The sequence below is a fragment of the Arthrobacter sp. FW306-1B-G06A genome, assembly GCF_058781765.1.
Map to the genome: position 1 here is coordinate 1 of NZ_JBYSXB010000030.1, position 56,108 is coordinate 56,108.

At 63.8% G+C, this 56,108-nt stretch carries 55 protein-coding genes and 3 tRNA genes (1 of these 58 running past the window's edge); 29 read left to right on the forward strand and 29 right to left on the reverse strand.

Annotated elements, in window-relative coordinates:
- A partial coding sequence (glgP, locus tag AC3WJM_RS15640) for an alpha-glucan family phosphorylase (protein ID WP_492272313.1) occupies positions 1–1,215 on the forward strand: 1,215 nt, incomplete at its 5' end.
- Positions 1,216–1,250: 35 nt separating this feature from the next.
- Here the strand turns inward: glgP and AC3WJM_RS15645 are convergent.
- Both AC3WJM_RS15645 and glgX read right to left on the reverse strand, forming a co-directional pair.
- On the reverse strand, positions 1,251–1,610 hold the full coding sequence (locus AC3WJM_RS15645; RefSeq protein WP_306962720.1) for a barstar family protein: 360 nt from the start codon (positions 1,608–1,610) through the stop codon (positions 1,251–1,253).
- Positions 1,611–1,615: 5 nt separating this feature from the next.
- Positions 1,616–3,724: a glycogen debranching protein GlgX gene (gene glgX, locus AC3WJM_RS15650; protein WP_306962718.1), complete on the reverse strand. Its 2,109-nt coding sequence runs from the start codon at positions 3,722–3,724 to the stop codon at positions 1,616–1,618.
- Between the two features lie 282 nt (positions 3,725–4,006).
- Here glgX and AC3WJM_RS15655 point away from each other — a divergent pair, with 282 nt between their 5' ends.
- Entirely contained in the window at positions 4,007–4,819 is an 813-nt protein-coding gene (locus tag AC3WJM_RS15655; protein ID WP_306962716.1) for a carbon-nitrogen hydrolase family protein, read from the forward strand.
- Positions 4,820–5,023: 204 nt separating this feature from the next.
- Here the strand turns inward: AC3WJM_RS15655 and rlmB are convergent, their stop codons facing one another.
- The 5 genes from rlmB to AC3WJM_RS15680 all read right to left on the reverse strand — a co-directional run bounded on the left by rlmB (position 5,024) and on the right by AC3WJM_RS15680 (position 9,606).
- Entirely contained in the window at positions 5,024–6,019 is a 996-nt protein-coding gene (gene rlmB, locus AC3WJM_RS15660) for a 23S rRNA (guanosine(2251)-2'-O)-methyltransferase RlmB (RefSeq protein ID WP_284753371.1), read from the reverse strand.
- 79 nt (positions 6,020–6,098) lie between these two features.
- Positions 6,099–7,562: a cysteine--tRNA ligase gene (gene cysS, locus AC3WJM_RS15665; RefSeq protein WP_306962714.1), complete on the reverse strand. Its 1,464-nt coding sequence runs from the start codon at positions 7,560–7,562 to the stop codon at positions 6,099–6,101.
- Positions 7,563–7,630: 68 nt separating this feature from the next.
- Complete coding sequence (ispF, locus tag AC3WJM_RS15670; protein ID WP_370872236.1) at positions 7,631–8,140, reverse strand: 2-C-methyl-D-erythritol 2,4-cyclodiphosphate synthase; 510 nt, start codon at positions 8,138–8,140, stop codon at positions 7,631–7,633.
- A 23-nt stretch (positions 8,141–8,163) separates the two neighbouring features.
- On the reverse strand, positions 8,164–8,946 hold the full coding sequence (gene ispD / locus AC3WJM_RS15675; RefSeq protein ID WP_492272314.1) for a 2-C-methyl-D-erythritol 4-phosphate cytidylyltransferase: 783 nt from the start codon (positions 8,944–8,946) through the stop codon (positions 8,164–8,166).
- A 177-nt stretch (positions 8,947–9,123) separates the two neighbouring features.
- A complete protein-coding gene (locus AC3WJM_RS15680) occupies positions 9,124–9,606 on the reverse strand; it encodes a CarD family transcriptional regulator (RefSeq protein ID WP_011690592.1) in 483 nt (160 codons plus the stop codon).
- A gap of 295 nt (positions 9,607–9,901) precedes the next feature.
- On the opposite strand from AC3WJM_RS15680, the gene AC3WJM_RS15685 reads away from it, so the two are divergent.
- The gene (locus AC3WJM_RS15685) at positions 9,902–10,474 is read left to right on the forward strand and encodes a hypothetical protein (protein ID WP_492272338.1); all 573 of its coding nucleotides are present in this window, start codon (positions 9,902–9,904) and stop codon (positions 10,472–10,474) included.
- A 103-nt stretch (positions 10,475–10,577) separates the two neighbouring features.
- On the opposite strand, the gene AC3WJM_RS15690 is transcribed toward AC3WJM_RS15685, so the two are convergent.
- Positions 10,578–11,258, reverse strand: a complete 681-nt coding sequence (locus AC3WJM_RS15690; RefSeq protein ID WP_059388662.1) for a winged helix-turn-helix domain-containing protein — start codon at positions 11,256–11,258, stop codon at positions 10,578–10,580.
- Entirely contained in the window at positions 11,255–12,460 is a 1,206-nt protein-coding gene (locus AC3WJM_RS15695; RefSeq protein WP_284988815.1) for a sensor histidine kinase, read from the reverse strand. Before AC3WJM_RS15695 ends, AC3WJM_RS15690 begins: the two co-directional genes overlap by 4 nt.
- Positions 12,461–12,666: 206 nt before the next feature.
- On the opposite strand from AC3WJM_RS15695, the gene phoU reads away from it, so the two are divergent.
- Positions 12,667–13,320: a phosphate signaling complex protein PhoU gene (gene phoU, locus AC3WJM_RS15700; protein ID WP_284753411.1), complete on the forward strand. Its 654-nt coding sequence runs from the start codon at positions 12,667–12,669 to the stop codon at positions 13,318–13,320.
- Positions 13,321–13,393: 73 nt separating this feature from the next.
- Here phoU and AC3WJM_RS15705 read toward each other — a convergent pair whose 3' ends face one another.
- A complete protein-coding gene (locus tag AC3WJM_RS15705) occupies positions 13,394–14,140 on the reverse strand; it encodes a phosphoglyceromutase (protein ID WP_284988797.1) in 747 nt (248 codons plus the stop codon).
- 133 nt (positions 14,141–14,273) lie between these two features.
- Here AC3WJM_RS15705 and AC3WJM_RS15710 point away from each other — a divergent pair, with 133 nt between their 5' ends.
- Positions 14,274–15,086 carry a class I SAM-dependent methyltransferase gene (locus AC3WJM_RS15710; RefSeq protein ID WP_370872235.1) on the forward strand — a complete coding sequence of 271 codons (813 nt, stop codon included), beginning with the start codon at positions 14,274–14,276 and terminating at the stop codon, positions 15,084–15,086.
- A gap of 76 nt (positions 15,087–15,162) precedes the next feature.
- Here AC3WJM_RS15710 and AC3WJM_RS15715 read toward each other — a convergent pair whose 3' ends face one another.
- Positions 15,163–15,501, reverse strand: a complete 339-nt coding sequence (locus AC3WJM_RS15715) for a DUF2516 family protein (protein WP_306962709.1) — start codon at positions 15,499–15,501, stop codon at positions 15,163–15,165.
- A 10-nt stretch (positions 15,502–15,511) separates the two neighbouring features.
- Positions 15,512–16,696 (reverse strand): trans-sulfuration enzyme family protein, encoded by a 1,185-nt coding sequence (locus AC3WJM_RS15720; protein ID WP_492272315.1) that lies wholly within the window; start codon positions 16,694–16,696, stop codon positions 15,512–15,514.
- A 174-nt stretch (positions 16,697–16,870) separates the two neighbouring features.
- Between AC3WJM_RS15720 and tmk the strand changes: the two genes are divergently transcribed.
- The 3 genes from tmk to AC3WJM_RS15735 are packed head-to-tail and all read left to right on the forward strand — an operon-like array spanning position 16,871 to position 20,311.
- On the forward strand, positions 16,871–17,515 hold the full coding sequence (gene tmk, locus AC3WJM_RS15725; RefSeq protein WP_059388660.1) for a dTMP kinase: 645 nt from the start codon (positions 16,871–16,873) through the stop codon (positions 17,513–17,515).
- A complete protein-coding gene (locus AC3WJM_RS15730) occupies positions 17,512–18,660 on the forward strand; it encodes a DNA polymerase III subunit delta' (RefSeq protein WP_492272316.1) in 1,149 nt (382 codons plus the stop codon). Before tmk ends, AC3WJM_RS15730 begins: the two co-directional genes overlap by 4 nt.
- A gap of 49 nt (positions 18,661–18,709) precedes the next feature.
- On the forward strand, positions 18,710–20,311 hold the full coding sequence (locus AC3WJM_RS15735) for an alpha/beta hydrolase (RefSeq protein WP_492272317.1): 1,602 nt from the start codon (positions 18,710–18,712) through the stop codon (positions 20,309–20,311).
- Between the two features lie 28 nt (positions 20,312–20,339).
- On the opposite strand, the gene AC3WJM_RS15740 is transcribed toward AC3WJM_RS15735, so the two are convergent.
- Complete coding sequence (locus AC3WJM_RS15740; RefSeq protein WP_306962736.1) at positions 20,340–21,077, reverse strand: HAD-IA family hydrolase; 738 nt, start codon at positions 21,075–21,077, stop codon at positions 20,340–20,342.
- A 228-nt stretch (positions 21,078–21,305) separates the two neighbouring features.
- On the opposite strand from AC3WJM_RS15740, the gene AC3WJM_RS15745 reads away from it, so the two are divergent.
- The 3 genes from AC3WJM_RS15745 (at position 21,306) to AC3WJM_RS15755 (ending at position 22,960) form a co-directional block, all read left to right on the forward strand.
- Positions 21,306–21,378: transfer RNA gene (locus AC3WJM_RS15745), tRNA-Thr, on the forward strand.
- A gap of 595 nt (positions 21,379–21,973) precedes the next feature.
- Complete coding sequence (locus tag AC3WJM_RS15750) at positions 21,974–22,462, forward strand: hypothetical protein (protein ID WP_059388657.1); 489 nt, start codon at positions 21,974–21,976, stop codon at positions 22,460–22,462.
- Between the two features lie 186 nt (positions 22,463–22,648).
- The gene (locus AC3WJM_RS15755; RefSeq protein ID WP_172465578.1) at positions 22,649–22,960 is read left to right on the forward strand and encodes a hypothetical protein; all 312 of its coding nucleotides are present in this window, start codon (positions 22,649–22,651) and stop codon (positions 22,958–22,960) included.
- Between the two features lie 263 nt (positions 22,961–23,223).
- Here the strand turns inward: AC3WJM_RS15755 and AC3WJM_RS15760 are convergent, their stop codons facing one another.
- On the reverse strand, positions 23,224–23,649 hold the full coding sequence (locus AC3WJM_RS15760) for a hypothetical protein (RefSeq protein ID WP_284988792.1): 426 nt from the start codon (positions 23,647–23,649) through the stop codon (positions 23,224–23,226).
- A gap of 57 nt (positions 23,650–23,706) precedes the next feature.
- Positions 23,707–24,036 (reverse strand): hypothetical protein, encoded by a 330-nt coding sequence (locus AC3WJM_RS15765; protein WP_059388654.1) that lies wholly within the window; start codon positions 24,034–24,036, stop codon positions 23,707–23,709.
- A gap of 405 nt (positions 24,037–24,441) precedes the next feature.
- On the opposite strand from AC3WJM_RS15765, the gene AC3WJM_RS15770 reads away from it, so the two are divergent.
- From AC3WJM_RS15770 to AC3WJM_RS15790, 5 genes are all read left to right on the forward strand, one after another.
- On the forward strand, positions 24,442–25,143 hold the full coding sequence (locus AC3WJM_RS15770; protein WP_492272318.1) for a hypothetical protein: 702 nt from the start codon (positions 24,442–24,444) through the stop codon (positions 25,141–25,143).
- Positions 25,144–25,345: 202 nt separating this feature from the next.
- Positions 25,346–26,014: a hypothetical protein gene (locus AC3WJM_RS15775; RefSeq protein ID WP_284988790.1), complete on the forward strand. Its 669-nt coding sequence runs from the start codon at positions 25,346–25,348 to the stop codon at positions 26,012–26,014.
- A 115-nt stretch (positions 26,015–26,129) separates the two neighbouring features.
- Positions 26,130–26,537 (forward strand): hypothetical protein, encoded by a 408-nt coding sequence (locus tag AC3WJM_RS15780; protein WP_492272319.1) that lies wholly within the window; start codon positions 26,130–26,132, stop codon positions 26,535–26,537.
- A gap of 357 nt (positions 26,538–26,894) precedes the next feature.
- Positions 26,895–27,203, forward strand: coding sequence for a DUF4190 domain-containing protein (locus tag AC3WJM_RS15785; protein ID WP_492272320.1), 309 nt, complete (start codon positions 26,895–26,897; stop codon positions 27,201–27,203).
- Positions 27,204–27,468: 265 nt separating this feature from the next.
- Complete coding sequence (locus tag AC3WJM_RS15790; RefSeq protein ID WP_492272321.1) at positions 27,469–28,146, forward strand: hypothetical protein; 678 nt, start codon at positions 27,469–27,471, stop codon at positions 28,144–28,146.
- A gap of 156 nt (positions 28,147–28,302) precedes the next feature.
- On the opposite strand, the gene AC3WJM_RS15795 is transcribed toward AC3WJM_RS15790, so the two are convergent.
- Positions 28,303–29,355 carry a matrixin family metalloprotease gene (locus tag AC3WJM_RS15795; protein ID WP_492272322.1) on the reverse strand — a complete coding sequence of 351 codons (1,053 nt, stop codon included), beginning with the start codon at positions 29,353–29,355 and terminating at the stop codon, positions 28,303–28,305.
- A 79-nt stretch (positions 29,356–29,434) separates the two neighbouring features.
- Positions 29,435–29,845, reverse strand: a complete 411-nt coding sequence (locus AC3WJM_RS15800) for a hypothetical protein (RefSeq protein ID WP_284988785.1) — start codon at positions 29,843–29,845, stop codon at positions 29,435–29,437.
- Between the two features lie 248 nt (positions 29,846–30,093).
- On the opposite strand from AC3WJM_RS15800, the gene AC3WJM_RS15805 reads away from it, so the two are divergent.
- On the forward strand, positions 30,094–30,270 hold the full coding sequence (locus AC3WJM_RS15805) for a CsbD family protein (protein ID WP_059388645.1): 177 nt from the start codon (positions 30,094–30,096) through the stop codon (positions 30,268–30,270).
- Between the two features lie 212 nt (positions 30,271–30,482).
- The gene (locus tag AC3WJM_RS15810) at positions 30,483–30,998 is read left to right on the forward strand and encodes a DUF7793 family protein (RefSeq protein WP_284988784.1); all 516 of its coding nucleotides are present in this window, start codon (positions 30,483–30,485) and stop codon (positions 30,996–30,998) included.
- Positions 30,999–31,097: 99 nt separating this feature from the next.
- Here the strand turns inward: AC3WJM_RS15810 and AC3WJM_RS15815 are convergent, their stop codons facing one another.
- The 6 genes from AC3WJM_RS15815 to AC3WJM_RS15840 all read right to left on the reverse strand — a co-directional run bounded on the left by AC3WJM_RS15815 (position 31,098) and on the right by AC3WJM_RS15840 (position 35,288).
- Complete coding sequence (locus AC3WJM_RS15815) at positions 31,098–31,937, reverse strand: aldo/keto reductase (RefSeq protein WP_492272323.1); 840 nt, start codon at positions 31,935–31,937, stop codon at positions 31,098–31,100.
- Between the two features lie 116 nt (positions 31,938–32,053).
- Positions 32,054–32,506 (reverse strand): hypothetical protein, encoded by a 453-nt coding sequence (locus tag AC3WJM_RS15820; RefSeq protein WP_284988782.1) that lies wholly within the window; start codon positions 32,504–32,506, stop codon positions 32,054–32,056.
- 8 nt (positions 32,507–32,514) lie between these two features.
- Positions 32,515–33,168, reverse strand: a complete 654-nt coding sequence (locus AC3WJM_RS15825; RefSeq protein WP_059388643.1) for a bacterial proteasome activator family protein — start codon at positions 33,166–33,168, stop codon at positions 32,515–32,517.
- 26 nt (positions 33,169–33,194) lie between these two features.
- A complete protein-coding gene (locus tag AC3WJM_RS15830) occupies positions 33,195–33,653 on the reverse strand; it encodes a GNAT family N-acetyltransferase (RefSeq protein WP_492259356.1) in 459 nt (152 codons plus the stop codon).
- 34 nt (positions 33,654–33,687) lie between these two features.
- Positions 33,688–34,269: a PadR family transcriptional regulator gene (locus AC3WJM_RS15835; RefSeq protein WP_307053099.1), complete on the reverse strand. Its 582-nt coding sequence runs from the start codon at positions 34,267–34,269 to the stop codon at positions 33,688–33,690.
- A 35-nt stretch (positions 34,270–34,304) separates the two neighbouring features.
- Positions 34,305–35,288 (reverse strand): NAD(P)H-quinone oxidoreductase, encoded by a 984-nt coding sequence (locus AC3WJM_RS15840; RefSeq protein WP_059388640.1) that lies wholly within the window; start codon positions 35,286–35,288, stop codon positions 34,305–34,307.
- Between the two features lie 112 nt (positions 35,289–35,400).
- Here AC3WJM_RS15840 and AC3WJM_RS15845 point away from each other — a divergent pair.
- A tRNA-Ser gene (locus AC3WJM_RS15845) sits at positions 35,401–35,488 on the forward strand.
- Positions 35,489–35,579: 91 nt separating this feature from the next.
- On the opposite strand, the gene AC3WJM_RS15850 is transcribed toward AC3WJM_RS15845, so the two are convergent.
- Both AC3WJM_RS15850 and nirD read right to left on the reverse strand, forming a co-directional pair.
- The gene (locus AC3WJM_RS15850; RefSeq protein WP_492272324.1) at positions 35,580–36,842 is read right to left on the reverse strand and encodes a plasmid pRiA4b ORF-3 family protein; all 1,263 of its coding nucleotides are present in this window, start codon (positions 36,840–36,842) and stop codon (positions 35,580–35,582) included.
- A gap of 52 nt (positions 36,843–36,894) precedes the next feature.
- Positions 36,895–37,269: a nitrite reductase small subunit NirD gene (gene nirD, locus AC3WJM_RS15855; protein WP_059388638.1), complete on the reverse strand. Its 375-nt coding sequence runs from the start codon at positions 37,267–37,269 to the stop codon at positions 36,895–36,897.
- A gap of 279 nt (positions 37,270–37,548) precedes the next feature.
- Here nirD and nirB point away from each other — a divergent pair, with 279 nt between their 5' ends.
- A complete protein-coding gene (gene nirB, locus AC3WJM_RS15860; RefSeq protein WP_492272325.1) occupies positions 37,549–40,164 on the forward strand; it encodes a nitrite reductase large subunit NirB in 2,616 nt (871 codons plus the stop codon).
- Between the two features lie 37 nt (positions 40,165–40,201).
- On the opposite strand, the gene AC3WJM_RS15865 is transcribed toward nirB, so the two are convergent.
- Entirely contained in the window at positions 40,202–40,975 is a 774-nt protein-coding gene (locus tag AC3WJM_RS15865; RefSeq protein ID WP_059388637.1) for a potassium channel family protein, read from the reverse strand.
- Positions 40,976–41,084: 109 nt separating this feature from the next.
- On the opposite strand from AC3WJM_RS15865, the gene AC3WJM_RS15870 reads away from it, so the two are divergent.
- Positions 41,085–41,963 (forward strand): undecaprenyl-diphosphate phosphatase, encoded by an 879-nt coding sequence (locus AC3WJM_RS15870; protein WP_284988775.1) that lies wholly within the window; start codon positions 41,085–41,087, stop codon positions 41,961–41,963.
- 123 nt (positions 41,964–42,086) lie between these two features.
- Positions 42,087–42,866: a VOC family protein gene (locus AC3WJM_RS15875; RefSeq protein ID WP_059388636.1), complete on the forward strand. Its 780-nt coding sequence runs from the start codon at positions 42,087–42,089 to the stop codon at positions 42,864–42,866.
- A 134-nt stretch (positions 42,867–43,000) separates the two neighbouring features.
- Here AC3WJM_RS15875 and AC3WJM_RS15880 read toward each other — a convergent pair whose 3' ends face one another.
- A complete protein-coding gene (locus AC3WJM_RS15880) occupies positions 43,001–44,992 on the reverse strand; it encodes an FAD/NAD(P)-binding protein (protein WP_492272326.1) in 1,992 nt (663 codons plus the stop codon).
- A gap of 59 nt (positions 44,993–45,051) precedes the next feature.
- Here AC3WJM_RS15880 and AC3WJM_RS15885 point away from each other — a divergent pair, with 59 nt between their 5' ends.
- The 3 genes from AC3WJM_RS15885 (at position 45,052) to AC3WJM_RS15895 (ending at position 48,823) form a co-directional block, all read left to right on the forward strand.
- Positions 45,052–47,313, forward strand: coding sequence for a prolyl oligopeptidase family serine peptidase (locus AC3WJM_RS15885; RefSeq protein ID WP_492272327.1), 2,262 nt, complete (start codon positions 45,052–45,054; stop codon positions 47,311–47,313).
- 184 nt (positions 47,314–47,497) lie between these two features.
- Positions 47,498–47,585, forward strand: a tRNA-Ser gene (locus AC3WJM_RS15890).
- 155 nt (positions 47,586–47,740) lie between these two features.
- The gene (locus AC3WJM_RS15895) at positions 47,741–48,823 is read left to right on the forward strand and encodes a hypothetical protein (RefSeq protein WP_492272328.1); all 1,083 of its coding nucleotides are present in this window, start codon (positions 47,741–47,743) and stop codon (positions 48,821–48,823) included.
- On the opposite strand, the gene AC3WJM_RS15900 is transcribed toward AC3WJM_RS15895, so the two are convergent.
- Complete coding sequence (locus tag AC3WJM_RS15900) at positions 48,804–50,243, reverse strand: MFS transporter (protein WP_492272329.1); 1,440 nt, start codon at positions 50,241–50,243, stop codon at positions 48,804–48,806. The two genes, AC3WJM_RS15895 and AC3WJM_RS15900, sit on opposite strands and share 20 nt — an antisense overlap.
- A complete protein-coding gene (locus AC3WJM_RS15905) occupies positions 50,240–52,411 on the reverse strand; it encodes a RecQ family ATP-dependent DNA helicase (RefSeq protein ID WP_284988770.1) in 2,172 nt (723 codons plus the stop codon). Before AC3WJM_RS15905 ends, AC3WJM_RS15900 begins: the two co-directional genes overlap by 4 nt.
- A 124-nt stretch (positions 52,412–52,535) precedes the next feature.
- Here AC3WJM_RS15905 and AC3WJM_RS15910 point away from each other — a divergent pair, with 124 nt between their 5' ends.
- From AC3WJM_RS15910 to AC3WJM_RS15925, 4 genes are all read left to right on the forward strand, one after another.
- The gene (locus AC3WJM_RS15910) at positions 52,536–53,954 is read left to right on the forward strand and encodes a phosphomannomutase/phosphoglucomutase (RefSeq protein WP_492272330.1); all 1,419 of its coding nucleotides are present in this window, start codon (positions 52,536–52,538) and stop codon (positions 53,952–53,954) included.
- Between the two features lie 27 nt (positions 53,955–53,981).
- Positions 53,982–54,431, forward strand: coding sequence for a hypothetical protein (locus tag AC3WJM_RS15915; RefSeq protein ID WP_492259346.1), 450 nt, complete (start codon positions 53,982–53,984; stop codon positions 54,429–54,431).
- 24 nt (positions 54,432–54,455) lie between these two features.
- Complete coding sequence (locus tag AC3WJM_RS15920) at positions 54,456–54,905, forward strand: RrF2 family transcriptional regulator (protein ID WP_284753446.1); 450 nt, start codon at positions 54,456–54,458, stop codon at positions 54,903–54,905.
- A 153-nt stretch (positions 54,906–55,058) separates the two neighbouring features.
- A protein-coding gene (locus tag AC3WJM_RS15925) for a globin domain-containing protein (RefSeq protein ID WP_059388629.1) crosses the window boundary here: on the forward strand, positions 55,059–56,108 show its 5' portion. It continues 111 nt past the right edge of the window; only the first 1,050 of its 1,161 coding nucleotides appear in the window; the start codon lies at positions 55,059–55,061; its stop codon lies beyond the right edge, outside the window.

Genomic DNA, 56,108 nt, shown 5'->3' on the forward strand with positions numbered 1-56,108 from the left:
GTATCCCTCGTGGAGGATGTCCGGCGTCGGCTCCGGGCGGCGTGGAAGAAGCGCGGGGCGGCCGATGCGGAGCTGGGCTGGACGGACACCGTGCTGGACCCGGACGTGCTCACGATCGGTTTCGCCCGGCGCGTGCCCACCTACAAGCGCCTGACCCTGATGCTCCGGGACCCGGCCCGGCTCAAGGCCCTGCTGCTGCACCCGAAGCACCCCATCCAGCTGGTCATCGCCGGCAAGTCCCACCCGGCCGACGACGCCGGGAAGAAGATGATCCAGGACCTGGTGAAGTTCACCGACGACCCCGCCGTGCGGCACCGGATCGTGTTCCTGCCCAATTACGACATCGCGATGGCCCGCACCCTGTTCCCGGGCTGCGACGTGTGGCTGAACAACCCGCTCCGGCCCCTGGAGGCCTGCGGGACCTCCGGGATGAAGGCGGCCATCAACGGCTCCCTGAACCTCTCGGTCCTGGATGGCTGGTGGGATGAGATGTACGACGGCGAGAACGGCTGGGCGATCCCGACCGCGAACAACGACGCGTCCCCGACAGAACGCGATGACATCGAAGCGGCCGCGCTCTACGAGCTCCTCGAAACCCAGGTGGCCCCGCGCTTCTACGGCTCCACCGTCTCCGCGGAAGCCGGCGCGGCCGGGCCCTCGCAGTCCGGCCCGGAAGCCGTGCCGACGCACTGGGTCTCGATGATCAAGCACACCCTGGCCCACCTCGGCCCGGCCGTCTCGGCCGACCGCATGCTCCAGGACTACGTCAACACCCTCTACCGCCCCGCAGCGGAGTCGGGACGGCGCGCCGTGGCCGGCTCGTTCAAGGAAGCGAAGGAACTCGCGGCCTGGACCACCAAGGTCCGCACCGCCTGGCCACAGCTGATCGTGGAACACGTCGATTCCATCGGCGTCTCCGAGGAGCCCCAGATCGGCGACACCCTCCAGGTCAACGCCTACATCGCCCTCCATACGCTGACACCGGACGATGTGAGCGTCGAGGTGGCCTATGGGCGGGCCGAAGAAAGCGATGAGCTGGAGGACATCACCGTGGCCGAACTGAGCTCGTTCGAGGACCTTGGCAACGGGCGCCACCTGTTCACCGGGTCCATCCTGATCAACCGCTCCGGGTCCTTCGGCTACACCGTCCGGGTCTTCCCGAAACACCCCTCCCTGGCCTCCAAGGCCGAACTGGGGCTGATCGTCAACGCGTAGCGGCTAACCGGGCGGGCCCTGCCCGCCCGGTCGCGCTACTGCTGGAAGACCGCTATGACAGCGAGGTCCCGCCCGGAGTAGAACTCGGCGTCCTGGAGGATTTCGCAGACCAACCCGAAGGACCGGTCCGTTCGGTAGACGGCAGGGACCTGCCAAATCAGGGTGACGGGTGGTTGCTCGTCCTCGGACACACTGTCTGCGAAATCGTGGAGTGAATCGTTGAGCGCATCCAGGTCCACGCCGTCGTACTCGGGGAAATCGAGCACTTGGCCGAACACTTCCAGGACGGCCTCCTTGTTTGCGGCCGGCGGCACCATCACGGTCCGGCGGCCGGCGTCGGACACTTGTTCCTGTAGTTCTTCGAGTGTCCACGTGTCTGCGGAATAGATTTTCATGGTTCCTAGGTGCGGTAGACGTTGATGGTGTTGCCTTGGACGACTTCCCGTTCGCCTGCCGCGACCAGCGCGCCCTGCCTGCGGTCATTGAGCTCGGACGTCGTCAGTCTTAGTTCGAACATCCGGCTGCCGGCACCGGATTCGGCGACCAGTTTGGGCAGGACGACCTTCTGATCGTCTTTGTTCCCGTTGATCACGAGCAAGCCGCGGTAGGCGCCGCCCTCCGAGCTCACCAGGAGTTGCACAACCCGCAGGGAAGGATCGTGCCAACGGGCCGCCGTCATGGGCTGGCCTTCCTCATCAAACCAGTCCAGGCCCGTCCCCTTGTCCGGGAAGCCCGCGTCCTGGGCCTGCATGAACTCCTTGCGGAGCCGGATCACCCGTTTGGTGCTCCGCAGCATGTCGTGCGATTCGGGTGTCTGGGTCCAGTCGATCCACGTCAGGGGGTTGTCCTGGCAATAGGCGTTGTTGTTTCCCTGCTGTGTGCGCCCAAGCTCGTCGCCGGCGGTGATCATGGGCACGCCGATGGAGATCATCAACGTAGTCATGAGGTTCCGTTTCGAAAGGGCACGGGCCGCGAGAATCCTCTCGTTCTCCGTTCGTCCTTCGAATCCGTGGTTGTAGCTGCGGTTGTCGCTGTGGCCATCGCGGTTTTGTTCGCCGTTGGCCTCGTTGTGCTTGCGGTCGTAGGACACCAAGTCGGCAAGCGTGAAACCGTCGTGGGCGGTGATGAAGTTGAGGGAGGCGAGCCTTGAGCGCCCAGAGGGTTCAAAGACCCGGGCTGAGCCAGTCAAGGCGTCCGCCAAGACCCCCACGTTTCCCCCGGACATCCCGGCGTCGGCAGCGCCCCGGTCAGAGAGCCAGAAGCGGCGCACTCCGTCGCGGAAGTGATCGTTCCAGTCCACCCATCCCTTGGGGAACCGCCCTGTCTGCCAGCCACCGTAGCCCACATCCCACGGCTCGGAAATGAGCTTGGTCTTGGAGATCACCGGGTCCTCCGCGATGCGCTTCAGGAAAGGATGTTCAGGATCGAACTCGTTGCCCGCATTGCGGCACAGGGTCACGGCAAGGTCGAAACGGAAGCCATCGATGTGGAACTCTTCCGCCCAATAGCGCAGCGATTCAATGGCAAGATCCACTACCCTCGGTTCCGCAAAATTGAGGGTGTTGCCGCAGCCCGTCGTGTCGAGGTAGCGGCCGTGGGCATCGTGGCGGTAATACCGCTGCTCGCCGAGGCCCCTGAAACTGAGGGTGTCGCCGTCGGGGCCGCCTTCCGCCGTGTGGTTGTAGACGACGTCGAGGATCACTTCGATCCCGGCGGCATGCAGGAGCTTCACCATGCCTTTGAATTCATCCTGGACGGCGTGTGGCCCGGCCTGCTGGGCTGCCTGCGTGGCGTAGTCCGAGTGGGGCGCAAAGAAGGCTGCTGTGTTGTAGCCCCAATAATTGGTGAGGCCCAAGTACTGCAGGTGCTGCTCGTCGATGTGGAAGTGGATGGGAAGCAATTGGACAGCCGTGACTCCCAATGAGTGGAAGTGCTCGATCATGGCGGGGTGGGCCATGCCCGCGTAGGTGCCGCGGAGGTGCTCGGGGATATCCGGATGCAGCATGCTTTGGCCGCGGACGTGTGCCTCGTAGACAATAGTCTCCCGCCACGGCGTGCGCAGCGGACGGTCGTCGCCCCAATCGAAAGCCGAGTCCATCCGCACGGAGGTCAGCAGTTCTCCGCGCTGGTGCACCGCCCGACCGTAGGGATCCAGCAAGAGCTGCTCGGCGTCGTCGGCGTCAAAGTCCGGAGCAGGCACAGATAGTGGAAGTGTGTCCTCGTGGACTGCTGCCCGGAAACCGTACCGGGTGCCGAGCGGAAGCCCGTCCACGATCCCGTGGTGCACGCCGTCCTCGAGTTTGGGCAGCGTGTGGACTTTCCAGGAGTCGCCCGGGGCCTTGTAGGCGATTTCGACTCGAGTGAGTCCGGGGGCCCATACAGCGACGTTGACCCGGTCCGGCGAGGAGGTGTCGCGGTCGGATTTCCCGGGCAGCGGAACACTGAGCCCGAGCGGCGACGGCCGCGAGGCGTCCACTGTAGATGCTGTGTCAAAAATCGGCATAACCATTAGTTGAGAGTTTAGTCTCTAGGGCCAATTCTCCCTTGCCCACGGCCCATATGACAGTGCCCGCATCCTCCGGTCGGACCCAAACCGGCGGCCCCCGGGAGCGCAAACAAGCTGCTCACCTGCTGAAACGTCATCTCCCCCGGCCCGTTGCGCTTTTCGTGAAACCGGTCGTTGGAGCGGATTGTGTCGGTTGCGCGGAAGACGCCCGCGCGCACGCGGATGAGTTCGTATCCTCGGCACGGTCGTTGCATACTTTGGCTATACACCAATGTGGAGGTAATCGTGCGAATCGCTCTTGCTCAACTCATCAGCGGCCGCGAGCTGGCAGACAACCTGGTCCTGTTGGAAGACTACGCGCGCCGGGCCAAGGAGGGCGGCGCCGAGCTCGTGGTGTTCCCGGAAGCGACCATGCGGGCGTTCGGAAATTCCCTGCTCGACATCGCCGAGCCCCTGGACGGGCCATGGGCAAGCCGGGTGCGGAAGATCGCCCAGGATCTTGGGATCGTGATCGTGGCCGGAATGTTCACCCCTGGAGTGGCCTCCGACGGCAGCAGCAACGGCAAGGTCCGGAACACCCTGATCGCCACCGGGCCCGGAGTGGACACCAGCTATGACAAGATCCACCTTTTCGACGCGTTCGGCTTTGCGGAATCCGACACCGTCGACGCCGGCACCAATCCGGTGACGTTCGACGCCGGTGGCCTCACCTTTGGCCTGGCCACGTGCTACGACATCCGATTCCCGGCGCTCTTCACGGCCAATGCCGAGCGGGGAGCCGATGTGAATATCGTGTCCGCTTCCTGGGGAGCCGGACCGGGGAAGGCGGAGCAGTGGAAGCTGCTCGCGCGGGCCCGGGCTCTCGACACCACGACCTTCGTCCTTGCGTGCGGTCAGGGCGATCCAGTGACCCAGGGCCGTGAACCCAAAGGTGCGGCACCCACCGGAGTGGGGCACTCCGTCGTCGTGTCCCCCTTGGGAAACGTGTTGGAAGAGCTCGACGCCGAACCCGGCCTCTTGTTCGCGGAACTGGACGCCGCCGTCGTCGAGGACGCGCGGGTCAAGCTCCCGGTCCTGGCGAACCGCCGCGATTTCTGAAGGTAACGGCAACCCTCGCTCACATCTGGCGTCAAAAACAAGGACGCCCGCTCACATCTGGCGGTAAATAGACGGACGCCCGCTCACATCTGGCGGTAAATAGACGGACGCCCGCTCACCTAAGTGAGCGGGCGTCCGTCGGAAACACCACATAAGTGAGCGAGCGTCAGTATTTGGCCGGCGGCTGGGCCGCCACCCAATCGGCTACTTGGCCGCGCGCTGCCTCGAGACTTCGTACAGGGAGATGCCCACTGCCATAGAGGCGTTGAGCGATTCCATGGCGGAGTCGATCGGGATGGAGATGATCTGGTCGCAGTTTTCGCGGACCAGGCGGCTGAGGCCCTTGCCCTCGGAGCCCACCACAATGCACACGGGATCGGTGGCCAAGGAGAGATCCGGCAGCGAGACATCGCCGTCGCCGTCCAGGCCCAACACGAAGATACCCATCTGCTTGAACTGCTTGAGGGCGTTGTTCAGGTTGGACGCCCGGGCCACGGGAACGCGGACCGCCGCGCCTGCGCTGGTCTTCCAAGCCGAAGCGGTGACGCCGACGGAGCGGCGCTCCGGGACAATCACGCCGTGGCCGCTGAAGGCGGAAACGGAGCGGATGATGGCGCCCAGGTTGCGGGGGTCGGTGATGCCGTCGAGCGCAACGAAGAGGGGCGCGTTGGGGATGTACCCCTTCTTCCATTTGGCGACCGTCTCTTCGGCGAGGTCGTAGGCGTCCTGGTATTCGTACGGCGGGATCTGCAGCACGAGGCCCTGGTGGACAGCGTCTTCGGTCATGCGGTCAAGCTCGGGCTTACCGGTTTCCAGCAGCGGGATGCCTCGTTCGGCAGCGAGTTTGAGGGATTCCTTGACGCGGTCGTCCATCTCGATCCGGATGGCAACGTGCAGTGCCTTCGCGGGGATTCCGGCGCGAAGTGCCTCCACCACGGAATTGCGTCCGGTGACCACTTCCTCGGTAGCGCGGCCCTTGGGGCCCGAGCGGGCGCCCGGGTTGGAGCGGCTGGCGCCTCCGGCCGCACGCTTGGCTGCGGAGCGTTCAGCAAGCTGCTTGCTCTTGTACGCCTTGTGGTACTCGCGGTCCTCAGCCTTGGGGGTCGGACCCCGGCCTTCGAGGGCCTTTCGACCGTGGCCACCGGTTCCGGTGGTGGGGCCCTTCTTGCTCTTGACAGCCCGGCGACCGTTGTTGGCCATGAATTCCACCCTTGATTGTGTTGAGTACGTCTGCAATCAAGTCTACTGAATCAACTTAAATCGGGACGACGGCCCTTTCTCAGTCCCGTTTGAGGCTCCAGCTGGCGCCGTCGGCGCCATCCTCGACGGCGATACCGGCTGCCGCGAGAGTGTCCCGGATCGCGTCGGAAGCCGCCCAATCCTTGTTGGCCCGCGCGTCGGCCCGCGCCTGCAACTGGGCTTCCACAAGGACCTCAAGGGCCTGGGCGGTCTCGGAATTCTCCTGGACCTCGCCGCGTACATCGTTCAGTCCGAGCACAGTGGTCATGGCCATCACGGCCTGGAGCGCCTGCCGGGCTCCCGCGTCGTCCCCCGACGCCAGCGCCGTGTTTCCGGCACGGACAGTCTCGTGCAGGGCGCCAAGGGCCTGCGGGACGTTGAGATCGTCATCCATGGCAGCAGCGAAGGCATCCGGCACGGGACTCGACTCAGGGTGGGCGGCAAACTCGCCACCGAACTTCTTGGAGGCTTTCGCAATAAAACCGTAGATACGCTCCACGGCAGCCGCAGCCTCCTGAAGCGAGGTGGGCCGGTAGTCCAGGATGGAGCGGTACTGCGCCTGGCCGAGGTAGTACCGGACAACGCGCGGACTCGCGAGCTCGAGCATCTCCTCGGGGCTCACGGTGTTGCCCACCGACTTGGACATCTTTTCGCCCTCATACGTGACCATGCCGTTGTGCAGCCAGAAGTTGGCGAACTCGTCGCCCGCAGCCTGCGATTGTGCCATCTCGTTCTCGTGGTGCGGGAAGCGGAGGTCCAATCCGCCGCCATGGATGTCGAACTGCTGGCCCAAGTACTTCGTAGCCATGGCGGAGCATTCAAGATGCCAACCCGGCCGGCCGGTTCCCCACGGCGAAACCCAGCTCGCCGTCGTCGGCTCCCCGTCCTTGTAGCCCTTCCACAGCGCGAAGTCCCGCGGGTCGCGCTTCCTGTTGCTGAATTGCGGCTCGACGTCGGCGGCGCCCTGCATATCGTCGATGTTCTGGCGGGTCAGCGAGCCGTACTTGCTCCAGGAGCGGACGTCGAAGTAGACGTCGCCGGAGTCGTCCAGCGCAGGGTAGGCGTGGCCGCGGTCGATGAGCCTTTGAATGAGGGCGTGCATCTCCGGGATATGGCCGGTGGCGCGCGGTTCGTACGTAGGGCGGGAAACGCCCAGGACGTCGTAGGCCTGCTCGAATTCCTGCTCGTAGCGGTAGGCCAGAGCCCACCATTCTTCCTCGGCCTTGGCTGTTGGTTCCTCGGCCCAGTCCGGCCCGAATGACTGCGCCGACTTGGCGAGGATCTTGTCGTCGATGTCTGTGACGTTGCGGACAACGGTGACACGCAGGCCGCGATATTCAAGCCAGCGGGTCAACTGGTCAAAGGCGATCGCGGAGCGGACATGTCCCACGTGCGGCATCCCCTGCACCGTGGCACCGCAGTAGTAGACGCTGGCCTTGCCGGCTTCAAGGGGAACGAAGTCGCGGACTTCGGCGGATGCGGTGTCGTAAAAGCGCAGGGTCACCGCTCCAGATTAGCGGATGCGGACCATCAGGCTTCGTTGGGCGCCATCCGTCCCTGTTTAGGCGCGATTTAGGCGCTATCGCCTTTGTGCGCTCCCGGCACGGCGTACACGAGCGCCGTGGCGACGGCGGAAATGCCCTCGCCACGCCCCGTGAAACCCAAGCCATCGCTGGTGGTTGCCGTGACGCTGACGGAAGCTCCAGCGGCGGCGCTGAGGACACGCTGCGATTCTTCACGCCGCGGCCCGAACTTTGGCCTGTTGGCAACGAACTGCACTGCCACGTTCCCGATTTCGAAACCGGCGGCACGGACGATCCTGGCAGCCTCCCCCAAGAGTTTCACCCCGGACGCACCCGCGAGTTCGGGACGGTCCGTGCCGAAATGCGTGCCCAGATCACCGATGCCGCACGCCGAGAAGAGCGCGTCCGCAGCCGCATGGGCGACGCAATCGCCGTCGGAATGCCCCGAAAGTCCGCGCTCCCCCTCCCAAAACAGCCCGCCGAGCCATAGCGGCTGCGGATCGTTGTCAGGTGCGTAGGCGTGCACGTCCACCCCGATGCCGGTGCGCGGCAGGATCATCGTTACGTTCTGCGAGCCTTCCATCAGCCTTCCACCCAGCGGACTCCGAGCGGCCCTTCCAGCAGGCCTTCGGCAATGATGAGGTCCAGCGGCGTGGTGATCTTCAACGACTGGCTGGCGCCCCGGACCGCGTGCACGGGCACGCCCAGGAGCTCGACGAGCATGGCGTCGTCCGTGACTGCCGCCGACTGCTCGTCGTCGAACGTCGCGGCTGCCGCGTGGGCGCGCAGCAAAGTTTCATAGTCGAATCCCTGCGGAGTCTGCACGGCGCGCAGTTGTTCTCGCGGGGCGGTGCCCGTGACGATCTCGGGCGCGATTCCGGCGTCGTCCCCGTCCGTTTCCGCAACCATCTTGACGGTGTCCACCACCGGAATAGCGGGGATGACCGCTTTGGCGCCCGACGAGAGCGCAACGGCTACGCGGTGGAAGACCCGGTCGGGAGTCAAGGCACGCGCGGCGTCGTGAACCAGCACAGCGCGAGTTCCCTCAAGGACCGCCCCAAGGGCCGCCCGGACCGAAGCGGCCCGGGTGGATCCGCCGTCGACCACGGTGATCAGCGGCCCGTCAGCGCCCAGCTCTTGGCGGAATTGTTCACAAAGCTCGCGCAGTTCCAGGTCCCCCGCCGGGACTGCCACGCAGATCTGGCGGGCAACATCGGCGGTCGCGACGCCGCGAAGGGCATGGGTCAGGATCGTTTCGCCGCCCAGCGGCACTTTCGCCTTGGGCATGCCGTAGCCAAGCCGCTCACCGGAGCCTGCCGCAACGACGACGACGGCGGTGGCCTCGCGCTGGGATGGTGTAGTCATGCGCCCAAGCCTACGTGGTGCCCACCGGCCCAACTAGCTAGCACTAGGTGTCGTTTTGGGCGCCCAGAACGACACCTACTGCGAGTTGGTTGGGCTGCGGCGCTGGGAGTTCAGCTTTCGGGCAAAAGGAAACCCCGGCAGCAGGTTGCTACCGGGGTTCAAATCTTTGAATCTCTGTTAGGAAGCCAGAACTTCGTCGAGAACGCTTGCGGCCTTCTCTTCGTCGGTCTTCTCAGCCAATGCCAGTTCTGAAATCAGAATCTGACGAGCCTTGGCCAGCATTCGCTTCTCACCTGCGGAAAGGCCGCGATCGTGATCACGGCGCCAAAGATCGCGGACGACCTCTGCAACCTTGATGACGTCGCCGGAAGCAAGCTTCTCCAGGTTTGCCTTGTAGCGACGGGACCAGTTGGTGGGCTCTTCAGTGAACTCGGCGCGGAGAACGTCAAATACGTGCTCCAAGCCTTCCTTGCCCACTACGTCGCGGACCCCAACAAGGTCTACGTTTTCTGCTGGAACTTCAATGGTCAGATCACCCTGAGCCACCTTGAGCTTGAGATACATTTTCTCTTCGCCCTTGATAGTGCGCATCTTGATTTCTTCAATTTTTGCTGCACCGTGGTGAGGGTAAACTACTGTCTCGCCGACCTCAAAAACCATGTGGACTTTCCCCTTTCCCGCAGACCAGTTTATCACGCTTAAGGCATACGATTGGCACGGAAAGGGGTCCTGAGCCCAGTAAATACGCGGAAAATGGCCTTTTCGACCCTCCGGCACCCTCTTGACGGGAGGGCATAAAAGTGCATTGGACGCAGCGTTCCGGATGACCCTACTCCTTCTGGAGGGCCGCCACAATGGTGATCGGAATCCTTGTTCCTGCTAGTTTGCCGATAGGCTATGGCTGAAAAGTGTTCCAATGACTCTTAGAGGAGTACGTGTCGTGCGCATTACTGCGATGAACCGTGTCCAGCGCGGCAAACTGGCGATGGCGGCGGCCGCCATCAGCATCGGTCTCTTGTCCGTGACCGGCTGTGGCTATATCAACCCCCAGCAGACCAACGAGCAGTACTCTCCGTCTGATGGCGTCAGGGATGACCTCGGTTCGCTTCAGCTGCGCAACATGCTCATCGTCTCCACGGACGCCAACAAGCCGGGACGCGTCATTGGTGCCGTGTTCAACACTTCCTCGAGCGATGCAACCCTGACCATCAGTGGCGCAGGCGGCTCACAGGCGACTATTCCGGTCAAGGCCAAGTCCCAGACCTACCTCAACGAGAACACCGACCCCGCGATTCTGAGCACGAGCGGCGGAGCCCCGGGTTCCATGGTTTCCGTGACCATCAAGACCGGCTCCGATTCCCGCACCGTGCAGTTCCCGGTCCTGGATGCTTCGTTGAAGGAATACTCGAAGTACCTCCCCACGGTTTCCGCTTCTCCGAGCCCCTCGGTCAGCGGTTCCGCCACCCCGACCAGCAGTGCGACCTCGGGCACCAGCGCGACGCCGAGCGCAAGCGCAACCGGCCACTAGGCCGCCAGCGGCCTGCGCCGCTAGGGTCGGCAACAAGCTGGATCCACGAAGACAAAAAGGAAGGGCTCCCACGAGGGGAGCCCTTCCTTTTTGCTGTAGGTTCCTACGGCTCGAACTTGTAGCCCAGGCCCCGAACCGTCACCAGGTAGCGGGGAACAGAGGGGTCCGGCTCGATCTTGCTGCGCAAGCGCTTCACGTGGACATCCAGGGTCTTGGTATCGCCCACGTAGTCCGAGCCCCAGACGCGGTCGATCAGCTGCCCGCGGGTGAGCACCCGGCCTGAATTGCGAAGGAGCATCTCAAGGAGTTCGAATTCCTTCAGCGGAAGCGACACCTGTTCGCCGTTGACGCTCACTACGTGCCGCTCAATGTCCATCCGCACCGGGCCGGCCTGGACGGTGGACGTGATGAGTTCCTCCGGTTCGCCTTGGCGGCGCAGCACGGCACGCACGCGCGCCACGAGTTCCCTCGAGGAGTACGGCTTGGTGACGTAGTCGTCCGCGCCGAGCTCCAGGCCAACCACCTTGTCGATTTCCGAGTCCTTGGCCGTCAGCATGATGACCGGGACGCTGGAACGCTGGCGCAGTTGCCTGCAGACCTCAGTGCCAGGGGTCCCCGGAAGCTGCAAGTCCAGCAGCACCAGGTCGGCCCCGTTCCGGTCGAACTCCACCAAGGCGTCACTGCCGTTGTCCACAACCTGGACATCGAAGCCTTCCTTGCCCAATAGGTAGGACAGAGGGTCGCTGAAGGACTCCTCGTCCTCCACGATCAGAATCCTGCTCAAGCGCCAGCTCCTTGCTCTAGGGCGCGTACGGCGCCCGTCGTTTGAATCACGCTTCGGGGCTTCGCCCCGGCGTCGTCGTCCTCCTGGCCTTCCATTTCCGGAAGGCGGATGGTGAAAGTAGAACCTTGGCCTGGCTGGGACCAGACGGTGACCTCGCCGCCGTGGTTGGACACCACATGCTTGACGATGCTCAGTCCCAGGCCTGTTCCCCCGGTCTGCCGGGACCTCGCCGCATCCACACGGTAGAAGCGTTCGAAGATGCGTTCCTGGTCCTCCGGGCTGAGACCCTCGCCCTGGTCCGTGACGGAAATGGCCACCACGCCTTCTTTGGCGCGGACCCCCACTCCCACGCGGGTGTTCTCCGGCGAATAACGGATGGCGTTGTCGATCAGGTTCCGCAAGGCGGTCACCAACAGGTCCTGGTCGCCGAAAACCATCGTTTCCGTGCGGCCCCCGACGACGATCTTGATGTTCTTGAGCTCGGCCGGGAGCTGCGAGCGGTCCACGGCCTCGGAGATCACCGTATTGATGTCCACGGCGTGCCCTTGCTGTGCCACATTGGCACCTTGAAGCCGGGACAGCTCAATGATGTCCTGAACCAGCGCGGCCAGCCGTGTCGATTCCTTGTGCATGCGCTTCGCGAAGCGGCGCACGGCTTCTTCGTCGTCCGGGCTCGCCTCGAGCGCTTCCGCAAGCAGGGAGATGGCGCCCACCGGCGTCTTGAGTTCATGCGAGACGTTCGCCACGAAGTCGTTGCGGATCTCTTCGGTACGGGTGATTTCGGTACGGTCATCGGCCAGCAGGACGATATATTCCCATCCGAGCATGGCTGCCCGCACCTGGACCACAATGGTTCCCTTGCCCAATGGACCGCGGGGCAACTCGTAAGTCTCCTCCAGGATCACGCCGTCGCGCCGCACCTTTGCGGTCATGTCCAGCAACTGCTTGTGCACCACTGTGTGGCCCCGCACGAGGCCGTACGCATAGGCCGCGGGACTGGCCCGGACCACGCCGTCGATCGCGTCCACGACGACGAAAGCGCGCCCGACGACCGACAGCACCTCCGCTGCTCCCTCCGGAAGAAGCGGCTCGGTGACGTCCAGGTCCACGATCTTCCGCTGCCGTTCACTGAGCCTGAACGCGAGCACGCCAAAGACGCCGCACGACAGGCCGACTAGACCTGCGATGACACCGATGAGCACTGGATCCACGGATCTAGCTTATGCGCTCAAAACACTGCAAAATATGGAACGGTCACCAAACCGCCCCGATTCAGCTAACGTTCACCTAAAGGTGCGCAATCGTTCATTGACCACTGCCACTCTTACTAGTTGGACCGTAGTTAGCTGTGATGATTTCCGCGCCGTCAGAGGGGTGCGGAGGAGATTTCCAAGGAGAGGACGCCACCGTGCGCAAGGTTTTTCAGGAGGAGCTCATCCAGGTCGGTGAGGACCTCATCGAGATCTCAAAGCTGGTCACTGAGGCGATCCAGAACGCGACCACCGCCTTCGAAGGCGCCGACGTCGATCTTGCCCAGGATGTCATTGCCGCCGACGCGCGGATCGACTTCCTGCAGAACGGCCTCGACGAGCGCGCCATCGACATCCTGGCCCTCCAGGGCCCTGTGGCAAGCGATCTCCGGATGATCGTCGGCTCCCTGCGGATGAGCGCATCCCTGGAGCGCATGGGTGACCTCGCCCGGCACGTGGCCCAGCTGGCCCGTTTGCGCTACCCGGCCACGGTCATCCCCGAGCAGCTGACGGCGACATTCAAGGACATGGCGCGCCTCGACCTCGAAATCATCCAGAAGGTGACGCTGCTCCTGGAGTCCCGCGACCTCGAAGTTGCCCGCGACATCCTCAAGCTCAACATCCGCGTGGACGATCTGCACTTGAGCGTCTTCAGGGCAATCGCTGATCCTGCCTGGGCCGAGACTGCAGCCACCACGGTGGATGTGGCCCTCGCCAGCCGCTACTTCGAGCGTTTCGCCGACCACGGCGTCTCCGTTGCCCGCAAGGTGACCTACCTGGTCACCGGTGAATGGCAGCCTGAAGGCTTCTAGCCAGTCTTAGCAAACAACGACGGCGGCCGGCCCACCTCGCAAGGTGGGCCGGCCGCCGTCGTTCTCTCAAAAACTACTTCTTGCCCTGGGCAGCTACAGCCTTGATGGACTCTGCCGCGGCCTCGGGGTCGAGATAGGTTCCGCCGGGGTTGATCGGCTGGAAGTTCTCGTCCAGGTCGTAGACCAGCGGGATGCCGGTGGGGATGTTGAGGCCCGCGATGTCTTCGTCGCTGATGCCGTCGAGGTGTTTGACGAGCGCGCGCAGGGAATTGCCGTGAGCCGTGACCAGGACGGTCTTGCCCGACTTGAGGTCTTCCTTGATGTCGGATTCCCAGTACGGCAGGAGACGCACGAGGACGTCCTTGAGGCATTCGGTGCGCGGGAGGGCATCGCCGAGATCCGCGTAACGGGGATCGTGTGCCTGGGAGAACTCGCTGTCGTCGGAGAGCGGGGGCGGCGGGGTGTCGTAGCTGCGGCGCCATTCCATGAACTGCTCTTCACCGAACTCAGCGAGGGTCTGGGCCTTGTCCTTGCCCTGCAAGGCGCCGTAGTGGCGCTCGTTGAGGCGCCAGTCACGCTTGACCGGGATCCAGCCGCGATCGGCCTTGTCCAAGGCGATGTTCGCGGTGTTGATGGCCCGCTTGAGCAGGGACGTGTACAGGATGTCCGGGAGAATGTTGTTCTCGACCAGAAGCTCTCCGCCGCGGGCTGCTTCCTCGCGGCCTTGGTCGTTCAGGTCGACGTCCACCCAGCCGGTGAACAGGTTCTTGGCGTTCCAGTCGCTGTGGCCGTGGCGCAGCAGAATCAGCTTGTAAGTCATGGTTTTCATCCTAAGCGATCAAGCCCTGCCGTTGCCGGGCGTTACGCCCTCCACAACGCGGGGTCACTTAGCGCCGGTGTTCGTCCGCCGGATGGGCCGTAAGTGACCCCGCGTTGGAGGATAAAGTGGGACGGTGGTGCGAAAAGCGGAGCGGGTGCAGGGAAGGCGCGGCAAACCCGTCGGAAACATCACCAGGGGCACCACCAATCCCAACCGCATGCGCCGTTTGGACCGCTGGTTGGCGGGCCCGCAGGGATGGCGGCTACGCTCCGCCGTCGACCCCTTGGTAGTGGACCTTGGCTACGGCGCTTCCCCGGCCACCGCCGTCGAACTCTTCGAAAGGCTGCAGGCCGTCCGCCCGGACGTCCGCGTGTGCGGGATCGAGATCGAACCCGAGCGAGTCAGTATCGCGAAGCCCTTGGAAAGGCCCGGGCTCAGCTTCCACGTGGGCGGTTTCGAGGTTCCTGTTCCGGGCAATCCAGTGTTGGTGCGCGCCTTCAACGTACTGCGGCAATACGAGGAGTCGGACGTGGCGGGGATCTGGGCGCTCGTGCAGTCGCGGTTGGCACCGCAGGGGTTGTTCATCGACGGTACGTGTGACGAAATCGGCCGCAGGGTGACGTGGGTTGCACTGGATCCGGACCGGCCGTTGAGCCTGAGCCTGTCCATGCGGTTCGGCGGCTTCGAACTGCCCTCTGACGTGGCCGAACGCCTGCCCAAGGCACTCATCCACCGTAATATCCCCGGCGAACGCATCCATGCTTTCCTGAATGCGTTGGACCAAGCCTGGCTGGAAGCCGCACCGCTTGCGTCCTTCGGCAGCAGGCAGCGGTGGACCGCCATGTGCCAATCAATGCGCGACGCCGGTTGGCCCCTTCAGGACGGACCCTCGCGCTGGCGCTTGGGGGAAGTTACGGTCGACTGGTCAGCGGTGGCCCCGGCTTAGTTGGCCGCGGGCAGGCCTGGGCCCACACCGGCGAGGGCCCCGGCCTGAGCTTGCGAAGGCTGGGAGCCGGTGGGGATCACCAGGGACCGTACGGCCCTTGGTTGCGGCCGCTGTTGCCGATTTCCTTCACCGCGGGACGGACGTCCGCCAAATAGACGCACGCCGCGGTGACAGCCGCGATGCCGAAGAAGCCGAAGCCACTGCCGCCACCGAGCAGGGAAAGCCCGCCGATCACCGCTGCGATCCCGGTCAGGGCAAGCCAGAAAGTCTTGGTGCGCTTGGACGCGGCCTCAAAGGACGAGGGTTTGTGGCGCAGGCAATCGACCAGCGCCCACAGCTCCAAAGCGAAGGCGACCAGTCCCAGAATGAACCAAATCCCATTCTGGATGTTTGAAATCAAAATTTTTCCGTCCACGCCCACAAGCCTAGCGGTCAAGCGACTTGAACGCTTGCTCCAAATCCGCCCAGAGGTCTTCGACGTTCTCGATTCCGACGCTCATCCTGACCAGGTTGTCCGGCACGCTGAGCGGCTCGGCGGTGTGCCGGCGTCGGCGTTCGATGAGGGATTCGACGCCGCCCAGCGACGTCGCCGGGATCCACAACTGCAATGCACGAACCAACTGATCTGCCGCGTCGGCACCGCTGCGGGTCCCGTCTCCGGCGAGCTGGATGCAGAGGATCGAGCCGAAGCCCTTCATTTGGGACTTGGCCCGCTCATGGCCGGGATCGGTGGGCAGGCCCGGGAAACGGATCGACTCGACGCGGGGGTGGGTACTCAGCCGCTCGGCCAGGGTTGCGGCAGAAGATTGCGAGCGCTCGATCCGGAGTGCCAGCGTGCGCAGTCCGCGGAGCGCGAGCCAGGCCTCGAACGGGCCCGCGATGCCGCCGTGGATGATGCGGTGGTGCAGGAGTTCCCCGCGCAGCCCGGCGTTGGATGTCACCAAGGCGCCGAGTACGACGTCGGAGTGGCCGGCCAGGTATTTGGTCACCGAATGGAGCACGACGTCGGAGCCCAGGCTGAGGGGCTGCTGGACCAACGGCGTGGAGAAGGTGTTGTCCGTGACCACGATGGCGCCGGCCTCATGGGCCGCGGTGGCCAGGGCCCGGACGTCGGCGATGCCGAGCATGGGGTTGGTGGGGCTTTCGATCCACAGCATGCTGGCGGGCTTTCCATCCGCGGGGGCGAGCTGCGCCTTGACAGCGTCGGTGTCCGCGATGTCGACGGTCCGCAATTCAAGGATGCCCTTGGCCGCGAGTTCGGTGGCCATGACGAGCGATCCTGCGTAGCTGTGCGTCGGCATGACGAGGACTCCCCCGGCCGGCACGAGCGACAACGCGGAACTCACTGCTGCCAGGCCCGAGGCATACAGCAGGCCGGGCAGCTCGGCTCCTTCCAGCTGGGCCAGCGCTTCCTCGAACGGATCCCACGTGGGGTTGGCATAGCGTCCGTAGCCGCGGTCGCCGTCGCTCAGTGCTCCCGTGCCGAAATACGTGGAGGACAGAACGATGGGCGGGTTGACGGGCTGGTCATGGCTTCGTTCGGGACGGCCTGCCGCCACCACCACAGTGTCAGGGGACAGATCTGCGGCATGTTCTCGGGAAAGACTCATTGCCCCAGCCTACGGCGCGGGGAGCGGGCGCTGGAAAGCTGTTACGGCTTCGTCTCGCCCAGCGGTAGGGTGCGTCGCGCCCGGGCGGGCGAGCGCCGTCGTCGGGCACTGTCAGAGTTCCTCTGTACGCTTAGATCCGTGACTACGCAGCGCCTCAAGCAGGACCAGAGCCCCATGCCGGACCAGCGCCCCGGACTCTTCATCGCTTTCGAAGGCGGGGACGGGGCCGGCAAGTCCACGCAGGCCGCCCGCCTGGCTGAGTCGCTCGAGTCCCTTGGCTTTTCCGTGCTGCGCACCCGGGAGCCCGGAGGCACGCCGATCGGTGAGAAGCTGCGTTCCCTCGTGCTGGACCACGGCCACGGCACTATTGATCCCCGGACCGAGGCCCTGATGTTCGCAGCCTCCCGGGCCGCCCACGCAAGCCAGGTCATCCGCCCGGCGTTGGCACAAGGCGCAGTGGTGATCACGGACCGCTATATAGACTCCTCCGTCGCTTACCAGGGCGCCGGCAGGGATCTCGGAACCGTCGACGTCAGGCGGCTCAACGAATGGGCCACCGAAGGACTCGAGCCGGACCTGACGGTCCTCCTCGACGTCCACCCGGGCGATGGCCGGGACCGCAGAACTGCCGGAGACGCTGCCGAGGACCGGCTCGAGTCGGAACCGGACGATTTCCACGCCCGCATCCGTGCCGCTTTCCTGGAACTGGCACAGGCGCGCCCGGAGACGTACCTCGTGCTGCCCGCCAAGGATGCCGTCGAGGACCTCGCCGCGCAGATCCTCCGGCGCGTGCAGGACTTACTTGGGAGCCGCACATGAGCGTCTGGGACGAGCTCCAGGGCCAAGCGCCCGTCGTCGCGCAATTGCGCGCGGCTGCCCAAGGCGAAGGCCTCACGCACGCGTGGTTGTTCACCGGACCGCCGGGTTCGGGCCGTTCCAACGCGGCCAAGGCGTTCGCGGCGGCATTGAACTGTGAGCAGGACGACGTCGCCCTTCGAGGCTGCGGCGAATGCGCATCGTGCCGGACCATCCTCGGCGAGACCCACTCCGACGTGACCTTTGTCCGCACGGAGAAGGTCACCATCACCATCGAAGAAGCCCGCCAGCTGGTGTCCAAGGCCGGCGACCGGCCGGCGTCGGGCCGCTGGCGCATCATTGTGGTGGAGGACGCGGACCGTATGGCCGAGCGCACCACCAACGTACTGCTTAAGGCCATCGAGGAACCCACACCCCGGACCATCTGGATGCTGTGCGCACCGTCGCCCGCGGATGTGCTGGTCACCATCCGCTCGCGTTGCCGTCCCGTGAGCCTTCGGATTCCGCCGGCTGCCGACGTCGCCGCCCTGCTGGTAAGGCGCGACGGCGTCGACCCCGCCATCGCTGACCGGGCCGCCCGCGCTGCCCAAAGCCACATCGGCATTGCGCGTCGGTTGGCCCGCGATCCGGAGGCCAGGGAACGCCGGATGGAGACTGTCCGTTTCCCGCTGGGCCTGAGGGGCGTCACTGCCGCCGTGATGATGGCCGAAAAGCTGGTCAAGATCGCGACCGATGAGGCCAACAGCTCCAACGACGAACGCGACGCCGCCGAGAAGGTTGCCCTGCTCGCGAGCTTGGGCGCTCCGGAGTCGGGCACGCTGCCGCCGTCGATGCGAAGCCAGGTGAGGCAACTTGAGGACGACCAGAAACGGCGGGCCAAGCGCTCCATCACTGATTCCCTCGACCGCACGCTGACTGATCTGCTGTCCTTCTATCGGGACGTCCTGGTCATCCAACTGGGGAACGCCGTGGAGTTGGTCAACGTTGAACTCAGGAGTGAACTGGGGGCCTATGCGGCAGGCTCCACGCCTGAAATCACCTTGGCGCGCATGGATGCCATCAACAAGGCGCGCGTGCGGATCACCACCACCAACGTGGCACCGCTGCTGGCCGTCGAGTCCATGGCGAGCAGCCTGATTCAGCAATAGCCGGATAGTTTAGAAGTACAGCACGCTTCCCCAGCCTGAGGAGAAACGCATGACCCCCGCACGACGCCGGCCCGCCGGGTCCAGTTCCAGGACACGGTTCCCCTCACTGCGGCGGGTGGCAGCGGCAGTCGCTGCCACGGTCTCCGCGAGCCTGCTGCTGAGCGGCTGCGTTTTCTCGGTACCGGCGCCCAACGATGGTGCCGGCAACGGGTCCGGCAACGTCAGCACCCCGGATGCGTCCATCGCCGCCGCGGCGCCGGCAGGACTGGAGAGTTTCTACTCCCAAAGAGTGAACTGGACGTCCTGTGAGCAGGGATTCCAGTGCGCCAACATCAAAGTGCCGGTGGACTATGCCAAACCCGATGGTGACAGCATCTCCATCGCGGCCATCCGGCTCCAGAGCCAAGGCACAAAGAAGGGTTCACTCCTGGTGAATCCCGGTGGCCCCGGCGCTTCGGGCTATGACTTCGTCAGGGACGCGGCGAAAACCCACTTCACCAGCAAGCTGCGGTCCAGCTTCGACCTGGTGGGCTTCGATCCCCGCGGCGTCAAGCGGTCGGCGCCGGTGACGTGCCTCAGCGATGCCGAGCGGGACGCTTCCCGCGAGAAGGTCTACAACTACGAAACCGACCAGGGCATCGCCGCGGCGTTGGCCGACACCAAGGCCATCAATACCAAGTGCGTGGAAAAATCCGGGCCCGCCCTGCCGCACATTGACACTGCCAGCTCCGCCAAGGACATGGACATCCTCCGTGCAGTGCTGAACGACGCAAAACTCAACTACCTGGGCTTCTCCTACGGAACGTCGCTCGGCGCCACCTATGCGTCCTTGTTCCCGAACAACGTCGGCAGGCTCGTTTTGGATGGCGCTGTGGATCCGGCCCTCACCAACGAGGACCTCACTGCGGGGCAGGCCGAGGCGTTCGAAAAGGAGCTCCGCACTTATGTGGCGGATTGCCAGGCAAGATCCGGATGCCCGATGACCGGCAGCGTCGATAATGGCGTGCAGCAGATCCAGGACCTCATTGCCGATGTCGAGCAGAATCCCAAGCGCGCAAAGGACGGGCGGCTGGTCACCGGGGCGACGTTCGTCAGCGGTATTTTCACCCCGCTCTACGACAACGAATCGTGGCCCGTCCTGACCCAGGCCCTGGTGGCCGCGTTCAAGGGCGACGTGTCGCTCATGCTTCGGATTGCCGACTTCGGCGCAGACCGGGACCCGAACGGCACCTACACTTCGAACACCCAGTTCGGGTTCAACGCCATCAACTGCCTTGACTACCCCATGGTCACGGACACGGCCGGGATGCGTTCCGAGGAAGCCCGGCTGAAGCAGCTCTCCCCCACCTTCGGCTACTACTTCGCTTACGGCGGCATCAACTGCAAGGACTGGCCCTACAAGCCCGTGCACACACCTGCTCCTGTGAAGTACACGGGCTCGGCGCCGGTTGTGGTTATTGGCACCACCGGGGACCCGGCGACACCTGTTGCCTGGGCTGGTTCCCTGCGGAAACAACTCGGCAATGCTTCCCTCGTGACGTGGAAGGGCGAAGGCCACACCGCCTACGGCCGCTCCAACCAGTGCGTTTCCGACGCCGTGGACAACTACTTCGTGAATGGAACGGCGCCTTCAGACGGGACTATGTGCTGAGCTTGTTCGCAAACTTGAGGCGCCCGCGCTAGAGCCGTGCCGCGCGGGGCTCAAGCAATGCGGGAAGGTCCTTGACCGAAGGCACGACGGCGGTGGCGCCGGCCGCGCGCAAAGCCGCCTCGGAGTGGAAGCCAGTGAGCACGCCCACCACGGCGGAGGCGCCGGAGCGAAGGCCGGACAACATATCCGAGCTCGTGTCCCCCACCACGACGACCTCGCGGACATCATCCAGGTCAAGGGCCAAGACTGCCGTGAGAATCATGTCTGGGTAAGGGCGCCCGCGGCCGGCGTCGGCCGGGCACAGGCTGAGATCGGCCTTCCCCATCCAGCCCAGGGACTCGAGCACCATGTTCTGGGTGTGCCGGCCGAAGCCCGTAGCCAGGCAAACTTTCACGCCGGAGTCTCGCAACCAGTCGATGGTTTCCTCAGCACCTGGAATAGCCCGGACGCCACCGTCGGCAATCAGATCGTCGTAGGCGCGTTCGAAGGCCTTGTTGGCGCTCTCAGCTCGTTGTGCTTCTTCAAAAAGGTGGCTGAAGACGGTCAGCTTGGAAAAGCCCATGGTGTCCCGGGCGTAGCCGAGCATGCTTTCGAAACGGGGCGAACCAGGCTCGACGCCGGTCTCCTGCAGGGCGAGGGACATCGCCCGCTCGGTACGGCCATCGTCGGTAATCGTGGTGCCCACCATATCCAAGACAGCAAGCCGCAGCCGCTCCGCACGGTGCGCCCCGGCGTCGTCCGCGTTGATCCTCTTGCTGCTGTCCATGCTCATGGCGCCCCTTCGCTGGTTGATGACCGAAATCGTGCGGCCACGTTAGTCCGCCCAGCTTGCCCCCGGTCCGCTACGGCGGCCTGAACCCGGCGCGACGAGCGGGTGAATTCCGCAACAACGGCGCCAAGGGAGCTCCGCGCCGGGCTGTTTTGACCCGGACGAGGTGACTCTATTACAGTTGTATCTTGCGTGATTCAGCCGGTACCCGGACGATAACGCGGTGCTTCCTTAGCTCAGTCGGTAGAGCGTTTCACTCGTAATGAAAAGGTCATCAGTTCGATTCTGATAGGAAGCTCGAGAAGCCCCGCCAATCCATTGGAATGGTGGGGCTTATTTTTTGCTCCGAGGTCCGGGCTCCACTTTTGACTCTGTTGCTGGACTCGTAGCAGCGACCCGACCCCGATCATTGAGTGCTTGGCAACAGAAGACAGGGAACCGTGATAATCGGTGACGAGTATCATGCCCAGAAGGAGCGCGGCAAGGCCAATCAACCCGAAGGTGTACGGGAAGACTGCTTTCGCTACGCCGCCCGGCAGCGCAAGTGGACCCAGGACGGTGACCAGAACGGCGCCGACACACGTCGCCCACGCCACACGCAGCGGCAACGGGAGCGACCCCAGTTTCCTTGAGACTTCTCCCCAATGCCACCCCTCCGCTGATTGCCCTTGCCCAAAGAGTAAGGGCTACCGTCCTGCCGCGACAGAGGTCCGACCGGACCACCCCTTTTATGAGGGACGGTGCCATGCGGGCGCCCCCGAGGTCTTGTCTGCATACCGTTGCCACCACCGAGAACCTTGACCAGCGACGTTCCGTGGCAGACGATATTCGAATCGTGCTGCGTTGGCGCTCACTCCCGAGCTGCTCCAAGTGGCAGCTATCAGGGGGACAGCATGGCAAACGTGACAGTCGATCCGGACATTTTTGAAAGTCAGGGCGAGCGGTCTGAGGGGATCTTCGATGGCTGGGAGGGGCCTTCACCGTTCTTCCTGGTCATTTCGGACGAAACGGACAAAGCGGCGGAGGCACTCCATGTTGCGATAGGACGATGCATGCGTGTTGACGGCAATGGCAACGAGCTGACCGCCGCCGAGATGGCAAGCACCGGGGAATACACCGCAAATTACTGCTCCCCGGTCTACCTCACAGACACAGGCCTGATGGCGTACTTGGACACAAACGGTGAGCTACCGCGGGCCATGGCCGACACAATGCTCCGCATCCTCGTGGAGGAAGTCGAGGCACGCGACATTACCGCCCATCTGACTACTCCGCCGCGAGGCTCCGAGTCAACGGCAGGGTGCACAGAATGGGAAGACTCTGAGGCGGGAATGGCAAGACTGGCTTTCGAAATAGCCAACCTTGACCCGGAATGGCCATAAGGCCAATGTGGCGGCTACGTCGTCCGGGCTGGGAGCAATCATCAATCATGTCCAAGCGCCGAATGCACGGTACGTGGGTGTTGTACTTGTTGCCGCCTTTCGCCGTCGTGAGCGGGAGAGACAGCCCGGCGGGTGGGTCTAATGTCCACTTCGGAGAGGTCCCGCAGGACCGGCAGGGCCGCTGACGTGACCAGAAGAGCGCAGGGGCCGACGACCAGCAGAAACACGTGGCAAGCCGTGTACTCGATGTTCGGTCCGATGGCGGTCGCCAACTTCACGATGCTCCTCGTCATCGTCCTGTTCGTTGTGTTTCAACCCAAAGCCAGCGATCCGAGTACGTATTGGGCCATCGCATTGATGGCGGTCTTGATGCTTATCGCGGGAGTCCTGATGGTGAAGGGAATGCTCCGACTCAGGCTCGTCCGCAAATCGCACAAGGAGGACCGGCGACGCATCGCCGCGGGCCTTACGTTGGAACCCGAACGCGACGATGACTGAAACCCCGGGTGACCGAATGACTTACGTTTTCAGAGGTGGCTTATCGAACTCCGGGCGGTTCAGGATCAAAGGACCGTGGGTGATACTCACCATGAGCGCCTCGCAGCTTGAGTTCCGCCCCCGATGCCGGTGGTGGGCGCGCCACTTCGGCCCTTGGCGGCTCGAGCGTTCGGCCGTCCGCGAGATCTATCCGGGGCGTCCGCATTTCATCTTCTCCTGGACTCCGGTGAACTTCCTCGCCAAGGAGAACATGCCGTGGATATTTATGGCCGAATGGCCGGAGGGGGTCCTCGGAGCCGCGGAAGAGCTCGGCTACCCGGTTCGATACGAGGGAGCGCCCTGTAGTACATGCCGAACTTGGAGAAGCTCTGCAGGGTCGTGTAGCCATGCCGGTACTCCCTGCGGGCCTTGTAAATGGACACCGCGCCCGACACCGCCGCGGTGAGTCTCGCGAGCACGAAGATCCCGTAAAACACGAGGGCGACGTTCTTGACCCCGGCGCCATTGTTGCTGGCGATCGCAAACCCAACCATGAGTATGCCCGTGCCTAGGAAGGCCAGGAGACTTGTTGTGGAGGTCCGCTGCCAGGCTGCGGCGCTGAAACCCTTGAGCACGGGATACCGGACCGTCGGCTCCCACGGCGCGGTCGGGACCGCGCCGCCGCCCTGGTCCTTAATGGTGTGAAGCACGTGAGCCTCCTGGGGATTCCACCGGACCAAGTCGGCCTTTAGACTTCGTGAGCCGGTTCATCTGCCGCTTGGCCCCGGTGCCGGGTCTTTCTCTGGCCACGTCGTGTAGCCGAGTTTCCGCTCGGCGTAGTAGGGGCGGATCGCGAGGACAGCGATCACCATGGCCCCGGCGCACAGGGCGATGGCAAGCCAAAGGGGCACCAGCGGTATCCACGTCGGGAAGGCATAGTGGGTGGCGGCGTCGATCAGTGCCAGCGGTGCTCCAACCCCCAAGGCGGCCAGGATCCCTTTGATGAAAGGAACGGCCCGGATCAGCCACATTCCCGCCGGCGGCTGGACAGGCAGCGTGTCCCATTGGCTACGTGGAACGAACCTCACCTCGGCCATTCAAACCCTCCCCACAGGCAATCGACGCTTCGCTGTCACTGAACGTCATGCTACACAGAAACTGCCCATTCGTTTCGGCCCGTCAGCGCGGCGAGCAGGGGCGACGCCAAGGCAGGCATGACGCCAACATCCCGATGTTTAGTACCTTGTTGAGGCCCCGATAGAGGCTCAGAGCGGACACGGCGGAGGCCCGGCCAACAATTGCTTTCGGGGAAGGAGTCGAGAAGCTAATCTTGTCCAAGCCCCTATGCCTGAAGGTATCGGGGCTTGAGGGTAACGCAAATGCCGTGCATCGTCGGCCCGCGTTCACCTTGGCGATCTATTTGGGGGTTGGTTGCATTGAGGTTTCCGCGCGTTCTCATATCGCTGCTCGCCGGCATGATGATCCTGCCGATTTCCGGTTGCTTGAGCGCTTCAGTACCAAGTGCGGCACCGACAGACGCCTGGACGATCAGCCCCGGCCCCACATCCAGTGCGGCCCCTGCCCAGGTCTATTCACTGGCTCAACTGCGCGCAATGGTCGCAAGCGTCCGTGCTATCAACGGTGCCGCCGCCACGGTACTGGACGACGCCCAGCTCAAAAAGATCCAAGGCATCCAGTCGATGGGTTCATCCTTGCTGAGAACTGACCCCGATGAATGCCTCAGCCTGCTGCACGACGGAAGCCTCTCCGATGACCGGATACCGGCAGCAGCGGCCCTGATCGGGCCGCCCGCGAGCCAGTCAGCAATTACCGCATCCTCCGATGATTCCGGGCTGTTCTGGCAGGGCATCTACAGTCTCGAAAAGACCCGGACCCGCTGCTCACCATCAACCCTGACCCTCGACGGCCAGACCGCCAAGTACGAGCTTTCACCCGTCCTTGCAGACCTGCACGGGCAGAAATCAACAGCCAACGTCCAGACCATCACCGACCAAACGGGACCGCATTACACGCTGAGCATGGTGGCCATGAGCGGCACCCTGTTCGTCACCGGCAGCAAGAAAATCCCGGCCGCGCAGCCGACCGACGCCGAAATCAAAGAGCTGAGCGGCTACATCAACACCGTCATCGACGGAGCAGGCAAAGCTATCCCCTCGGCGCCGGCAACAGGCGTCGGCGCATAGACTGCGTGCGAGGCACAGCCGACCCGACAGAACCCGCCATCAACTCCGACGCCAACCGAAAACAGGGGACTAAATGAATAGAGAGTCCGAGGACCACACACCGGCCCAGCCAGACGAGACAATTCAAGGCGTCGCGCCCCTTTTGTCGACGGGGACAGATGGCAAGAACGGCCAACGTCAGTCAGGGCGTAGAAGAAGTACCTTGGTCTTCGGCATCGCCGGTCTGGCCGTCCTCTGCGGCGCCGGGGTCTGGGCACTGCTTCCCCAGGCGCTGAACGGCGGCCAGGATGCGGCGGCCGCCTCTACGACACAGGCTGCTCCCCCGCCCACCCCGACCGCACGGCCAACTCCAACTCCGCGTCTGACAGATTACACCGACCCGACCCACGGCTTCGAAGTGAAATTACTCAGCCCGCCCACCCACACCAAGGTCGCAATTCCCCTAACAGCCGATACGACAGCAACCGCGGACGTATTCACCGCCCAATACCACGGACAATCCGTTATCGCTGTCCCATTGCCGTGCATGAACCCTGCACACACGACCGAGATCCTGCAAGGCTTCATGGATTCAACCGTGAACGGTCAGGGAAAATCCACCTCAGCCCCGCCGGTCGTCGAAACCCGTGATTCGACAACGTTGCAGTCGTTTCCTGCGATCCTTGGCAAGTTCACGTACACCGACGCCGATGGCCGAAGACTGAACGCTCAAATCCTCACTGTCATGCACGGCTCAACCCTCATCCAGGCCCTCGCCATATCCGGCTCTTCCCCCGACGCCTTCCTTGATGCCGGACAAAAGGCCTTCATGGACTCACTCCACTTCCTGGACCGACCCGCACCCAGTGCACCGATGTGCGACCCCTCCTAACTCCCCGTGGCGGCCGGCCAAGGAGTCACTATGTCCGCCGTCTGGACAGCCTTCCGCCTGCATCGCCCCGTAGTGCGGCTGTAATCTTTTGCCACCTGGGGTGGGTCTATCCTGCATGCAGGAATGCAATGCATCGGCAAGTTGCCGGGATCTTGGGGGCGTCATCAAAACTATCCGGTTGATCAAGCGGCTTGCCACTGAGATGCCACAGCCCGCTCGCGCATTGTCATGGCTGATCCCTTCACTCTTCATCGCAGGCCTGCTGATCTATGTCCTCACACGACAGTTTTGGCCCTCACGCATCGCTATTGGCGCCGCTGGTGTGTTCCTTTTCGCATTTGGATTTTGCGTCTTCCGGGACATCAACGGTGCGGCAAGTTCATGGTCCCGCATGTACAAGGAGAGCCGGGGCCTCTCCCCTGAGCATTTCACTTTTGCCGACGTGCCGACACTCAAAGGCATGGGATTCATCTACATGGTCATGGCCGTGCTTTGGCTTTGCATGGCGGTCTTTGCAATGTAGACGTCGATGGCCGGACCCGTGCGGAACGTCATTCGTCATGCCTGCGCGCCACCCCAGCCCAGACACCTACTTCTATGTCAGGCTGTCGTCGTCCGGCTCCACCTCGAGGGCGATCGACTGGTCATGGCCGAGGTTGTTCAGAATCGTCAAGATGATTGCGGCGAGCAGAAGGACCGGTGGCCATTAACCGAGCGGGCTACCTGTGAACGAAATGAATGACGTGACGTCCGTCCGGCATCAGAGTAGGTAGTTCGCTTTCAAGGCTCCGACACACCCCTGGATTCCCGGCCTGCAGGCATGCTTCCACGCCATATCGTAGGCTCGCCTGACACCATTCCAGGAGAAAGAACAGACCTCATGAGCAGTGTTCCTCCACCTCCCGAAAAGCGCTGGCCGTCCGACGCCCCGCAGATACCTAATCCATACGCACCAGTCCAGCCATGCGCTCCGTTCAGCAAGGCGGCAATAGCGGGTTTCATCATCAGCTGCGTCGGGCTTTTCGTCTTTGCCATGGTGGGCCCGCTCGGGACCGCCATCTCAGGCCTTGGCTTCCGGCGGGCCAGAGAGCGTGGGTTGCGTGGTCGCGGGCTCGCCATCGCGGGCATGATCATCGGTGTCGCCGATTTTGCGTTCTATCTCATCGCCCGGTACCTCCTTCATCCGTGATGCACAGCTGGCCAGGTGGCCCTATTTGCCCGCACCCTGCCCGCAGGGTTTGTGTACCCGTGGCCAGTCCTTCGGCTGCATGAAGTCCACGAAGCTCTGTGAGGTCGCCGAAGGCGTTGAGACCCGGGGCGAGTAGGCCGCCCGGCGCGCCGGGCGCTGCGAAGTTCAGGCAACAGGATAGAAAAGATGGGCGGGAGTTACCGGCTTCCGCCCGTCGTCCCCTTTCCGGAGGACGGACTTCCGAGCCGCTGAACACTTGAGGGTCATGAACTTCCGCAATCGCCTCGCCCTGCCCGCCTCGTTCCTCTTTGCTGCATTGGCCCTCGCCGGATGTCAGCAGGGAACCCACCCCGCCGATGCGATGACCAAGGCCGCGTCGCCGGCCGTTCCCCAGGCAGTGGCGCCCGTTCCCGGGGGCGCCCCCTCGGGTGCAGCGGCTGCAGCCGTGAAGTCCATCCACTCCCCCGGCATGGTCGCTACCGACGAGCAGCTTGCTGCCGGACAGTGTTCCGCCAAAGTGGTCGACGCCGCCACGGGCGAGTACCTGCCGGACCCGGCCTGCACTCCCGGGGCAACAGATCCCGCGGTTACCCAAGAGAACCTCGATTCGACGATCTGCATGAGCGGCTATACGGCCACGGTGCGCCCGCCAGCTTCGAATACGGACAAGGTGAAGGCCGAGAGCCTGCGCGAATACGGCCAGACTGCCGCGAAGACCACGGAATACGACCATCTCATCAGCCTTGAGCTCGGCGGCACCAACTCCGTGTCGAATCTGTGGCCTGAGCCGAACAAGGCGAGCGCCACGGGCACCACGAACCCGAAAGACGCGGTGGAGAACACTCTGCACAAGGCCATCTGCACCCATAAGGTCACCCTGTCAGCTGCCCAGAATGCGATCGCCCACAACTGGGTCACCGCGGTCAAAGACCTCGGTTTGTAGCAGCGCGGACCGCTGCATTGACCATCCGGGATCTCTCAAAACCCGACGGCGGCCCTCATGCAATCCAGCCCCTCTTGCAAGGAGCAATCGACGCGTTCGGCAGCAAATGGGGGTCAAGGAGCGCATCGTAGGATAGAGCGTGCCTGTCCCGCTCCCCTACAAAGTGGGCTGGCACTTTCCTTGACCAACGAGGGAGAGCCCGGTGAGGTCGCCGGCGCCGAACGAAACCACTCCTGGGGTCTCCGAGGGATTCATGATCTGGCTAGGGTCGTTGACATGGTCCAGGCCAACCACGTGACCGAGCTCGTGCTCGATCACGGCCCTCACCTGTTCCGTTCCGAGTTCCACCGACATCCGTTGGAGTGCAGGGCCGTTCAGCTCCACCTGCCCGCTGACGTAGGTGAAGCCGGTATTCCCAAAGCTGACAGCTTCGCTGCCTCCCAGGCCCATGACAGTTTCCCCTTGCGCGGGATTCGTGAATTTCGGTTGTTCGGCGTGGGTCTCCCAGGCGATGAGCACCGGAGCCCAACGGTCCCCATACCGATCCTTCTGATATGACCGATGGCCCGCGGACGGAGCCTCTGCCGTGTCGCCGTCGTTGACGAAGGTCAGTCCAGTTGCGTGGGAGATCGCAGTGACAGCTTCCTGGATGAGCTCGGGGCCGACTGCCGGTGAGTTGTCGGGGCGGGTGACGTAATGGATCGCCCGGCACGGATCATAGGTGACCGGACTGCCGTCCTCACGCTTCTGCAGGAAGGCGTATGACTTGCTGGTCACGGTCAGCGGTGCAGGCTGACCAAGGGGGCCCGGGTTTTCCCCGATACCCGCCGGTGGATGATCCTTTGCCTGGAGCGCCGCGCCGGCTGCAGGCCCGCCGGGTGCCAAGGGCCCGATCGCACCCGGATTGGCGGCGCCGGTTAGTCCACCAAGTCCGTTCAGTCCGGGCACAAAGGGTCCCACGAAATAGAGCCCGGCCAGAAGCACAACCATCCCGGCGACGATCGAAACAGCTCTGGCAACCCGCCGCAGTTTCTTGGGTCGCGGGGTAGGATCAGCTGCTTCGCGCCAGGCAGTCGGCGTCGGCGTACCTTCTCCCAGCATTTCTTCGAGCTTCCACAGCGGAATACGTTCCGGCACTTTCCGTGGCCCAGATGCCGAGCCTCCGGTGACCTCCCCGAAGATGCCTTCGTTGTCCCTCGAATCCCCCATCGTCAGAGTTTATCCCCCGTCCCGAACAGACATCCCATATTCCGGGCCACATCAAGGGCCTTCGGAACAACGCGCGCTCTTAGGTCATCGGAAATACTCTGAATCCATCCTTGGACCGGCTCACGCCCCAGAGCAAGACGGACCCGTCGAGCCTTCGGACGGCGATGGACCGTTGGACGCTCAAGATGTCCACATCCTGCGGGTAGTCGCACTCGGTGTGCGCTGTGAACTCATCGGCGAATCTGCGGTTGAAGATGAGAGCAAGCCCCTTCCACTTCCGTTTCTCGTACGTGGACAACCCGAAAGAGAAAGCCACCGCGATTCCCGCGACGATGAACAGAGGCCATTTGGGAAGTTCAGCCGACCCGAACAAGGTGACACCCGACAGGATCCAGAACAGGAGGAAGAAAACTCCCGACATGATCCTGACGGCTCTGTATTTCCTCGCTTCGGGGAATGCAACAGTGAAGCCCGTGCGACGATCATCCATGAGGCGCCCCGATCCGCGTTGCAAAGTGCGTTTCTTGCTAGTGAACCAAGAATGTCGAACCGACGATAGAACCTGGCCTCATCCGGCGGGGTGCCTCCGGAGTGACGGCAACGTCGTCGAGTCCCCGGGGTGGTAGAGGCGCCTAGCCATCGGGAAGGCCGAATCGGATTTGAAATCCAAACCCGAAGCATGCTTAGTATGTAGTAACGGCCGTATCGATCGGCTGCCGAACCAGAGGAGGAAACACCATGGGACTAGGCGACAAGATTGAGAACGCTGCCGAGAAGGCTGGCGGCAAGGGCAAGGAAGCTGCCGGGAACGCCACAGGCGATGAAAACCTGAAGGCGGAGGGCAAGGCCGACCAAGCCAAGGGCGATTTGAAGCAGGCCGGCGAGAAGGTCAAGGACGCCTTCAAAAAGGACTGACCTGACCCGTAGAGCAAAGGGCGCATCCCAGCGGGGTGCGCCCTTCGCCGTGCCCGGTACTTGATTCCAGACGGGCTCCCGCGGGCAAACACTCCGCATACTTACTAATCATGGACGCCGGGCAACCTCACCGTTACTGTGATCACACCCGATGTTGCTCATCCGGGGACTGTGTCAATGGAGTCGCAGTGAAATCACATCTGGGGGATTTGATGACAACGCTGGTTCAGTCCGAGGGCGAATTACACCACGACGCAGAGGTCGACACCGTTTCCGGCGTGGACGGCGGTGGAGCGGGGTTCAGCCCAGAACATGAAAATGTCAGGATTGAGGACGCAGGTGAAGGGATCCTCAGGATCATCTTGCGCCCAGGAGGCCGAATCACCGCAGAAGACGGGGGTCTTGTCCAGGAGCGGTACCTGGCGCTGACGGGCGGAAGGGGCGCTGCGGTCCTACTTCAGGTCATCGGCGTCGAGTCTGTCAGCCGCGACGCCGTCCGATTCTTCAGCGAAGCGGCCACGATCACGGCCTTCGCGATTCTGGGTAGCACGCCGGTGGACCGTGTCATTGCCCACGGCAGGCACGGGCTCCCCGCACCGCAGTGCCCCACCCGGTATTTCTCCGATGAACAAGAAGCCTGGGGGTGGTTGCGCGAGCTGCGTCCTGATGCCGCAAAATCCGGCACCAGGACGTCTTCGAAGTACACCGCCCCAAGCCCTCCCCTCTGAACAACGCGGGGTCACTTACGGCCCATTTGGTGCCGCTGAATGGGCCGTAAGTGACCCCGCGTTGCGAGATCCCGCGTTGAGAACTGCGCGAGTTAAGAACTATGCGAAGTCCGAGACTGCCGGATCCGGTCCGATGCGGCCTTCGGCGCCTCGGTCCAGGCCGTTGATGGCCTCGATGTCGGCCTCATCCAAGGTGACGCCAAGGGCTGCGAAGTTCTCCTGGATCCGGGACTCGGTCACGGACTTGGGGATCACAACGTTGCCGATCGCGAGGTGCCAGGCGATAACCACCTGCGCCGGGGTGGCGCCGTGCTTGGCAGCAATCTGCGCGATGGTGGCGTTCTCAAGGAGCTCGCCACCCTGGCCAAGAGGCGACCAGGCCTGCGTCAAAATGCCCCGGGCAGCGGCGAACTCACGGAGTTCGGACTGGTTGAAGAACGGGTGGAGCTCGATCTGGTGGATCGCCGGAACCACGCCGGTCTCGTCGATCAGGCGCTTCAGGCCTTCCTTGCTGAAGTTGGAGACGCCGATGGACTTGATGCGTCCGCGCTTCTGGAGCTCGATGAGGGCCTTCCACGTGTCCACGAACTTGTCCTGCTTGGGCTGCATCCAGTGGATCAGGTACAGGTCAAGGGTTTCCAGGCCGAGGCGGTTCATGGACTCTTCGAAAGCCGCGAGCGTGGACTCGTAGCCCTGGTCCGCATTCCACAGCTTGGTGGTAATGAAGATTTCCTCGGTCTTGAGGCCGGCGGATGCGATGGCGCGCCCTACGCCTGCCTCGTTGCCGTAGATCTTGGCGGTATCGATGTGGCGGTAGCCGGCGTCGAACGCCCGACGCACTACCTTTTCGGCTACATCGTCCTCAACCTGCCACACCCCGTAGCCGAGCTGGGGGATGGAGTTGCCGTCGTTAAAAGTAAGGTTCGGTGACGAAGTCATGGCTTCCATCCTGCCAGCCGTGCACACGGGGTGGCTACGGATTCCAGCCCCTCTAAGCTAGGCGCTTAATAGTTGTTATGTGGGAATAGACGCGTCTGCACCTAATTCGCCGAACTCTATGAGCCGGCTTTGGTCCCCAGCAACCGTTCGGCTTCCTCGACGTGCTCGTAAACGGCTTCGGCGCGTCGCCGTACCGAAGCCGCACCCACAGGAACGGGCCCGACGGCGAGACGCAGCATCGCGGCCGCCTCCGCCGTCGTGGCAAGAGAGTTACCCGCTTTGGACAGCGCGCGATGGACACCTGCGAGCGATCCCGGAATATCCAGCCCGTCACTGGGCGAACGGAGCTGGGCCTCCACGCAGACCGCACGAACCCTGGACGACAAGTCCGCCAGTTCGTTGGCAATGGCTACGAGTTCGCCGTAGAGCTGCTCGTCTTCGACACCTTCCAGCACCTGGTGATAGCGATCAAGGCCGCGGTGAAAGCGGTCGTGGGCACGGCGCCACAATCCTTTGCCAAGTTCAGCGTCATCCTTCCGCCCCTGCCGGACGGCCCCAAAGAATCCCAAACCAGCGCTCAGAGGTACTGGCCCGGACCGTGGTCCGGATCTTCAACTCGAGCAGGTTTGCCTGGTTCCGCTTCTTTGCCGGGAAGGTGGGCACGCTGGGGCTCACCGTTCTCCCCGATAACGACTCCGGGAGCAATCATGGTTCCGGGCGGGAGCTGGCGAAGCTGCAGCTGGGCAACAGCGTGCTCCCGGGCTGCCTGCTGGGCGGCGATGGCGGTCTGGATTCCGTGGAACAAGCCCTCGAGCCAGCCGACAAGCTGCGCCTGCGCAATCCGGAGCTCAGCGTCGGAAGGGGTCGCATTTTCAGGGAAAGGGAGGCTGATACGTTCCAGCTCCTCCACTAGTTCCGGAGCGAGGCCCTCTTCCAGCTCTTTGATGGAGCGTTCGTGGATCGCGGCAAGGCGTCCGCGCGCTGCCTCGTCCAGGGGAGCGCTCTTCACTTCTTCGAGGAGCTGGCGGATCATGGTGCCGATCCGCATGACCTTGGCTGGTTCGTCGACGAGGTCCTGGAGGGTGCTGCCCTTCTTGGCGCCAGGCTTCCCGTCGGCCCTGGGGCCCGCTTCCGATGTGCTCTGTGCCGTGCCAGCGTCCAAGGTTGTGCCCTCCACCGGGATGTCGTCAAAACTCTCGCCACTGGGTTGAGTGTCGTCCTGATCGCTCATGCGTTCATACTCTCATGTGCCGCAACTCAGCCCAGCGCCTTGACCAGTATTTCGCCTTCGTCCTTAGCGAAACCACATTTTTCGTAGAAACCCGTTGCATAGAGGTTGGCCGGGACCCAGACTTCTTCCAGCCCGTGTTCCCGCATCCACTCCTCCATGACTGCCAGAAGGGACCGGCCGATACCGCGGCGGCGCCACTGCGCATGGGTCCCCATTTCCATGAGGAGCAGTTCCGCCCAGGGCCCGGCATTACGGCGGCGCTGAATGCAGCAGTGGAGGAATCCCACCATCCCCCCGCCGAGCTCAGCCAGCCAAAACAGCACGGCGGGGTCGCCCAGGAAGGAGCGGGCGCCGTCGTACGTCAACGCGCCCGACGGCGGGACTGAAGGATCTTCGTCGAACAAGTTATCCATCTCCGCCAGGCTGATCAGCGCGCCGGCGTCGTCGGGGCCAAGCAGCCGGATCCGGACGTCGGCATTCGTCAATGTTTCGATGTCAGCACCTCCCCTGCGGAGCAGTCTATGCGGTGGTTGTCCCGTTGCCGCGGACGATTCCGATCACGCCGTTGCTGGCGCCATTGGACTGCTGGACCAGCCTGGCTTCGCAAAGATCCAGCCAGCGGGCCTCCGCCTCGGCATGGAAGATCAGGGAGTCCAGGACAAGAAGCCTGGCGGTATCCGTCACTCTTTGATTGGCGGCCAGGTCCTTGCGATCCTGGGTGTACTCCTGCAGTTCCCGCAGGGATATCTCACGTTGGGCCTGGATGAGAGCGTGTGCGTCGGTCCCCGCCGTCGAGACGGCCAACGCCAGCTTGATGGCCAATTCGTTCCTCGGCGGCGCTCCACGATCCACCGCAGTTGAAAACCATCGGCGGATCTCCACAGTCCCCGCGTCGGTGATGCTGAAAAGCACGTGGCCTCGGCCGTCGTCGCCCTCTTTGCGGACCAAAGCGTCGCGCTCCAGCCGGTTCAACGTGGTGTACACCTGCCCGATGTTCAGCGGCCAGACGGATCCCGTGCGTTCCTCGAACGCCGCCCGCAATTGGTAGCCGTAGCGTGGTTGCTCCTGAAGCAATGCCAGGATGCTGTACCGGATGGACATCGCTCTCCTTCGTGCTGCCGGTTTTGCGGATGTCGCTAGAGCAGCAGAAGGACCTTGCCCATGTGCTCGCCGGAATCGAAGTACTCGTGGGCTTCGCGGACCTGCTCCAAAGGGAACGACTTGGCCACGAGCGGCTTGATCCGGCCGTCGGCCAGCATCGGCCAGACCGATTCGCGGACGGCGTTCATAATGACACCTTTTTCGGCGACCGGCCGCGGGCGCAGCGCTGTGCCGATGATCGCCGCACGTTTGCTGACCAGCTGGCCGAGGTTGAGTTCGCCCTTGACGCCACCCTGCAGCCCGATCACGACCAGCCTTCCGTAGTCCGCGAGTGCTTCCACGTTTTGCTGCAGGTATTTGGCACCGACGACGTCGAGAATCACGTCCGCGCCTTTGCCGCCGTTTTGTGCCTTGAGGCTTTCGGCGAAATCTTCTTCCGCGTAGTTGATGGCGATGTCGGCTCCGAGGAAGGCTTTCGCGGTTCCGACCTTTTCGGCCGTTCCGGCCGTCGTCGCGACCGTGGCGCCGTACGCTTTGGCGAGTTGGATGGCCATGGTGCCGATGCCGCCAGTGGCGCCGTGGATCAGTACCGTCTCACCCGCTTGCAGTTGTGCAGTCATGATGAGGTTCGAGTACACCGTGGCGGCTACCTCAGGCAAGGACGCGGCGGTGACCAGATCCACGCCGTCGGGCAATCGCAAGACCTGCTCCGCGGGGACAGCAACCTGCTGTGCATAGCCGCCACCCGAAAGCAGCGCCACTACCTTGTCACCCACGGAAAACGGTTTGCTCACCTCGGGCCCGAACGCTGCAATCCGGCCGGAGACTTCAAGGCCGGGAATGTCGGACGCTCCCGGTGGTGGCGGGTAGAAACCGCGGCGCTGCTGGACATCGGCCCTGTTGAGACCTGCGGCGACGACGTCGATGAGAACCTCGCCGGGGCCGGGAACCGGAGCAGGGACGTCGCGGATTTCCAGAACCTCGGGTCCGCCCGGTTCGGAGATGTAGACGGCTTTCATAGAGTGCTCCCCATCTTGCTCAGTGCAATTGGCCTTTCAGACACCTTAACCGCGTTAATCGCGGAGGCAGGTTTTTGGCACAGCCAACTCCCTATGAAACACTACTAGGCAGGGAAGGTTGTCCGAGCGGCCTAAGGAGCTGGTCTTGAAAACCAGTGTGCGGTAACCCCGCACCAAGGGTTCAAATCCCTTACCTTCCGCGTGGCGCGCTTTAAGGCGCGAACTGGCAGCAGATGCCCACAGAATTGCTTCTTGTGGGCATCTGCTGCTTTTTCGACGGCGCTAGCCAGTTCAGTAGCTGCGGTCCCCTAATCGGCGCTGCACGTCGAGCAGGAACTTGAGCCCGCCGTCAGACAGTTCCGAGTTCCGGAGACTCCAGCTGGCCGACTCCCGCAACGCCAGGCACCGGAGGGTCCGGCTGTTGTCCAGATCCAGGTGCCAGGCGTCATCCAAGGGAATCTCGGTGCCGCCAGGCATCCGGTAACCCTTTGCGTGGAGCGCCGACTGAATCACTTCCCGGCGCACGTTGTACGGGGGCGCCTCGCCGCTAACAGCCCAATGGACCAGCAGGCGCATGACCTCTTTGTCGACGCCGTGCTGCGGAAAGGCGAACCGCTCGGCCAGATAGTCCCACAGGGCTGCAGGATCCTGCACAGCGTGACGGCCAGCGGGGGTGAGGACCAGCCTTCCTTTGAACTTGCGTAACAGTTTCCAATCCTGCAGTTGTTCACGAAGGTCCAGGATCGGAACAACGTTGTTTTCATTTCGCCCCGGCATCGGCCACTCATCATCCCAGCCGAGCTGGGTCATGGCCCGTTTGACTATTGCGGGTTTGAGGTAGCCGGCGGATGTCAGTTCCAGCCCGTCCGGGTGTGCTGCATTTAGAAACCACGAAACCGGGCCAAGGACGGTCTCCCTGTCTTCCGGTGTAGTGTCGCCCGGCCAGATCCGTCGTGCCAGTTGGCGCAACTGCCCATTCACCGCGACGAGATCGAAGTCGGTGGGGTCGAAGTCGGCTGCCGGCTGATGGGTTACCAATTCGAGCCACTTCGCGCACTGGCCATGCTCGGAGTGGCCAGGGTTGCCAAGCACGGCCACCACATTCGCGTAGCCCGCTGCCCCGCCGGAGTCTTCCAGGGGTCCCCGCATCGCGCCATCGAGGCAGGCAACGGTGTTTTCAGGGAGAGTGGCCGGGCCCACGACCTCGATCTCGTGAATCCACGAATCACCAAAATCGTACTCGTACTCCAGCGGAGCTTTACCCGGCCGGGCCGGGTCAATGAGCTCAAGCAGCCCGACGTCGGCAGCAAGCTCGGCGCCGGGTTGCACGCCGTCGTCGTCGGTTCCGATGATGATCCGGCGGACGCCCTTACGATCGACACCGCTAACGCCGTAAAGGTGGCAATCCTTCCAACCGAATGCCGTCTGAATGCTTCCGTGCAGCACAGCGACGGTGGCCGACTCGGGGAGGACCACCCGCCTCCAAATGAGCGGATCAGTATCGCGAATTTCTATGCGGAGCTCGACGGCGGGAAACTGCTTGGGTGCGTCCATATCGGCCATTCTGCCAGTAGGGGCAGCGACGCCGGGACGCCCCTGATGCAGCCTAGACGGCTACTTCGACATATCCGTCCACCAAACGGGTGGCGTAGCTTGCAAGCCGCAGTTCGGGGTTGGTAAAGCATTCGCCGGTTTCCAGGTCGTACACCTCTTTGTGAAGCGGCGAGGCGATCGTGGGACGGCTGCCCCGGGAACCGACGATTCCCCGCGCCATGACGTTGGAGAGGGTTGCGGGGTCCTGCTGGGATACGGCCAGGACTTCATCCGGCGTGGTGCGGAAGAGCGCTACTTGCTTGCCTCCGACCAGGGCAGCTTCGCCCCAGGCCGGTTCCAGCTCGTCGATCGCGCAGACGCGGTGCCAGCCGGACGCGGTCGGTGCGCTCTGCTGTTGTTCCTTTTCACGATCCAGAATTACGGTCATTTCAGCCCCTATCGCTTAGCCTGCCGGTCCGGCGGATCCAATTCCGCCATCCGGCACGGGCCGTTTGCGGCCACAACTTCACGGTAGGCCCGCCATGTTTCGCCGGAATGCAATCAATGTGTCCTGCTCGTAAAGGAGACCTCACATAACCGCAATCCTCACCGTGATGCCGAAGTTAAGCCCCCGAAACAAAAGGGAAACTGACGCGAAACTGCGCGTCTTTAGTCTGAAGTGACAAGTCGCGGATGACGGTTCTGCGGCACATGCGAAAGGCCGCCAGTGACCGGACATACTTCCCCTTCAGAGAACCCGCGCCGCATTGTCGTCGCGGGCGGAGGCCCTGCGGCCCACCGTTTTGCCGATGCCATGCATACCCGCGGCCTCGAGGGCTGGCACGTCACGGTCCTGACCGAGGAAGCGCACCTTCCCTACGACCGGGTCACGCTGAGCAAGGCGCTCATCGAGGTGGACTACGACCTCACCCTCGGGCATGCATCGATGTGGGACCACGAAGCCCTGGACCTGCGGACTGGCGAGCGGGTAGTCAAGATCAACCCCGAAGCCAAGTCCGTGGAAACCGCCGCCGGCAACAGCTACGAATACGATGCACTCGTGGTCGCGACGGGTTCGAACGCCGCGCGCCTCCCGATCCCGGGCGCCGAACACACCCACGTCTACCGAACGCTGGAAGACGTCTGGGCCATCAACAAGGCGATCACCGAACTCACCGCGAAACTGGGACGCAGGATCAAAGCCGTCACAATCGGCGGCGGCCTCCTGGGCCTTGAATCGGCCGCCGGGACTGAGCGGCTTGGCGCCACCCCGATCGTCATCGACGGTGCGCCATGGCTGATGGCCACGCAGCTCGACGAAGGCGCTGGCCAGGCAATGGGCCGGCTCATCAAGGACAAAGGCTTCGAAATCCACGGCGGCGTGTTCCCCTCGGAAGTATTGTCCGACGACGGCCAGGTCACCGGCGTCCTCATGGCTGACGGCCGCATCATCGACGCCGACATCGTGATCGTCGCGATCGGGGTCAGGCCCCGCGACGAGCTCTTCCGTGCAGCGGAGGGTGAGGAGCAGGTCTTTACGATTGGCCCGCGCGGCGGTGTTGTCATTTCCGATGGTTGCGAAACCGAGATCCCGGGCATCTTCGCCATTGGTGAAGTCGCCAACTTCGATGGCATGTGCCTGGGGCTCGTGGCTCCGGCGAACACCATGGCTGAGATCGTGGCCGACCGGCTACACGGCGGCCAAGCGACGTTCCCGGGTTTCGACACCGCGACCAAGCTCAAGCTCTCCGGTGTGGACGTGGCCAGCTTCGGCGATGCGTTCGCCACAACCGAGCACTCCCTGGAGATCGTGTACGCCGACCCCGCCCGCGGCGTCTACCAGAAGATCGTCACCACCGACGATGCCAAGACCCTCCTCGGCGGGATCTTCGTCGGCGACGCCACCCCGTACATGAGCCTGCGCCCCCTGCTGGGCCGGGAACTGCCCGCCGAACCCGGCGCCTACCTCACCGCGGCCGGCGGCGGGGACGCCCCCGAGACCGAACTCCCGGATGACGCGATCCTGTGCTCCTGCAACAACGTGGCCGCAGGATCTATCCGGGACGCCGTCAACGCGTGCGGGACATGCGAAGGCAAGGAGCCGGTCCACGACGTGCCAGGCCTCAAGGCCTGCACCCGGGCCGGCACCCAGTGCGGTTCGTGCGTGCCGATGCTCAAGAAGCTCCTCGAAGGGGAACTAAAGAAGTCCGGCATCGAAGTCTCCAAGGCCCTGTGCGAGCACTTCGAGCTCTCCCGGCAGGAGCTCTTCGACGCCATCCGCGTGCTGGAGCTGACCTCCTTCGAGGACATCCTGGCCAAATACGGCACCGGCGCGGGCTGCGACATCTGCAAGCCCACCATCGCGTCCATCCTGGCCTCCCAGCATTCCGCGTACGTGCTCGACGCCGGCCGCGGCACCTTGCAGGACACCAACGACCGCGCACTGGCCAACATGCAAAAGGACGGCACCTACTCGGTGGTCCCCCGCATCCCGGGCGGGGAGATTACACCGGACAAGCTCGTGGTCATCGGGACGATCGCCAAGAAGTACGGCCTCTACACGAAGATCACCGGTGGGCAGCGGATCGACATGTTCGGGGCCCGCCTCGAACAGCTCCCGGAGATCTGGGGCGAGCTCATTGACGCAGGCATGGAATCCGGCCAGGCTTACGGCAAGAGCCTGCGCACCGTGAAATCCTGCGTGGGCTCCACGTGGTGCCGCTTCGGTGTGCTCGACTCTGTTTCCATGGCCATCAACCTCGAGCTGCGCTATCGGGGACTGCGCAGCCCGCACAAACTCAAAATGGGCGTGTCCGGCTGCGCCCGCGAATGCGCCGAAGCCCGTGGCAAGGACGTCGGCGTGATCGCGACTTCGGAAGGCTGGAACCTATACGTCGGCGGCAACGGCGGCGCGAACCCCGCCCACGCCCAGCTCCTTGCCGGCGGCTTGGACGACGAGACCCTGGTGAAGTACATCGACCGCTACTTCATGTACTACATCCGCACCGCCGACCGGCTTCAACGCACCGCCCGCTGGCAGGAAGAGCTCGACGGCGGCCTGGAGCACGTGCGCCAGGTGGTCGTCGAGGACTCGCTCGGCATCGCCGACGAGCTCGAGGCCGCCATGGCCAAGCACGTCGGGTCCTACGAGGACGAGTGGGCCGCGACCCTGAAGGACCCGGAACGGCTGCGCCGCTTCCGTTCCTTCGTCAACGCCCCCGAGCAGGAAGATGAGGCCATCGTCTTCGTCCCGGAACGCGGCCAGATCCGTCCGGCCACCAACGAAGAGAAGAGCGCCGTCTTGATTTCTTCCGCGAGCATCCCGGTCCGCGGAAGGGACTAAGGACGCACCTCGACGGCGAGCTACGGGGACGGGCGGGCTAAGGCGGCGGCGAGTGGTCGCCGCGGGCTCCGACCACGCCGCCTCGTAGCTCGCCGTCAGCGTTTTCCAGAAGCGCGCTCAAGCGCTCGACCTGCTCAGCCAGCCGGCGAATCTCCTGCTTCATGGGTTCCTCGGCGACTGTCGCGGCCGCCGCAGCTCCGGAAGAGACTTGTTCAACGAGCCAAGAGGCAACCGATGCGGTCACGACGCCCAGGACGGCGATTCCGCAAACCATCAAGCCGCCGGCAACGCAGCGTCCCACCACCGTCACCGGGTAGTGGTCCCCGTAGCCGACGGTGGTGATGGTGACCATCGCCCACCAGATGGCGTCGCCAAAGTTGGTGATGTTAGCGCCGGCGGCGTTCTCCTCCGCATCAAGCACGGCGAGCGCACCACAGTACGTCAGGAGGGCCGCGGACCCGAGGACGAAAGTGAGGATCCGGCCTCGCATGGCGTTCCCGGCTGTGCGATGAAGCAGCTTCAGGAGTGTCACGAGCCGCAACAACCTCAAGGGTCTGAGGACCGGTAGTGCCAGGATCAGCAATTCGTGCAGGTTCCGCACGAACCACTTGGCGCGCCGCCGCGCCAAGACGAGGCACATGGCGTAGTCCAGGGCAAACACCAGCCACGTGACCCAAATGATGGTGTCAACAACGGTGGATTGGGCCTCGCTGAGATTGGCGATCACCTGGAATGAATAGGCCACCAGGAACAGCACCGCTGCCGCCACCATGGGCCATTCGGAAACCTGCCGCCATCGTTCTTGGGTCATTGGTCGATATTAGCCACCTACCCTATTGACCGCGTTCACCTGCTGGCACCCGGCTGCCTCCCAGCAAACGTTCATCTCGCAGTAACCGGTACTGGCTAGGATCGAGCCCATGATTAATATGATCCAGGCCATCGTCATGGGCCTGCTGCAGGGAATCACCGAGCTCTTCCCGATTTCCAGCCTCGGCCACAGCGTCATCCTGCCCAAGCTCTTCGGTTGGGGCCTGGACCAGAAGGCGCCGGAATTCCTGAACTTCCTCATTGCCACCCACCTGGCTACAGCAATTGTGCTGTTCTTCTTCTTCCTCCGGGACTGGATTGAGATTGCCAAGGGCCTTGGCCGTTCCATCCGGGACAGGAAGATTGCTCCGTCAGACACGTATGCAAAGCTCGGCTGGCTCCTCGTGGTTGGAACCGTGCCTGCGGGAATCATCGGTTTGGTCCTGGAGAAGCCTATCCGGAACCTCTTCGGTTCCCCGCTGATCGCCGCGGCCTTCCTGGTGGTCAACGGTCTGGTCCTTTTCGGGGCCGAACGCTTGCGGACAAGGGACAGCCGCCGTGCCGCGGAGCAGCCGGCCACCGCAACGGCTTCCGACGCCGAAATCGCCACCCTGCCGTGGAAGCGCGCCTTGGCAATCGGAACGGCCCAGGCAGCCGCCCTGATCCCGGGCATCTCCCGCTCCGGTTCGTCCATGGCCGGCGGTTTGCTGTCCGGTCTGAACAACGAGAACGCCGCGCGCTTCAGCTTCCTGCTCGCCACGCCGATCATCGGCGCGGCCGCCGTGCTCAAGCTGCCTGACCTTTTCACTCCGGCCATGGCCGACGAGCGTGGCGTGTTCCTGGTGGGGGCGCTGTGCGCGGGTGTCGCCGCATGGTTCGCCACCAAGTTCCTGCTTCGCTTCTTCGAGACCCGGACCCTGACACCGTTTGCCATCTACTCGGTGGTCGGCGGAGCGATCTACTTCATTTTGATGCTCGTCATGGGCTAGGGTCCGCTAATGGCATCGAGCCAAGGCATTGAAACTGTCAGAGGCCCCGCATAGGGTTTTGTCTGTCTCCACCACCCACACATGAAACCGTGGAACAACCGCGGTAACGACACAGGAGAAAACATGCCCACGCCTGACATCACCCCCGGCTCACCTTGCTGGATCGACCTGATGACCTCGGACCCGGAGAAGGCAAAGTCCTTCTACAACACGCTCTTCGGCTGGACCTACGAGACCGGGGATCAGGAAAAGTACGGTGGCTACATCACCGCCTCGAAGGACGGCAAGATGGTGGCCGGGATCATGCAGAAGCAGGAAAACATGGGCCAGATGCCCGATGTCTGGTCCACTTACCTGCGGACTGACGACATCAAGGCCACCACCGAAGCAGCCCTCGCCAACGGCGGCCAGGTCTACATGGAACCCATGGAAGTTCCGGACCAGGGAACCATGGCCATGTACGCGGATTCCTCCGGAGCGGCCATCGGTGCCTGGCAGTTCGGCGAGATGAAGGGCTATCAGCTGGCTGCCGAAACAGGCGCACCGGCTTGGCACGAACTCTTCGCCAAGGAGTACGACTCGGCCGTTTCCTTCTACCAAAACGTCTTTGGTTGGGAAACCACCGTCGTGGGCGACACCCCGGAGTTCCGTTATACGACGCTCGGTGAGGGCGACAACTCCAAGGCAGGCATCATGGATGCCTCCGGTTTCCTCCCTGCCGAGGTGCCGTCCTACTGGGGCGTCTACTTCGCGGTGGACAAGGTCGATGACACCATCGAGCAGGCCGTCTCCCTGGGCGCCACCGTGGTCCAGGCGGCTGAGGACACCCCCTACGGCCGGATGGCCACCCTGACCGACCCGACGGGTGCGATCTTCAAACTCATCCAAAACCAGGCTGCATAAGCCCAACCGCCAGGCGCAGCCCGCTACCGCCAGAGAGCATGCTCTCCCCCGGTTCCGACGAGTGGACATATCAGGCTTATGTCCACTCGTCGGAACCGGCAGGGAGCATGCTCAGTCTTATTGGTGGAACATGCTCATTTTTGGAGCGGAAGGCCGAGCATGTCCCTGGCGATTTCGTCGGCGTCGCGGAGCGTCCGTTGGCCACTCCGATAGCCGCGACCATCGGAAGGCCGGGCCTCGGCGGCGATGGCCGTACCCCATTGCGTGGAAGAAAGCTGCAGGCCGAGGGCGTACATTCCCGGAGTCACGGAACCGTTGGCACCCACCACGCGGTACGGATGCGGCTGGACATCCAAGCCGGACGTCTGCACCGGCGTTCCCTCGGCAGTCATCATCACCTTGGGCCGCACCAATCCGTCGGCGAGCAACTGCCGCAGGAACGGAGAAACACTCACGCCTACCCGGTTCGCCGGGGACATGGCCTCAATAAGGATCCTGGCTTCCGCGGCGTCGTCGTGCACCCAAGCAGATACCGCCCGGAAGACGCGCTGGGAACGGTCGACGCTGAACCGCGGATCCGGGCCCACAAAACTCACGACGCCGGCACGCGCCAACGCGGCCAATTGTTCGGCGCGCAGCGCTGGAGGACCGCTCGCGAGCCCTTCAACGAAGGATTCGAACCAGCCGCGCAGCTCGCCCACCCACGATTCGTCAGTGATACCACCGTCGGCCACGGCGCTCTTCAGGATCGCCCGTCCGGTGTGCAACGCACCGATGGCCATCTTCACGGGATCCGACTCTCCCAGGGCGGAGCGGCGGGCGTCATCGTCCAGATAGTCCACGACGGCGGCGTCGAGTTCCTTCCTGGACGCGAAGGAATGCCCGGCCAAAGGCGCCGCGAGGCCCAGCAGGTCAAGGCGGCGCGACGCTGCAACATGGGTGGAGACCAACTCGGCGACATGGTTTTCCCAGCGCCCGGTGGCATGCGCGTGGGGCTGCAACAAGTCTTCGAGAGCGGCCAGGAATTCCGTCGCATCAGACACGGCCACGGGCTCGGCCACAACCAGCGTTGAGTAGTAGGCCCACAAGGCGTCGCGATGCAGGAGGGGCCAAAGGTCATGGTCGAAGCCAGGCTGGATACCGGCCGCGGCGAAGCGTTCCACCGCGCCCTCGGTCAGATACCGCAAGCGCACGGACTTGGGATAGTAACCGTCCAGCCCGGCCTTGGCCCGGTACGGAGTGCCGCGCCTGGATGCCGCAATGATCTTCGGTTCCTGGCCCGAAGGCAGGTACCTGAGCTTCCCATGGAGACCGCCTTCGGCCGGCACGAACTGTCCGCCGCGGCCTTCGGTCAGCTGGCCCATGACGTCGAAGAAATTCAGCCCCATGCCCCGGACCAGGACCGTCTCCCCCGCAGGGACCAACGCCCAGTCCACATCGGCCGGAGCGGCCGGCGGCACATATAGCAGCCCGAGCTCCGCTGCCACCTCCCTGAACGAACGCTGCTCCGGGTTGAGCCGGGACTCAAGGTGGCCCAGCGCGAGGACGAGGGAATCCACGGTGAGCCGAGCGCCGTCGTCGAGTTCGACGTCGAACCCTCCGCCCGCTGGCTTGCCCGGCGAACCGTCCGTCGGGCCTCCCGGCAGTGGATGCGCCGCCACGGCGTTGCTTCGGTGGAAGGCGATCTCCACTCCGGCCGGAACGCGGTCCAGCAGTTCCTCAAGAGTCGAACGGAGATACCGTCCGTAAAGGGCACGGCTGGGAAAGTCGTGGGAGGCGAGCACGGCGAGTTCGGCCCGTTCCTCGGAGCTCAGGCCTTGACCGCCGACGGACTGCTTCTCCGTCCGCCACTGCTCAAAAGAGCCCCCGGCGAGGGGCGGCGCGAGTTGCTCGTCCTCGGGAATCAGTGTGGGGTAGAAGGACTGCGTGTTCATGAGGTAGAGCCGGGACTGATCGGGCTGCCAGACGTGCCCGGGACCGGCCGGGTAGGGGTCCACGACGTCGATGTGCAGGGAGCGTGTGTGCGTTTCCGTCGCGGCCCAATTGGCGAGCAATCGCTCCAGCACACTGGTGCCGCGGGGACCTGCCCCGATCAGCCCAACCCGGATGTTCTGCGATTTACCCACGCCCAAGCCTAACTTCTTGTGACTTGCTTCCTGCTCAGACAGTCACTCTAGGATGAGGCATGACCACCACAGCAGCTGATCAAGCGCCCGCGCCCGACAACGAAACTGCCCAGGGTACCGCAATCGCCCCCGAACCTGTCGACGAGAATATCTGGCTCGAAGACATTCATGGCGAGGAACAGCTGGCCTGGGTGCGGGAGCAAAATGCCCGCACCGAAGACTTGCTCGACGACGCCGAATACACCGCGCTGGAAGCCGGAATCCTGGAGGTTCTGGACTCCACGGACAGGATCGCCATGGTCAACAAGCGCGGCGAGCACTACTACAACTTCTGGAAAGACCAGCAGAACCCCAAGGGCCTCTGGCGCCGGACCACGTGGGAAAGCTACCTCAGCGACGCCCCGGAATGGGACGTGCTGCTCGACATCGATGCGCTGGCCGCCGCCGAAGGCGAAGAATGGGTTTTCCACGGCGCCAACTTCCTGCGCCCGGCCAAAGGCGAACCGCACCGCCTCGCCATCGTCGCCCTCTCCCCCGACGGCGGCGACGCCAACCGCCACCGCGAGTTCGACGTCGAAACCCGCACCTTCGCGGACCCCGCCGCAGGCGGTTTCGACCTTTCGACCGCGAAGGGCAACGTGAGCTGGCTCGACGCCGACACCCTGCTGGTTGCCACGACCGCCGACGGAATGCCGAAAACCAGCTCGTCGTACGCGCGCACCGGTGTGAAGCTCCATCGTGGCCAATCCCTGGCCGAAGCCGAGCGGATCTTCGAGATCCCCGAAGACCACATGATGGCGCTCGTCGCCCGCGACTCCACCCCGGGCTTCGAACGCACTTTCGCGGTGGACTGGATCGACTTCTTCAACCGGACCACGTCCGTGCTGCGCGATGACGCGTGGCTGGCCATCGATGTGCCCACCGACGTGAACCTCAGTTCCCACCGCGAATGGCTCATGTTCCGTCCTCGGCAGGACTGGAACGTGGACGGAACCACCTATCCTTCCGGATCCCTTTTGGCCGCCGACTTTGAGGGCTACCTGTCCGGGACACGTGACTTCACGGTGCTTTTCACCCCGGATGAGCACACCTCCCTCCAGTCATGGAGTTGGACCCGGAACTACCTCCTCCTGAACCTGCTGCACGACGTCTCGTCCGAGATCAGGGTGCTCGACCCGGCCCGCAAGGACTCCACCGGCGGGTGGGCCTCGACTTTATTGGATGCGTGCCCGCCGCTCCACGATGTGAACGCCTACGCCGTCGACGACGAGGACGAAGCAGAAGGCGACGACGCCGGAAACGACTACTGGCTCGTCGCTACCGGCTTCACCACCCCCACGACGCTCATGCGCGGCACCCTGTCCCCGGGTGTGGCCAGTTACACGCTCGACGCAGGCCACGACGGCGGGGTGGCGAGCACGCACGCGGTAGTGAAGTCCTCGCCGTCGTTCTTCAACGAGGCGGACTACGAGGTCCAGCAGCACTTCGCCACCTCAGCGGACGGCACGCGCGTGCCCTATTTCCAGGTGGCGTCCAAAGGCCTGGACCTCGACGGCGAGAACCCAACGCAGCTATCTGGCTACGGCGGGTTCGAGGTCTCAAGGACCCCCGCCTACAGCGGAGCCATCGGGCGCGCCTGGCTGGAACGCCGGAGCGAAGGCATTGCGCCCGACGACGGTTCCGCACCGCATTCACGCGGCGGCGTCTACGTCGTAGCCAACATCCGCGGCGGCGGCGAGTACGGTCCGGCGTGGCACAGCGCTGCCTTGCAGGCGAATCGACACCGCGCGTTCGAGGACTTCGCCGCTGTGGCACGGCACCTCATTTCGCGGGGTGTCACCAGTCCGCGGAGGCTCGGCTGCGTGGGCGGCTCCAACGGCGGACTGCTGGTGGGCAACATGCTCACCCAGTACCCTGAGTTGTTCGGAGCCGTCTCCTGCGGTGTCCCCTTGCTGGACATGCGCCGTTACACCAAGCTTTCGGCCGGCTACTCTTGGATTGCCGAATACGGCGACCCCGACGTCCCGGAGCAGTGGGAGTACATCCGCACCTTCTCCCCGTACCACCTGCTGCGCGACGGAGTGGACTACCCGGAGACGTTCATCTGGACAGCCACCTCCGATGACCGGGTAGGCCCGGTCCAGGCACGGAAGATGGCCGCCCGGATGCAGGCAATGGGCATCCCGAACGTGTGGTTCCACGAAGCACTCGAAGGCGGTCACGCGGGAGCCTCGGACAACCGCCAGGCGGCCTCGCTCCAAGCCCGCAGCCAGCACTTCCTGTGGCGGGCGCTTGCGGGCAAGGACGGTTCACGGCACTAACGCCCTCAACGATGGAGCGCCCGACGGCGGCCCGCGTCGGGTCCGGCAGGCGGCGTGGCGGCGCCCGACGGCGGCCCGCGTCGGGTCCGGCAGGCGGTGGCGCGGCGCCCGACGGCGGCCCGCGTCCCCGTTTTGCACTGGGTGCCCAGTTCTGCGTATCCTTGGTTGGCTAGCAATAGCAACTGGAGACGTGCCAGAGCGGCCGAATGGGCTTCACTGCTAATGAAGTGTGGGGCACAACTCCACCGGGGGTTCAAATCCCCCCGTCTCCGCGTTTTGGCCCCGGTCCTTGGACCGGGGCCTTTTTGCGTTCCGGGGCCTTCAGCGTTCGGTTCTGGCGGGGAAGATTCATGTCTCCGACTCCTTGAATTCAGCTTGCGCCAATAGCCTCGTCCGGGTAACGGAGACCACCGACGAGGAGAGATTCATGCGTTCAATGACGAGATTCGCGATCGCGACGGTTGGGGCCGTCTTGCTGTCAACCACGTTGCTCACTCCGCCGGCACTGGCGGCCAATGACGGCAACACTTCAGGACAGAATGGCTCCAACGGCAACGGACACCAAGGCAATACCGAAGCCTTCAGCTTCGGCGTGATCGGCGATGTACCCTACGGTGCCGCTGAGATCCAAGCCTTCCCGTCCTACATCCAGGACCTCAACGCACACAAGGAACTGAGCTTTGTAGCACACGTGGGCGACATCAAGAACGGGTCATCCCAGTGCACGGACCAGTACTTCGAAGCCATCAAGAAGAACTTCGACAGCTTCACGGCTCCGCTCGTCTACACCCCGGGCGACAACGAGTGGACTGACTGCCACCGAACGAACAACGGCGCCTACAACCCCCTCGAAAGACTGGCCAAGGTTCGGGAAGTGTTCTTCCCGAAGCCAGGTGTCACGCTTGGTTCGCCGATGCAGGTGAAGTCACAGGCAAAGGAAGGCTTCCCGGAGAACGTCAGCTTCCGCAAGCATGAGGTCGCCTTCACTGCCGTCAACATTCCGGGCAGCGATAATTCGATGCTGCCTTGGACAGGACTTGGCCAGAGCCAGCCGACCGCCGCCCAAGTGGACGAGGTACAGCAGAGGACCGAAGCTGACATCCAGGAGTTGCGGGACACCTTCCGCAAGGCGCGGAACAACGGTGACCGGGCCGTCGTCGTGATGACGCAGGCGGACATGTTCGACCCGACAGTCGCAGCCCCTTCGCAGGCGGACTTTGGTGCTTTCAAGCCCCTGGTGCAGACCTTGATCGAGGAATCGAACTCGTTCGGCGGGCCGGTCTACCTGATCAACGGCGATAGCCACGTTTACAACCAAGACCACCCCCTTGCTGCCGGTTCCGCGTGGCTCTCCTTCTACGGGCAGGCCAGAGCAGCGAAGAACCTGACGCGAATCACCGTGGATGGATCCAACAATGCCAAGGACTGGCTCAAGGTCACGGTCAACCCCGAGGAAGCCACGAGCGTCATGTCGTTCGAGCGGGTCCCGTTCACGCACCCGGCTTCGTAGCTTTGCCCACAACACTGCGGCTGACTTCAGCTCCGGCGTGCCGGTGCAGCGTGAGGCTGTCCACTGTGCTCAAAAGCATCACAGCGGCCATGGCCAAGAAGGCGCCACGGTATGCCGAGGAAGGGCCATCGCCGAAGAGCGACACATGATCGAAGAGACGCAAGAAGAGCGCACCCACCGCAATACCCGCACCAGCGGCCAGTTGCACCAGGGTGGCTGACACTGCGTTGGCCGAAGGTAGCTCCCCTGGAACGATATCCGCATATTGCACGGAGGCGTACGCGGAAAATCCGATCGAACGGAAGGCCCCGCTGGCAAGCAGCAAGGCAAAAATCAGGGGCTCCGGAGTCCCTGCGTTGAGCGCTGCACAAGCGGCAAAGGTGACGGCCGAGGCGAAAGAGGCGAAGACCAACACCGGCTTGAAGCCGAATCGCCGAATGATGGGCGTCGTTGCGGGCTTGATGCCTATGTTGCCAATGAACACCGCTGCCACCATGGCACCGGATTTGAGTGGATCCCAGCCAAAGCCATCCTGGAACAACAGCGGCAGCAGAAAGGGCACCGAGCTGATGGTCAGGCGATAGACGAACCCTCCGGTTGACGTGGCCCGGAAAGTGCGCGTGGCGAAAACCCGGAGATCGAAGAGCGGAGCCCTGGCCTTGAGCATCCACCAGGCCGCTCCAGACAAAGCCAATGCTCCGGCCAGCAGCACTGCTGCCGGAACCGCGCCCGCGCCGTGACCGCCGACCCCTTCAAGACCCACCACAAGCGATCCGACGCCGAACGTGGTGAGCGTGAGGCCGAGCCAATCGAGCCGCCGGCCCGCATCGCCCCCCTTGCGCGGAACCAGCCTCAGGGCTGCAACGAACGCAGCAAGCCCCAACGGCACGTTGATGAGGAAGATCCAGTGCCAGGAAAGATACGTTGTGAAAGCTCCGCCAACGAGCGGCGCCAAAACGGGCGCCAGCAACCCTGGCCAGACAAGGAATGCCGTGGCGCGGAGAAGCTCCGACTTGGGCGTGCCCCGCAGCACCACGAGAGTGCCTACCGGCACCATCATGGCTCCGCCGGCCCCCTGTGCCACCCGGCTCAAGGTCAGCAGAGTGAGGTCCTGGCTGGCCGCGCACAGCACCGACGCCACCGTGAAGACGGCGATCGCCAGACAGAAGATCCGGCGTGCGCCAAATCGTTCTGCGAGCCAGCTACTGAGCGGAATTCCCATGGCCACAGTCACCAGGTAGGCGGTCATCGTGATGTTGACATCGGCCGAGACTACTTTGAAGTCGGCGGCGATGCTCGGCATGGCGGTTGTAAGGACTGTTCCGTCCAGGAACTCCATGAAGAAGGTGGCGGCAACCAGCAAGGCGAGCCGTGGCTGCCACTTGGATTCGGACAGGACGTCCGGGGCTGCGCCCGTCACGCCGCTTGGCCGAGGACAAGAGGCAACACCGATCCTGCTCCGGCTTGCCTGAGAGCGCGGCCGGCAACAGTCATGGTCCAGCGGCTGTCCGCAAGGTCATCGACCAGAAGGATGCCTTGGCCGCCGAGCGACGCAAGGTTCTGTCCAAGTTCCGAACCCACCACGAGGCGCTCCCAGACACCGGCCAGCCGGTAGGCGCTGTTGCCGCCGCGCCCGCCAGTTGGTCCGCCGTGCTGGAGTTCGAGGGCTCCCAAATAGGGCATCCGGCCGATTCCGGCTATGCCGCGGGCCAAGGACTCGACCAACGCCGGCTTATTCCTGGACGGGATGCTCACGACGGCTGCCGGACGCCCTTGGCCGCTCCACCCGGTGGATCGGCCGTCTCCGGCAGACCATTCGCGCAAAACCTGCACGCAAGCCTGCAACATGGCAGGTTCAACCTCGCGGTCAGCCGCACCGGCGGCAAAGAGCTCACGGAGGGCACCGCCCCAGCCGAGGTCGGTCAGGCGCGCCAACACGCGCCCTTCGGCCAGCAATTCCTCCGGTTTGATCTTGCCTTTCACCGCCACGCCCAGCCGGTCCATCCCGCTGGGCCATTGAAGCCGTGGCTCGAGCGCAAGGCCCGCCCGGCGAAGCGTCTGCCCGGCGGCGTCGGCGGCGGCTGCTGCCACGTCCGCCGGGAACCACCTGCCGGCGCAATTGTCGCAGCGGCCGCACGCACGCGCGGACTCGTCGTCCAGGACGGCGGTGATGTATTCCATGCGGCATCCGGCGGTGTCCTGGTAGATCACCATGGAATCCTGCTCGTCCACCCGGGCCTCGGCGATGCGGGCGTAGCGTTCGGCGTCATAGATCCACGGACGTCCCGTGGACTTCCAGCCACCGCCCACGCGCTCCACCGCTCCATCCACGGCCAGGACCTTCAGCAGGAGTTCCAAGGGAGTCCGGCGCAGGTCCACCCGCGCTTCGAGTGCCACGGTGGACAAGGCAGAGCCGGCTTCGGCCAAGACGGTAAGTACGGCGGCGGCCTTCTCCTCGGAGGGCATCGAAGCAGTGGCAAAGTACTGCCAGATCTCGCGGTCCTCGGATCCGGGAAGAAGGAGCACATCGGCGTTTGCGGCGCCACGACCGGCACGGCCGACCTGCTGGTAGTAGGCCACCGGCGATGAGGGGGCGCCAAGGTGGATGACGAATCCGAGATCCGGTTTGTCGAAGCCCATGCCGAGCGCCGAGGTGGCAACGAGCGCCTTCACCTGGTTGTCCTTGAGCAGTTGCTCGGCCCGTTCACGATCCGCGGGGTCCGTGCGCCCGGTGTAGGACAAAACGTTGTGGCCTGCCTCGGAGAGCAGCCGGGCGGTGTCTTCAGCGGCCGAAACGGTCAGGGTGTAGATGATTCCGCTGCCTGGCATGTCTGCCAGATGGGTCAGCAACCAGCCAAGGCGATCGCGCGAATCGGCGAGCTTCAAGACACCTAGCCGCAAGGACTCCCGGCCAAGCTGCCCGCGGATGGTCAGCACTCCGGCGCCGAGCTGCTCTTCGATGTCATGGACCACCCGGGAGTTTGCTGTGGCCGTGGTAGCCAGCACGGGAACACTCCCAGGCAGTTGCTCGATAAGATCGGAGATGCGCCGATAGTCGGGACGGAAATCGTGCCCCCAGTCCGAAATGCAGTGTGCCTCGTCAATCACCAGGAGGCCGGTGCGGCGGATGAGCTCGGGAAGCTGGTTCTCCCGGAACGAAGGATTGGTGAGCCGCTCCGGCGAAACCAGGAGAACGTCCACCTGGTCCGCGGCCAGTTGCTCCCGGACGTTGTCCCACTCAAGCTGATTGGCGGAATTGATCGCCACGGCCCGCACTCCGGCACGTGCGGCCGCTGCCACTTGGTCCCGCATCAGCGCGAGCAGGGGCGACACGATGAGGGTTGGCCCTGCGCCCCGGCGCCTCAACAACAACGACGAGACGAAGTACACGGCCGACTTGCCCCAGCCCGTCCGCTGCACCACCAAAGCCCGCCGTCCGGCGTCGACGAGGGCCTCAATCGCCTCATACTGGCCGTCGTGGAATCGGGCGTCTGCATTTCCCACAAGCTCCTTCAGTACTTCAAGGGCCTGCAGCCGGGTGGTGGACTGTTCTGCTGCGAGTAGGGCAGCATCCGGGTTGTTGGGCATGGCTTCAGTATTCCAGCACCCGCAGACAGCCAGAACCCGGAACGTCATCTATGTGGACAAGCGTTTTCCACATAGATGAGGTCCCGGCGCGGCGACGACCTCGCTCCACAGTAAGATTGAGCGCGTGACTAGCGAGCAGAACAAGACATTTGACCTCTCGGCTTCCTTCAAGGCCTATGACGTCCGGGGAATCGTCGGCGAATCCATCACCTCCCACATCGTGGAATCCGTCGGCGCGGCCTTCGTCGACACCCTCGGCCTCGCCGGGGAAACTGTGCTGGTTGGAGGCGACATGCGCCCGTCGTCCCCTGAATTCATCAAGGCTTTTGCCGACGGCGCTGCCCGCCGCGGCGCCAATGTCCAACTCCTGGACCTCATCTCCACCGACGAGCTCTACTACGCTTGCGGTGCCCTCAATGCGGCCGGCGCGACGTTCACCGCGAGCCACAACCCCGCCGAGTACAACGGCATCAAGATGTCCAAGGCCGGCGCCCAGCCGATCTCCTCCGAAACAGGCCTCAAGGAAATCCAGGCGCTGGCGGAGAAGTACCTCAATAGCGGGAGCATCCCTGCTGCGGATGTACAGGGCAAGATCAGCACCCGCGATGTCCTGAAGGACTACTCGGAGTACTTGCGCAGCCTGGTTGACCTCAATGGCTCCCGTCCGCTGAAGATCGTCGTCGACGCCGGAAACGGCATGGCCGGGCTGACCACTCCCGCGGTCCTTGGTGACCAGCTGCTTCCGGCCCTGCCTTTCGAGATTGTTCCCCTGTACTTTGAGCTGGACGGTTCCTTCCCGAATCACCCGGCCAATCCGCTTGAGCCCGAAAACCTGCGCGATCTTCAGGCCGCAGTCATCGAGCACGGTGCGGATATTGGCCTGGCGTTCGACGGCGACGCCGACCGTTGCTTCGTGATCGACGAAAAAGGCGAACCCGTGTCGCCGTCTGCCATCACGGGGATGGTTGCGCGCCGGGAAATCGCCCGTGCACAGGCTGCAGGCGAAGAGACCCCCGTGATCATCCATAACCTGCTGACCTCACGGGCAGTCCCGGAACTCGTGGCCACGGACGGTGGCAGGGCCGTGCGCACACGTGTGGGGCACTCTTTCATCAAGGCTGTCATGGCCGAAGAAGGAGCCGTCTTCGGCGGCGAACACTCGGCGCACTTCTACTTCCGCGATTTTTGGAACGCTGACACCGGCATGCTTGCGGCCATGCATGTGTTGGCCGCATTGGGCGAGCAGGATGGCCCGCTGTCCGAACTTGGCCGCCAGTACGAGCCCTATGTCTCTTCCGGTGAAATCAATTCCGAAATCGAGGACAAGGCAGGAGCCATTGAGCGGGTCCGCGCCGATTTTGATGGCGAAGACGTGGACGTGGACACCATGGACGGCAGCACCTTCACTGCGAAGGACGGTAGCTGGTGGTTCAATCTTCGTCCCTCCAACACGGAGCCTTTCCTACGCCTGAACGCCGAGGCGAAGGATGTTGCCACCATGGAAAAGGTCCGGGACCGTGTCCTTGCACTGGTCAGGGCCTAGCCGGCAGCCGCGAAGGCGAGCAGCAGCATGAACTCCATCGACGGCCTCGAAAGCACCAAGGAACTCGAACTCCGCGAAGTGCGTGAAACCCTTGGGGCCGCCCTGGCGACGGCGCAGGAACACCTTGAACAAAACGGTGGCTTCCTGCCCTTCGCCGTCACGCTCGCCCAGGACAACGAACTTCGGATCGTCTTCGTAACGCCCGGAGAGCCGGACGACGAGGGACACGTCGACACGGAGTCTATGCTGGCAGACATCCTCGAATTGCTTCGCCAGGGCCGTGACGAATACCGCGCGGTGGCGATTACGAGCGATGTCATCCTGCCGGAGCACGGCTCGGACGGGATTCACGCCGCGGCCGAGCATCGCAGCGGCGGTCTCCTCGCGGCCGTTGTCCCCTATGCCCGGACCGCTGAAGGCTTCACCTTTGACAACGCCGAAGCTGACACCAATGAACCCCTTGTATGGGTGGACTAGACCTTACTCCGTAAGCTTGAGGGCATGAAGATCAATGCCTTCGCGGATGTGAGCCTGCGTGCGCTCCTGGTTCTGTCGTCCGCGCCCGCAGGTGAACTCCTGACGACCCAGAATATTGCAGACGCCGTGGGGACTCCGTACCACCACGTCAGCAAGGCCATTGTTCGGCTACGGGAGCTGGGCCTCATCGACGTCGAGCGCGGCCGCAAGGGTGGATCCCGGCTCAGCGCCGCCGGACAGAAGGCCACCGTTGGCCACATCCTGCGGGAGTTGAATAACAGGCCCGACCCCGCCGAGTGCCAATCCGTGCATGGCGACTGCCCGCTGATTACCGAGTGCGGCCTGCGCCACGCCCTGGCCCGCGCGAGGGAAGCCTTCTACAGGGAGCTGGACGACGTCGTCGTATCTTCCCTGCCGCGCCTTCGGCAAATGGCGCCGGCATTCCAGGCGATCGGGTTACGCCCCGGACTGTAAGCCTGGTTCCAGCGCGTCCTGTCATCTCCGGGCTGTCGATTCGCGAAATCCTTCTACAGCGTGTAGAACTTTAGCTATAGATACTTGCATTCCAAATACAAGTATTGATTCCGGTCCGCACTCACCCCACGGGCCACTACGACAGGAGTACCTATGCTCTCGGACAAGTCCTTCCCCGTCATCGAGGCCACCTTGCCGCTCGTCGGCTCACGGATTGGCCACATCACCCCCAAGTTCTACTCCCGCCTGTTCGCTGCGCACCCCGAACTGCTTGATGGGCTATTCAGCCGTTCGAACCAGCGCTCCGGCACCCAGCAGCAGGCCCTCGCTGGAAGCATCGCCGCGTTCGCAAGCCATCTGGTGAGCAATCCCGGCACCCTGCCGGAGACGGTCCTGTCCCGCATTGCACACCGCCACGCTTCCCTGGGGATCACCGAGCCGCAGTACCAAGTGGTCTACGAGCACCTCTTCGCCGCCATCGCGGAGGATCTCGCCGAAGTCATCACTCCTGAAATCGCCGAAGCCTGGACAGAGGTCTATTGGCTCATGGCGGACGCCCTGATCAAGCTCGAAAAGGGACTCTACGCGGCGCAGGCCAACGGAAAGATGTGGAGCCCCTGGAAGGTCGCGTCCAAGACCCCCGCGGGCACCGGGTCCATGACTTTCATCCTGGAGCCGGCCGACGATACCCCCATCACCGCAGCCCTGCCCGGCCAATACATCAGCGTCAAAGTCACACTCCCGGACGGCCTGCGCCAGGTCCGCCAGTACTCGCTTTCGGGCGACGCCGGCACCAGCCGCAGCTTCACGACCAAGATCGACGACGGCGGCGAGGTCTCGCCCGTGCTGCACGGAACCGTTGGGGTCGGCGATGTCCTGGAGATCTCCAACCCCTACGGAGAGATCACGCTCAAGGATGGAGACGGCCCCGTGGTCCTCGCCTCGGCCGGCATCGGCTGCACGCCTACGGCTTCCATCCTGCGCTCGCTCGCCGATTCCGGCTCCAGCCGCCAAGTCCTGGTATTGCACGCGGAGAGCAATCTGGACAGTTGGGCCCTTCGCGGGCAGATGACGGACGACGTCGAGCGCCTGGACGCAGCCGAACTCCAGCTCTGGCTGGAGGAACCGCAGGCCGGGGCCAACGCGGGCTTCATGTCACTGCGCGAGGTGGACCTTCCGACCGACGCCTCGCTGTACCTCTGC

Excerpts from the sequence above, each read along its gene's own strand:
- AC3WJM_RS15645 (WP_306962720.1), bottom strand. The coding sequence starts at position 1,610 with ATGAAAATCTATTCCGCAGACACGTGGACACTCGAAGAACTACAGGAA.
- glgX (WP_306962718.1), bottom strand. The coding sequence starts at position 3,724 with ATGGTTATGCCGATTTTTGACACAGCATCTACAGTGGACGCCTCGCGG.
- rlmB (WP_284753371.1), bottom strand. The coding sequence starts at position 6,019 with ATGGCCAACAACGGTCGCCGGGCTGTCAAGAGCAAGAAGGGCCCCACC.
- ispF (WP_370872236.1), bottom strand. The coding sequence starts at position 8,140 with ATGATCCTGCCGCGCACCGGCATCGGGGTGGACGTGCACGCCTACGCA.
- ispD (WP_492272314.1), bottom strand. The coding sequence starts at position 8,946 with ATGACTACACCATCCCAGCGCGAGGCCACCGCCGTCGTCGTCGTTGCG.
- AC3WJM_RS15680 (WP_011690592.1), bottom strand. The coding sequence starts at position 9,606 with ATGGTTTTTGAGGTCGGCGAGACAGTAGTTTACCCTCACCACGGTGCA.
- AC3WJM_RS15685 (WP_492272338.1), top strand. The coding sequence starts at position 9,902 with ATGAACCGTGTCCAGCGCGGCAAACTGGCGATGGCGGCGGCCGCCATC.
- AC3WJM_RS15705 (WP_284988797.1), bottom strand. The coding sequence starts at position 14,140 with ATGACTTACAAGCTGATTCTGCTGCGCCACGGCCACAGCGACTGGAAC.
- AC3WJM_RS15720 (WP_492272315.1), bottom strand. The coding sequence starts at position 16,696 with ATGAGTCTTTCCCGAGAACATGCCGCAGATCTGTCCCCTGACACTGTG.
- tmk (WP_059388660.1), top strand. The coding sequence starts at position 16,871 with ATGCCGGACCAGCGCCCCGGACTCTTCATCGCTTTCGAAGGCGGGGAC.
- AC3WJM_RS15730 (WP_492272316.1), top strand. The coding sequence starts at position 17,512 with ATGAGCGTCTGGGACGAGCTCCAGGGCCAAGCGCCCGTCGTCGCGCAA.
- AC3WJM_RS15735 (WP_492272317.1), top strand. The coding sequence starts at position 18,710 with ATGACCCCCGCACGACGCCGGCCCGCCGGGTCCAGTTCCAGGACACGG.
- AC3WJM_RS15740 (WP_306962736.1), bottom strand. The coding sequence starts at position 21,077 with ATGGACAGCAGCAAGAGGATCAACGCGGACGACGCCGGGGCGCACCGT.
- AC3WJM_RS15750 (WP_059388657.1), top strand. The coding sequence starts at position 21,974 with ATGGCAAACGTGACAGTCGATCCGGACATTTTTGAAAGTCAGGGCGAG.
- AC3WJM_RS15765 (WP_059388654.1), bottom strand. The coding sequence starts at position 24,036 with ATGGCCGAGGTGAGGTTCGTTCCACGTAGCCAATGGGACACGCTGCCT.
- AC3WJM_RS15780 (WP_492272319.1), top strand. The coding sequence starts at position 26,130 with ATGCAGGAATGCAATGCATCGGCAAGTTGCCGGGATCTTGGGGGCGTC.
- AC3WJM_RS15785 (WP_492272320.1), top strand. The coding sequence starts at position 26,895 with ATGAGCAGTGTTCCTCCACCTCCCGAAAAGCGCTGGCCGTCCGACGCC.
- AC3WJM_RS15790 (WP_492272321.1), top strand. The coding sequence starts at position 27,469 with ATGAACTTCCGCAATCGCCTCGCCCTGCCCGCCTCGTTCCTCTTTGCT.
- AC3WJM_RS15795 (WP_492272322.1), bottom strand. The coding sequence starts at position 29,355 with ATGGGGGATTCGAGGGACAACGAAGGCATCTTCGGGGAGGTCACCGGA.
- AC3WJM_RS15800 (WP_284988785.1), bottom strand. The coding sequence starts at position 29,845 with ATGGATGATCGTCGCACGGGCTTCACTGTTGCATTCCCCGAAGCGAGG.
- AC3WJM_RS15805 (WP_059388645.1), top strand. The coding sequence starts at position 30,094 with ATGGGACTAGGCGACAAGATTGAGAACGCTGCCGAGAAGGCTGGCGGC.
- AC3WJM_RS15810 (WP_284988784.1), top strand. The coding sequence starts at position 30,483 with ATGACAACGCTGGTTCAGTCCGAGGGCGAATTACACCACGACGCAGAG.
- AC3WJM_RS15815 (WP_492272323.1), bottom strand. The coding sequence starts at position 31,937 with ATGACTTCGTCACCGAACCTTACTTTTAACGACGGCAACTCCATCCCC.
- AC3WJM_RS15825 (WP_059388643.1), bottom strand. The coding sequence starts at position 33,168 with ATGAGCGATCAGGACGACACTCAACCCAGTGGCGAGAGTTTTGACGAC.
- AC3WJM_RS15835 (WP_307053099.1), bottom strand. The coding sequence starts at position 34,269 with ATGTCCATCCGGTACAGCATCCTGGCATTGCTTCAGGAGCAACCACGC.
- AC3WJM_RS15840 (WP_059388640.1), bottom strand. The coding sequence starts at position 35,288 with ATGAAAGCCGTCTACATCTCCGAACCGGGCGGACCCGAGGTTCTGGAA.
- AC3WJM_RS15850 (WP_492272324.1), bottom strand. The coding sequence starts at position 36,842 with ATGGACGCACCCAAGCAGTTTCCCGCCGTCGAGCTCCGCATAGAAATT.
- nirD (WP_059388638.1), bottom strand. The coding sequence starts at position 37,269 with ATGACCGTAATTCTGGATCGTGAAAAGGAACAACAGCAGAGCGCACCG.
- AC3WJM_RS15865 (WP_059388637.1), bottom strand. The coding sequence starts at position 40,975 with ATGACCCAAGAACGATGGCGGCAGGTTTCCGAATGGCCCATGGTGGCG.
- AC3WJM_RS15870 (WP_284988775.1), top strand. The coding sequence starts at position 41,085 with ATGATTAATATGATCCAGGCCATCGTCATGGGCCTGCTGCAGGGAATC.
- AC3WJM_RS15875 (WP_059388636.1), top strand. The coding sequence starts at position 42,087 with ATGCCCACGCCTGACATCACCCCCGGCTCACCTTGCTGGATCGACCTG.
- AC3WJM_RS15885 (WP_492272327.1), top strand. The coding sequence starts at position 45,052 with ATGACCACCACAGCAGCTGATCAAGCGCCCGCGCCCGACAACGAAACT.
- AC3WJM_RS15895 (WP_492272328.1), top strand. The coding sequence starts at position 47,741 with ATGCGTTCAATGACGAGATTCGCGATCGCGACGGTTGGGGCCGTCTTG.
- AC3WJM_RS15905 (WP_284988770.1), bottom strand. The coding sequence starts at position 52,411 with ATGCCCAACAACCCGGATGCTGCCCTACTCGCAGCAGAACAGTCCACC.
- AC3WJM_RS15915 (WP_492259346.1), top strand. The coding sequence starts at position 53,982 with ATGAACTCCATCGACGGCCTCGAAAGCACCAAGGAACTCGAACTCCGC.
- AC3WJM_RS15920 (WP_284753446.1), top strand. The coding sequence starts at position 54,456 with ATGAAGATCAATGCCTTCGCGGATGTGAGCCTGCGTGCGCTCCTGGTT.